General features: G+C 58.6%; 52 protein-coding genes and 6 pseudogenes (2 of these 58 only partly in view). 34 read left to right on the top strand and 24 right to left on the bottom strand.

All coding sequences use genetic code 11. The features are described 5' to 3' along the window. The 15 genes and pseudogenes from DIE21_RS15515 to DIE21_RS15445 all read left to right on the top strand — a co-directional run. On the top strand, positions 1-635 hold the 3' portion of the coding sequence (locus DIE21_RS15515; RefSeq protein ID WP_124498527.1) for an acyl-CoA dehydrogenase family protein. It extends 559 nt beyond the left edge of the window; 635 of the gene's 1,194 nt are visible here — the last part of the coding sequence; the start codon falls outside the window, past its left edge; it ends in the stop codon at positions 633-635. Positions 636-782: 147 nt separating this feature from the next. Continuing rightward, positions 783-1,823 carry an NAD(P)-dependent oxidoreductase gene (locus tag DIE21_RS15510; RefSeq protein ID WP_124498526.1) on the top strand — a complete coding sequence of 347 codons (1,041 nt, stop codon included), beginning with the start codon at positions 783-785 and terminating at the stop codon, positions 1,821-1,823. After that, complete coding sequence (locus DIE21_RS15505; protein ID WP_124498525.1) at positions 1,820-2,947, top strand: M24 family metallopeptidase; 1,128 nt, start codon at positions 1,820-1,822, stop codon at positions 2,945-2,947. Before DIE21_RS15510 ends, DIE21_RS15505 begins: the two co-directional genes overlap by 4 nt. A 98-nt stretch (positions 2,948-3,045) precedes the next feature. Further along, positions 3,046-3,720, top strand: coding sequence for a flavin reductase family protein (locus DIE21_RS15500; protein ID WP_124498562.1), 675 nt, complete (start codon positions 3,046-3,048; stop codon positions 3,718-3,720). Between the two features lie 26 nt (positions 3,721-3,746). Continuing rightward, complete coding sequence (locus DIE21_RS15495; protein ID WP_124498524.1) at positions 3,747-4,214, top strand: cupin domain-containing protein; 468 nt, start codon at positions 3,747-3,749, stop codon at positions 4,212-4,214. Positions 4,215-4,378: 164 nt separating this feature from the next. After that, positions 4,379-4,696 carry a 2Fe-2S iron-sulfur cluster-binding protein gene (locus DIE21_RS15490; protein WP_124498523.1) on the top strand — a complete coding sequence of 106 codons (318 nt, stop codon included), beginning with the start codon at positions 4,379-4,381 and terminating at the stop codon, positions 4,694-4,696. A gap of 44 nt (positions 4,697-4,740) precedes the next feature. Beyond that, entirely contained in the window at positions 4,741-5,973 is a 1,233-nt protein-coding gene (locus tag DIE21_RS15485; protein WP_124498522.1) for an NAD(P)/FAD-dependent oxidoreductase, read from the top strand. Between the two features lie 254 nt (positions 5,974-6,227). After that, complete coding sequence (locus tag DIE21_RS15480; protein WP_185642784.1) at positions 6,228-6,893, top strand: VOC family protein; 666 nt, start codon at positions 6,228-6,230, stop codon at positions 6,891-6,893. A gap of 42 nt (positions 6,894-6,935) precedes the next feature. After that, entirely contained in the window at positions 6,936-7,820 is an 885-nt protein-coding gene (locus DIE21_RS15475; protein ID WP_124498520.1) for a polysaccharide deacetylase family protein, read from the top strand. Between the two features lie 103 nt (positions 7,821-7,923). After that, the gene (locus DIE21_RS15470; RefSeq protein ID WP_124498519.1) at positions 7,924-8,886 is read left to right on the top strand and encodes a fumarylacetoacetate hydrolase family protein; all 963 of its coding nucleotides are present in this window, start codon (positions 7,924-7,926) and stop codon (positions 8,884-8,886) included. Positions 8,887-8,899: 13 nt separating this feature from the next. After that, the gene (locus DIE21_RS15465) at positions 8,900-9,982 is read left to right on the top strand and encodes an aromatic ring-hydroxylating dioxygenase subunit alpha (RefSeq protein ID WP_185642783.1); all 1,083 of its coding nucleotides are present in this window, start codon (positions 8,900-8,902) and stop codon (positions 9,980-9,982) included. A gap of 353 nt (positions 9,983-10,335) precedes the next feature. After that, positions 10,336-10,605 (top strand): hypothetical protein, encoded by a 270-nt coding sequence (locus tag DIE21_RS15460; RefSeq protein WP_185642782.1) that lies wholly within the window; start codon positions 10,336-10,338, stop codon positions 10,603-10,605. Positions 10,606-10,633: 28 nt separating this feature from the next. Then, positions 10,634-11,476: a protocatechuate 3,4-dioxygenase gene (locus DIE21_RS15455; protein ID WP_124498516.1), complete on the top strand. Its 843-nt coding sequence runs from the start codon at positions 10,634-10,636 to the stop codon at positions 11,474-11,476. A 111-nt stretch (positions 11,477-11,587) separates the two neighbouring features. Continuing rightward, positions 11,588-11,999: pseudogene (locus DIE21_RS37795) on the top strand (transposase); the annotation flags it as partial. Between the two features lie 213 nt (positions 12,000-12,212). After that, positions 12,213-12,911 carry a hypothetical protein gene (locus DIE21_RS15445; protein WP_124498515.1) on the top strand — a complete coding sequence of 233 codons (699 nt, stop codon included), beginning with the start codon at positions 12,213-12,215 and terminating at the stop codon, positions 12,909-12,911. A 298-nt stretch (positions 12,912-13,209) separates the two neighbouring features. Here DIE21_RS15445 and DIE21_RS15440 read toward each other — a convergent pair whose 3' ends face one another. Then, complete coding sequence (locus DIE21_RS15440; RefSeq protein ID WP_260432502.1) at positions 13,210-14,706, bottom strand: methyl-accepting chemotaxis protein; 1,497 nt, start codon at positions 14,704-14,706, stop codon at positions 13,210-13,212. 289 nt (positions 14,707-14,995) lie between these two features. Between DIE21_RS15440 and DIE21_RS15435 the strand changes: the two genes are divergently transcribed. Continuing rightward, positions 14,996-15,361: a helix-turn-helix domain-containing protein gene (locus tag DIE21_RS15435; RefSeq protein ID WP_124498513.1), complete on the top strand. Its 366-nt coding sequence runs from the start codon at positions 14,996-14,998 to the stop codon at positions 15,359-15,361. A gap of 81 nt (positions 15,362-15,442) precedes the next feature. On the opposite strand, the gene DIE21_RS15430 is transcribed toward DIE21_RS15435, so the two are convergent. The 4 genes from DIE21_RS15430 to DIE21_RS15415 are packed head-to-tail and all read right to left on the bottom strand — an operon-like array spanning position 15,443 to position 21,951. Beyond that, positions 15,443-18,514: an efflux RND transporter permease subunit gene (locus DIE21_RS15430; RefSeq protein ID WP_124498512.1), complete on the bottom strand. Its 3,072-nt coding sequence runs from the start codon at positions 18,512-18,514 to the stop codon at positions 15,443-15,445. Continuing rightward, complete coding sequence (locus DIE21_RS15425) at positions 18,511-19,617, bottom strand: efflux RND transporter periplasmic adaptor subunit (RefSeq protein WP_185642781.1); 1,107 nt, start codon at positions 19,615-19,617, stop codon at positions 18,511-18,513. The genes DIE21_RS15430 and DIE21_RS15425 overlap by 4 nt, the downstream gene beginning before the upstream one ends. 31 nt (positions 19,618-19,648) lie before the next feature. Further along, positions 19,649-20,464, bottom strand: coding sequence for a MipA/OmpV family protein (locus tag DIE21_RS15420; RefSeq protein WP_124498510.1), 816 nt, complete (start codon positions 20,462-20,464; stop codon positions 19,649-19,651). 26 nt (positions 20,465-20,490) lie between these two features. Continuing rightward, positions 20,491-21,951 carry an efflux transporter outer membrane subunit gene (locus DIE21_RS15415; RefSeq protein ID WP_124498509.1) on the bottom strand — a complete coding sequence of 487 codons (1,461 nt, stop codon included), beginning with the start codon at positions 21,949-21,951 and terminating at the stop codon, positions 20,491-20,493. A gap of 108 nt (positions 21,952-22,059) precedes the next feature. Here DIE21_RS15415 and DIE21_RS15410 point away from each other — a divergent pair, with 108 nt between their 5' ends. After that, positions 22,060-22,749: a response regulator transcription factor gene (locus tag DIE21_RS15410; protein ID WP_124498508.1), complete on the top strand. Its 690-nt coding sequence runs from the start codon at positions 22,060-22,062 to the stop codon at positions 22,747-22,749. A 65-nt stretch (positions 22,750-22,814) separates the two neighbouring features. Next, on the top strand, positions 22,815-23,954 hold the full coding sequence (locus DIE21_RS15405; RefSeq protein WP_221622384.1) for a cell wall metabolism sensor histidine kinase WalK: 1,140 nt from the start codon (positions 22,815-22,817) through the stop codon (positions 23,952-23,954). Between the two features lie 62 nt (positions 23,955-24,016). Here DIE21_RS15405 and DIE21_RS15400 read toward each other — a convergent pair whose 3' ends face one another. Beyond that, complete coding sequence (locus tag DIE21_RS15400; RefSeq protein WP_124498506.1) at positions 24,017-24,904, bottom strand: amidohydrolase family protein; 888 nt, start codon at positions 24,902-24,904, stop codon at positions 24,017-24,019. Positions 24,905-24,943: 39 nt separating this feature from the next. Continuing rightward, entirely contained in the window at positions 24,944-25,357 is a 414-nt protein-coding gene (locus DIE21_RS15395) for a MarR family winged helix-turn-helix transcriptional regulator (protein ID WP_124498505.1), read from the bottom strand. A gap of 177 nt (positions 25,358-25,534) precedes the next feature. Between DIE21_RS15395 and DIE21_RS15390 the strand changes: the two genes are divergently transcribed. Further along, the gene (locus tag DIE21_RS15390; RefSeq protein ID WP_409364634.1) at positions 25,535-25,852 is read left to right on the top strand and encodes an enoyl-CoA hydratase-related protein; all 318 of its coding nucleotides are present in this window, start codon (positions 25,535-25,537) and stop codon (positions 25,850-25,852) included. Between the two features lie 12 nt (positions 25,853-25,864). After that, positions 25,865-27,652: an acyl-CoA dehydrogenase family protein gene (locus tag DIE21_RS15385; RefSeq protein ID WP_124498504.1), complete on the top strand. Its 1,788-nt coding sequence runs from the start codon at positions 25,865-25,867 to the stop codon at positions 27,650-27,652. A gap of 196 nt (positions 27,653-27,848) precedes the next feature. Here DIE21_RS15385 and DIE21_RS15380 read toward each other — a convergent pair whose 3' ends face one another. From DIE21_RS15380 to DIE21_RS15350, 7 genes are all read right to left on the bottom strand, one after another. Next, positions 27,849-28,103 (bottom strand): hypothetical protein, encoded by a 255-nt coding sequence (locus tag DIE21_RS15380; protein ID WP_124498503.1) that lies wholly within the window; start codon positions 28,101-28,103, stop codon positions 27,849-27,851. Positions 28,104-28,182: 79 nt separating this feature from the next. Further along, the gene (locus DIE21_RS15375) at positions 28,183-29,880 is read right to left on the bottom strand and encodes an ABC transporter ATP-binding protein (RefSeq protein ID WP_124498502.1); all 1,698 of its coding nucleotides are present in this window, start codon (positions 29,878-29,880) and stop codon (positions 28,183-28,185) included. Next, complete coding sequence (locus DIE21_RS15370; RefSeq protein ID WP_124498501.1) at positions 29,877-30,746, bottom strand: ABC transporter permease; 870 nt, start codon at positions 30,744-30,746, stop codon at positions 29,877-29,879. Before DIE21_RS15370 ends, DIE21_RS15375 begins: the two co-directional genes overlap by 4 nt. A 13-nt stretch (positions 30,747-30,759) precedes the next feature. After that, complete coding sequence (locus DIE21_RS15365; protein WP_124498500.1) at positions 30,760-31,824, bottom strand: ABC transporter permease; 1,065 nt, start codon at positions 31,822-31,824, stop codon at positions 30,760-30,762. Between the two features lie 51 nt (positions 31,825-31,875). Next, complete coding sequence (locus tag DIE21_RS15360; protein WP_260432501.1) at positions 31,876-33,444, bottom strand: ABC transporter substrate-binding protein; 1,569 nt, start codon at positions 33,442-33,444, stop codon at positions 31,876-31,878. Between the two features lie 146 nt (positions 33,445-33,590). Continuing rightward, positions 33,591-34,163, bottom strand: a complete 573-nt coding sequence (locus DIE21_RS15355; protein ID WP_124498498.1) for a GNAT family N-acetyltransferase — start codon at positions 34,161-34,163, stop codon at positions 33,591-33,593. 85 nt (positions 34,164-34,248) lie between these two features. Then, positions 34,249-35,325 (bottom strand): MsnO8 family LLM class oxidoreductase, encoded by a 1,077-nt coding sequence (locus DIE21_RS15350; RefSeq protein ID WP_124498497.1) that lies wholly within the window; start codon positions 35,323-35,325, stop codon positions 34,249-34,251. Between the two features lie 304 nt (positions 35,326-35,629). Here DIE21_RS15350 and DIE21_RS15345 point away from each other — a divergent pair, with 304 nt between their 5' ends. From DIE21_RS15345 to DIE21_RS15330, 4 genes are all read left to right on the top strand, one after another. Then, positions 35,630-36,961, top strand: a complete 1,332-nt coding sequence (locus DIE21_RS15345; protein WP_124498496.1) for an NtaA/DmoA family FMN-dependent monooxygenase — start codon at positions 35,630-35,632, stop codon at positions 36,959-36,961. A 774-nt stretch (positions 36,962-37,735) separates the two neighbouring features. Beyond that, on the top strand, positions 37,736-38,545 hold the full coding sequence (locus DIE21_RS15340) for a class III extradiol ring-cleavage dioxygenase (protein WP_124498495.1): 810 nt from the start codon (positions 37,736-37,738) through the stop codon (positions 38,543-38,545). Beyond that, entirely contained in the window at positions 38,542-39,180 is a 639-nt protein-coding gene (gene ypfH / locus DIE21_RS15335) for an esterase (protein ID WP_124498494.1), read from the top strand. Before DIE21_RS15340 ends, ypfH begins: the two co-directional genes overlap by 4 nt. Then, positions 39,180-41,468, top strand: coding sequence for a LamG-like jellyroll fold domain-containing protein (locus DIE21_RS15330; protein ID WP_124498493.1), 2,289 nt, complete (start codon positions 39,180-39,182; stop codon positions 41,466-41,468). The genes ypfH and DIE21_RS15330 overlap by 1 nt, the downstream gene beginning before the upstream one ends. Positions 41,469-42,322: 854 nt before the next feature. On the opposite strand, the pseudogene DIE21_RS15320 reads toward DIE21_RS15330, so the two are convergent. After that, a pseudogene (locus DIE21_RS15320) lies at positions 42,323-42,514 on the bottom strand (integrase core domain-containing protein); the annotation flags it as partial. An 877-nt stretch (positions 42,515-43,391) separates the two neighbouring features. On the opposite strand from DIE21_RS15320, the gene tnpA (DIE21_RS15315) reads away from it, so the two are divergent. From tnpA (DIE21_RS15315) to tnpC (DIE21_RS15285), 7 genes and pseudogenes are all read left to right on the top strand, one after another. Continuing rightward, positions 43,392-43,787, top strand: a complete 396-nt coding sequence (gene tnpA, locus DIE21_RS15315) for an IS66-like element accessory protein TnpA (RefSeq protein ID WP_124498491.1) — start codon at positions 43,392-43,394, stop codon at positions 43,785-43,787. Beyond that, entirely contained in the window at positions 43,784-44,131 is a 348-nt protein-coding gene (gene tnpB, locus DIE21_RS15310; protein ID WP_006477753.1) for an IS66 family insertion sequence element accessory protein TnpB, read from the top strand. Before tnpA (DIE21_RS15315) ends, tnpB (DIE21_RS15310) begins: the two co-directional genes overlap by 4 nt. Before the next feature lie 29 nt (positions 44,132-44,160). Next, positions 44,161-44,988 (top strand): annotated as a pseudogene (gene tnpC, locus DIE21_RS15305) (IS66 family transposase); the annotation flags it as partial. A 62-nt stretch (positions 44,989-45,050) separates the two neighbouring features. Then, positions 45,051-46,496 (top strand): IS1182 family transposase, encoded by a 1,446-nt coding sequence (locus DIE21_RS15300; protein WP_124498490.1) that lies wholly within the window; start codon positions 45,051-45,053, stop codon positions 46,494-46,496. A 246-nt stretch (positions 46,497-46,742) separates the two neighbouring features. Next, positions 46,743-47,156: an IS66-like element accessory protein TnpA gene (gene tnpA / locus DIE21_RS38270; RefSeq protein WP_124498561.1), complete on the top strand. Its 414-nt coding sequence runs from the start codon at positions 46,743-46,745 to the stop codon at positions 47,154-47,156. Continuing rightward, on the top strand, positions 47,153-47,497 hold the full coding sequence (tnpB, locus tag DIE21_RS15290; protein ID WP_124498489.1) for an IS66 family insertion sequence element accessory protein TnpB: 345 nt from the start codon (positions 47,153-47,155) through the stop codon (positions 47,495-47,497). Before tnpA (DIE21_RS38270) ends, tnpB (DIE21_RS15290) begins: the two co-directional genes overlap by 4 nt. 30 nt (positions 47,498-47,527) lie before the next feature. Next, positions 47,528-48,553 (top strand): annotated as a pseudogene (gene tnpC, locus DIE21_RS15285) (IS66 family transposase); the annotation flags it as partial. Positions 48,554-48,644: 91 nt separating this feature from the next. On the opposite strand, the gene DIE21_RS15280 reads toward tnpC (DIE21_RS15285), so the two are convergent. Then, positions 48,645-48,824, bottom strand: coding sequence for a hypothetical protein (locus DIE21_RS15280; RefSeq protein ID WP_260432503.1), 180 nt, complete (start codon positions 48,822-48,824; stop codon positions 48,645-48,647). Between the two features lie 70 nt (positions 48,825-48,894). Between DIE21_RS15280 and DIE21_RS15275 the strand changes: the two are divergent. Together DIE21_RS15275 and DIE21_RS15270 are read left to right on the top strand one after the other, a co-directional pair. Beyond that, a pseudogene (locus DIE21_RS15275) lies at positions 48,895-49,110 on the top strand (tyrosine-type recombinase/integrase); the annotation flags it as partial. 88 nt (positions 49,111-49,198) lie between these two features. Then, positions 49,199-49,438: pseudogene (locus DIE21_RS15270) on the top strand (transposase domain-containing protein); the annotation flags it as partial. Positions 49,439-49,473: 35 nt separating this feature from the next. Here DIE21_RS15270 and DIE21_RS15265 read toward each other — a convergent pair. The 6 genes from DIE21_RS15265 to DIE21_RS15240 all read right to left on the bottom strand — a co-directional run bounded on the left by DIE21_RS15265 (position 49,474) and on the right by DIE21_RS15240 (position 55,622). Continuing rightward, entirely contained in the window at positions 49,474-49,662 is a 189-nt protein-coding gene (locus DIE21_RS15265) for a hypothetical protein (protein ID WP_260432500.1), read from the bottom strand. A 286-nt stretch (positions 49,663-49,948) separates the two neighbouring features. Further along, a complete protein-coding gene (locus DIE21_RS15260; RefSeq protein ID WP_260432499.1) occupies positions 49,949-51,664 on the bottom strand; it encodes a glycoside hydrolase family 28 protein in 1,716 nt (571 codons plus the stop codon). A gap of 1,115 nt (positions 51,665-52,779) precedes the next feature. Continuing rightward, positions 52,780-53,367 carry a hypothetical protein gene (locus DIE21_RS37225; protein WP_185642780.1) on the bottom strand — a complete coding sequence of 196 codons (588 nt, stop codon included), beginning with the start codon at positions 53,365-53,367 and terminating at the stop codon, positions 52,780-52,782. 59 nt (positions 53,368-53,426) lie between these two features. Next, positions 53,427-54,176, bottom strand: a complete 750-nt coding sequence (locus DIE21_RS15250) for an HNH endonuclease (protein WP_124498486.1) — start codon at positions 54,174-54,176, stop codon at positions 53,427-53,429. Between the two features lie 98 nt (positions 54,177-54,274). After that, on the bottom strand, positions 54,275-54,850 hold the full coding sequence (locus DIE21_RS15245; RefSeq protein ID WP_124498485.1) for a hypothetical protein: 576 nt from the start codon (positions 54,848-54,850) through the stop codon (positions 54,275-54,277). 304 nt (positions 54,851-55,154) lie between these two features. Beyond that, complete coding sequence (locus DIE21_RS15240; RefSeq protein ID WP_124498484.1) at positions 55,155-55,622, bottom strand: hypothetical protein; 468 nt, start codon at positions 55,620-55,622, stop codon at positions 55,155-55,157. 575 nt (positions 55,623-56,197) lie between these two features. Here DIE21_RS15240 and DIE21_RS15235 point away from each other — a divergent pair. Further along, a complete protein-coding gene (locus DIE21_RS15235; protein WP_124498483.1) occupies positions 56,198-56,767 on the top strand; it encodes a hypothetical protein in 570 nt (189 codons plus the stop codon). 47 nt (positions 56,768-56,814) lie between these two features. On the opposite strand, the gene DIE21_RS15230 is transcribed toward DIE21_RS15235, so the two are convergent. Beyond that, positions 56,815-57,075, bottom strand: coding sequence for a hypothetical protein (locus DIE21_RS15230; RefSeq protein WP_124498482.1), 261 nt, complete (start codon positions 57,073-57,075; stop codon positions 56,815-56,817). A gap of 2 nt (positions 57,076-57,077) precedes the next feature. After that, positions 57,078-57,671: the 3' portion of a caspase family protein gene (locus DIE21_RS15225; protein ID WP_124498481.1), read on the bottom strand. Its footprint extends 378 nt past the window's final position; the window shows 594 of its 972 coding nt (coding positions 379-972); its start codon lies off the right edge, out of view; its stop codon occupies positions 57,078-57,080.

Raw genomic sequence — 57,671 nt, 5'->3', positions numbered from 1 at the left:
GGGACGCAAAAATCATCGAGACTTGGAATGCGGTTGGATTGCGAGGAACTCGAAGCGACGATCTTGAAGTGGAGGGAGTATTTGTCCCGGAAGACTGGCAGGCGTCCCTTTTCGGCAAGTCGACTGTAAATGTGCCCATCCTAGGCATCAGCATGCCTGCGGCAACGGCGCCGCACCATTCCGCCGTAGTCAAGGGTCTGCTGCGTGGCGCGATGAAAGACCTAGCGCACGCAGCGCTTACCCGCAAGCCGGCATTCAATCCCACGGTGGTGATGAAAGACGACCCCGTATTCCAATCTCGGTTCGGGGAAATCGCCTCGCGAATTGATGCGATCTGTGCCTTGTCTGATCTGTGTACAAAAACGCTCGATAGCTGCAACCGTGAAGGCAGGGATGTTACCCGCGAGGAAGCCGCCCGTATCAGTTCCGCTGAGTCGCTGTTGCATCATGAAGGCACGGCGCTTATGGATCAGATCATGATGTTGTCCGGCAGTGCGGGCATTTACACCAGCAACCTCCAGCAGCGCCGCTGGCGTGATCTGCGATGTGCAGCACAGCACCAGGCGGCGAACATAGGCAACTATGCCGGATATGCTCGCTCGCTTGTTGACCAGGCAGCCGCTAACAGCAGATAACCTGCTCAGGCGACTCTACAGTCTACCTAGCCATACGCACGCCGCTCATGCGACTGATTCAGCCGGTCCTTCGAAGTACTGGCGTGTTACGTTTCCCCATTTTGCTCGACACCAGTAAGCCGTGGTGTCGGCGGAGATCACATTCTGATGGCACGGATTTTCATATGCGGTGACACCGGGCAGGCAACGTTGCTCGATTCGGTATCGTCCGCTTTGCGAGACAAAGGTCATGATGTAGTCCGTGGGCCACTCAATGAAGTGGGTGTCGTTCGGACATATAGTGAGGTGGAACGCCACGCGCTGATCGATACGTCCGACATCGCCGTATTTACAACTCGTCACGCCTGCAGTCGTGTTTTGCTCGAGGGCGCGCGTAGGCTGAGGGGGGTATGTTACCCGGTCATCGGCGTGGAGACGATCGACCTAGATGCGGCCAACGAACTCGGAATCATTGTCGGGCACGGGGCGGTCAGAGGAAACGTGATCGGGATGGCGGAATCCACGATTATGCTCATCCTTATGCTGCTCTACGACGTAGAAACTAATATCGGGCGGTTGAGGAATGGACAATGGCGTCGTCCAAGGCACAGTAGTCGTCAGCTTGAGGGTAAAACGATTGGCCTCCTGGGGTATGGGCGCATCGCGAAGGAAATTTCAGTACGCCTTCATTCATTCGGAGTGCGGATTATCGTAACGTCGCCGCGTACGCGTGCAGAGAACCTTCCGCCAGGCGTTGAGCAAGTTGAATTGTCGAGGCTGTTTGCCGAGAGTGACGTGTTATGTGTACTGACTGGTCTCACGCCACAAACGAGACATCTCATTGGATTCAGTGAGCTTGGTCTGATGAAGCCGGACGCCTATCTTGTGAATACCGCGCGTGGCGAGATTATCGAGGAAGAAGCTCTTTACGCATGTCTTGATGAGGGTCGCATTGCCGGCGCAGCGCTTGATACCTTCGCGATCGAGCCACTACCATCGGATAGTCCACTTCGAACGTTGAGCAATGTGATTCTTACTCCTCATTGTGTGGGCCATACCATTGAGGGTGAAGCGGAATTTGCGCCTACGATGCTTGAAAACATTCAAAGAATTCTAGCGGGTGAGTTACCGCTTTACTGCAAGAATCCAGAGGCCGAGCCGGCCTGGAGAAGACGCTTGGCCCACCTTGATGTGGAGAACGCAACATGATTTCCAATTTAGAAATGGAGCGACGGTGGACGGCCGTCCGCGCGGTAATGGCCGCGAAGGAAACTGACTGGCTGATCGCGGCGCCAGGGCACCCGTGGGGATATTGTCGCTATCTTACGAACCGCACGGGTCTTGGCGGTCCCATCGTTGGCATGCCCATCGAGGGGGAGCTGATTTTCGCAAGCCATGGTGACGAGGTGCATCATCAACCGCAGGACAGTTATGGTGTCCGCCATGTCGCGAGTTGCGCACAGCTGAACATGAAAGTCAATAGCCATGCTCCGTTGATTGTGAAGGAGATGAAAGCTCGCCCTGTGCGTCGGATCGGCCTTGTCGGAACGGGTTTCATACCGGTTTCCACCTATCTGTTACTGAAAGAGGCGTTTCCTCACGCCGACTTCATTGACTTCACCGATGACATTGCGCGTATCAAGGCGATCAAGAGCGACGAGGAGATGGGTTTCATTCGTAAGGCTGCAGCGCTTCACGACGAAGCGATTGAACTTGCGCGCCGTACCGTACGCCCCGGAGTATCCGGGCGCGACGTTGTGGAGGAGGTGCGTGCGTTGTTCACCCGCAATGGCAGTGGTATGCAAACGCTCATGGCGGGCTCAGCCCCGCCCGGGGAACTGTGCCGGTATTCGGGGCCAGCCGATCGAATCATCCAGGCGGGCGATATTTTCTCGATGCTGATTGAGTGTTCAACTGCGAGCGGCTATTACAGCGAGGCGATGCCGACCATGGTGCTTGGCGACGTGCCCGCGGAACTACGCTCAGCTTTCGAAGACGCAGTCGAAATCCAGGAGATTCTGGCCGAGGCGGTGCGGCCGGGCATGTTGCCGTCAGAGCTGCTGGCAATCAACGATGCTTTTATGCTCGAACGAGGGTACCCGGGAGAACACCGACTTCTCGGGCATGCTCAAGGGCTGGATCTGGTCGAACGGCCGGCCTTCAGCCCGTTGGGGGAAAACCTGCGTATCGAATACGGCATGGTGCTATCCATCCACCCAACTGTTCATACCCCTACCGCATGGGGATTCCCAAATAATCTGAGTTTCCACTTTACTGAGAATGGTATGGAACGGATTCTTCATGCTCCTCAGGAAATTATGCTTGTTGGATGATTTCTTGAAAATTGGCGTCGCAAATTACGGAAACACGTAGACGAAATCGACCCGTCTTGTGCCATCTATCAATCATACCGAGGATGTTGAGGTTCCTGATGTTTTATGAGCCTGACAAGAATAACCACGGATTGCCATTCAATCCTTTCAAAGCAACGGTCGTTCCACGTGCGATCGGATGGATCACGACACTTGACAGAACGGGGCGGGTCAATCTCGCGCCGTTCAGCCAGTTTGTCAATATTGGATATGACCCACCCTACGTCATGTTTTCTGCCGGAGGGGACGTACGGGGACATGGAAGAAAAGACAGTGCCGTCAATGCGGTGGAGCAGCGTGAATTCGTCTGCAATATGGCCACGTGGGAGCTTCGCGACGCAGTGAACGTCACCTCTCAAGCGGTCGAGCCGGGCGTCGACGAGGCTGCACTCGCCGGACTGGAAATGGAGCCTTCTAGGCTTGTGCGGCCGCCGCGCGTAGCGCGCTCTCCCATTCAGTTGGAATGTGTGCTTCATGCTTGCCTGACGTTGCCCGGAAATACGTCGCGCAACACAATGGATGCGGTTATCGGTCGTGTTGTGGGGGTGCACATCGCAGATAGCGTATTGACTGCTGACGGGAAAGTTGACTTGAAGTCAATTAGACCGATCTGCAGACTGGGGTACATGGACTACGCAGTCATCGAAAATACCTTCGAAATGCGGATAGATGGTCCTCACATGGAACGTAACAACGATGGGTTGCTTGGCAACGCCGGTGGAAAAATCAGTTAGCCGCCGTCGCCGAAAAGGAGACATGCGTGAAAAGCGAAAACTGTTTTGACAGCGCCGAGATGAAGGTGGCGTATTCATCGATTGAGAAGATGAAATTTAACCCGGGGCGCCGCTCGTGGATCAGTTATCGGGATCTGGGGGTTGAGACCGCCAGCCACGGTGCGATGCGTGCGGAGGTAATGCACATAGATGATGCGAAGACCTCTCGGCCAACGGGCTGGCATTACCACGAATGCAACATGCAGTTCTTAATGGTAATCGAAGGCTGGGTGGAAATGGAATTTCCGGATTTGGGTGTTCTCAGGATCAAGGCAGGGGAGTCGATGTTTATCCCAGGGGGGATCGTCCACCAGGAGCTGCGATCGTCGGAGCCGTTCCGGCTTCTCGAAATATCCCTGCCAGCAAAAATGGGCACTGTTTCTGTCGAGGCGCCCGACGGTGCGCGAGTCCTTGCTTCGGATTACGGCGAGGTTGAACCCGCTCGCGATGTGTGATCTTGCGAGAATTGCCCTGAACCTCGCATGCAGTCGGGGGAAACCAGGTTCCATCGACACGGTGAAGCGCCGTGCTGGAACCGGGCTAAGGTCGGCTGTTCGTTTCCGCGTGCAGGACCTGCCTGGGAGCGCTGTCGGAATTAGGTAATCTAACAGGATGTCCAATGCCGTCACTATTTGTCACTACGCCGCAAGGAGATGAGCACCTTATCGAGGTCGATCCGGGGCCGACTGTGATGGAGATTCTGCGTAACAATGGCTTTGATGACCTGCTTGCGCTGTGTGGCGGGTGTTGCTCATGCGCCACCTGCCATGTCTACGTGGCCCCCAAGTTCAAAGAGCGCCTTCCTCCCGCTAGCCGTGACGAGCTCGATCTCCTCGAAGGATCGGAACATCTCGCTACGGGCTCCCGGCTATCCTGCCAGATCCGCTTCACAGCGGAGCTCGACGGTTTGCAAGTACGCATCGCGCCACAGGATTAAGACCTTTCGCCAACTTTGATCGTCGACCAGCGCGGAACCATATGATGGGCTCTTACTCCGAAGTTCTGATTGTTGGAAGCGGGCATGCGGGCGCCCAAGCCGCCATCTGCCTTCGTCAGGGCAAGTTCGCCGGATCGATCACAATTGTTGGGGAGGAGCCGGATCTGCCCTATGAACGCCCTCCCTTATCCAAGGAGTATCTGACCGGGACGAAGGATGCCGACCAGGTCCTCATTCGCCCCGCTTCGTTCTGGCAGAGTCGTGGGATAGTGATTATGGCCGGCCGGCGCGTCGAAGCAGTATATCCGGATCGTCATCGTGCCTGTCTTGATGACGGATTGGAGCTGGAATACGCACATTTGGTCTGGGCGGCGGGAAGTCGTCCGAGGCGACTTCATTGCCCCGGCGCGGACTTGCACGGGGTGCACTATATACGTACGCGCGCTCACGCAGACGCCATATTGCGCGAGCTGGAGTCTGTCAAAAATATCGTCATAGTGGGTGGTGGGTATATCGGACTTGAAGCAGCTGCGACTTTTGTTAAGTTGGGAAAGCGGGTCGCTGTTATTGAGAGTCAGGATCGAGTCCTTGCCCGGGTGACCGTTGAGTCGATGTCTCGGTTCTTCGAATCAGAACACCGCGCGCGAGGGGTAGGTATTCACCTAGGTACGAATGTAGAGGCGTTCAAAGAGCGCGGTGGTCGCGTAAGTGATGTTGCACTGAGTAACGGTGTGGTGCTTCCTGCAGAAATGGTTGTCATAGGCGTGGGCGTTGTTCCGGTAGTTGAGCCGCTGCTCGTTGCTGGTGCGACTGGAGCTGGTGGCGTCGCGATCGACCGTCAGTGTCGTACCAGCCTTGCGGATATTTTTGCGGCCGGAGACTGCACTCTGCATGAGAACGCATATGCACCGTGGCTGGGGCCAGTTCGCCTGGAGTCCGTTCAAAACGCATTCGACCAGGCCGCGGTGGCGGCAGGAGCGATTTTGGGCGGTCAGGCCGAGTACTCGTCCGTGCCATGGTTCTGGTCGAACCAGTTCGATCTCAGGTTGCAAAGCGCAGGATTGTCGGTTGGACATGATTCGGTCGTAATCCGAGGCGACCCACTGCGTCGAGCGTTCTCGCAGGCATATTTCCGCGAGGGCCGACTAATTGCCATGGATTGCGTAAATTCGGCTGGAGATTTTGCTCAGGCAAAAAACCTGATTATGCGGCGTGCTGTTCTGGACATGACTCACGTGGGGGATCCGACCAAATCACTCAAAGATTTAGTTTGCTGACTTGCTCCGTGTGAGGTGGTCTGTAGTCGCGGGTGAGGGGCACGTCTTATGTTGACGTGCAGGTCGCCGGAGGTCCTGCGCGGCATTCGGCACGGGGAGCGACCAGCGACAGTTATACGACACATGTCGTCCAATTTCGACAGGATGTTGTGTGGGCCGCGTTTTGAGTGGGATCGAAGATCAGGGTTTATGTGAGTTGTCCACTTTTGTTACGCATTCTATATTATACGCATCACCCCTGTCTGGAGATTGTCGTGAGTCTTGAACATGATCGCTTGTCTGGAATCGAGCACATCGTGGCGCCGGCGGGTGCAGCTGAGGTGGCGAAAGCACGGCGCGAGCAGGCGAAGATCAGACGCCTGCATCACCATGCAATTTTTACGAAAGACGCCGAGGCTACTCGGCACTTCTACGAGGACATCCTCGAGATGAAGTTGGTGATGTCGCTTCGGGACGAGGGGGACATCTCCCCGACTTCGCCGACGCCTTTCCTTCATATTTTTTTCGAGATGGGTGACGGCAGCATGTTGGCGTTCTTTGAGGCTGTGCCTCTTCATCACCAGCCCGATTACGAATATCCGGCTCTTTCCATCTTTGATCACCACCTTTCCGTGATGGTTGACGATCGTGAGGCTCAGACTCATTTCAAGAATAAGCTCGAGAGAGAAGGCTATAAGGTTTTCGAAATGGATCACGGATTCTGTTACTCAATCTACGTTGATGATCCGAACGGAGTCCATATGGAAATATCGTGCAACTCAGCGGAGTACGAGGATCATCTAGTAAGAGCTGAACAGGTCAGTCGCAGACAGCTTGACGCGTGGACGGTGAGCAGACGGGAAAACGAGGGGCGCGAATTGACGAAAGATGTCGGTGTCGAGATGCCCGAAAGCTGGCAGGTTGGAGCCCGTGAGATGTGAAAAGTCTAGGTCATCTCGGGCCAAACGATTCACGAAATTCTCATGTGTTGGTCGATTGAGTGCTTTTTAATTTTTCTGACTAGCGTTGATCTTCCTGTGATCCATTTGACCATGAATCATTTCAAAATTGAGAGCGGCTGGGGACCAGATAGAAAGCCTGCTGCGCTGACTATCAGCTTCGACAATCTGGGAGAGGCTGCTTTACTGGAAATGGGGCTCTGGGACAAACCGATCGGCCAGCACTATACAGCCGCGTTTGTTCCGAGCCTGATCGAGGTGCTCGGGGACGTCCCGGCTACCTACTTCATTGAGGCCAGTAACACACTTCTTTACCCTGAAGCTATTCAGAACTGGCATCGCGCAGGCCACGAGGTCGGACTGCACGGCTGGCGACATGAGGCGTGGGATCGAACCGATGCGCAGGACCGGCGCAGGATCCTGCGTCAGTCCTTGGACGCAATGCGCGCGCTCGGTATTGCTCCGGTCGGGTTTCGGCCACCAGGGGGCACTTTGCCCCGCGAAGCCTACGCCGAGTTCGCTGAGGCAGGTCTGCTTTATTGTTCGGATCTGCGGGAGCCGGTAACGGCGGTGATCGATGGCATCGTCTCTGTGCCGTTCGAATGGCGAAATGTGGACGTGTTCGTCCTGGAGGAGGTTGCGAAACCGTTGCGCGTTGCTTTCGGCGATCAGGAGCAGCCATTCAGCGTAGATTACTGGGCGGCCATTCTGGATAACACTGTCAATGCGGCATTGATTGAAGGCGGGCAGCGCACGGTTGTTTTTCATCCGGAGTTTCTCGCGGTGTCAGACGAAAAATTGTGTGCTCTGAAACATCTTCTTCAGTTGGCCAAAAAGGCGGACATGTGGCTCGCACGAGGCGTAGACGTCGCAAAGTTCGTTCGGGGAGAAATGGTAGCGAAGAGTTAATTTGTCGAGTTTCCGGGTGAGTAGAGAGCAGACCGGTTATCGCATGTTGATTCGACTACCAATTGAAACTGAGAACACGCCGCACGGCGGTTAGGAAACCCTTATGAAACTATTGACGATCCGTTCAGGCGATGCATCTCACGCAGGCGTGCTTGTGGGGGAAAATGTTATCGACCTTGTCGTTGTAAGGCGGCATGTGCCGTTCGCGACCTGTCTTGCACAGACCGTTGCAGGGTTGCTTGAGCACGGGGAAGAGGGGCTGCGGATCATCCGTCGTGTGATTGAATTTGCCGAAGATCCCACGTCACGTCAAACACTCAAAGATGCGAGCGCTTATGTTCCGCTGAAGGATGTGACGCTCGCGCCGGTGATCCCTGATCCGCAGATTGTGCTTTGCGGTTCGATGAATTCGCGCGGGCATACTCGGGAAATGGGCGATGAGTTGCCTGAGTACCCGTGCGCGTTTCATAAGGTGCGAAGTGCCCTTACTGCATCGGGCGCTCCCATCGTTCCTCCCCCTTCCCACGGCAACATGATCGATTGGGAAGGGGAGTTGTGCGTCGTAATAGGAAAACGTTGCCACAACGTGTCGATCGACGAAGCACAGGACTGCATAGCAGGTTACACGTTGATGAATGACATTTCGGCCCGCGAATTCGTCGGCCCGTTTGTTACTGCCGTCGGGGCAGCGCCGACAGCACAGGCCTGGGAGCGCAACGTACTGGGCAAGAACTTCCCGACGTTCGCCCCCATTGGCCCGGTGATCGTAACCCGCGATGAAGTATCGAACCCGTTGACTTATCACATTGAGACACTCGTCAACGGAGAGGTCATGCAATCCTCGACCCATGAGGATCTTGTGTTTGGCCCCGCAGAGATGATCTCGTATTTCTCTAAGTTCTATATTTTTGAGCCCGGTGACATCATAAGTATGGGATCACCACCCGGCGTTGGAATGGCGCGCAAGCCACCGCGGTTCCTGAAACCGGGTGATGAAGTGGTGGTGCGGGTCAAGGAAATTGGCGAATTGATCAACCGTGTCGTGGTGCCAGCAAACATCCGCTGAACTGGAGGGAGATGTGGCGACAGACGAAATCTTTATCCGAAACATCTGGTACGTTGCGGCACATTCCGAGGAGGTGACCGAACAGCCGCTCGGGCGAACGTATCTCAACGAACCCGTGGTGCTTTATCGGACAGAGGGCGGCGACGTCGTCGCGCTGGATGACCGTTGTCCACATCGATTTGCGCCACTACACCGGGGCAAAGTGGTGGGGGACTTTATCCGGTGCCCCTATCATGGGCTTCAATTTGACCGCAGTGGCGCATGCGTCCAAATGCCGCTTGGCGGAGTGGCCCCGCCACGAGCTTGCGTCAGGCGATATCCGATTACGGAGCGATATGGCTTCATCTGGATCTGGATGGGGGAAGAGAGCCGGGCGGATCCGGATCTAATTCCGGATTTTTCAGATCGCTGCGACCCGCAGATTGGATGGTTTAACGGCACGCTCTACTGCAGGGCAAATTATCAATTGTTGATCGATAATCTTCTGGACCTGACTCACGCTGAATTTCTACACCCGTTCCTGTCCTCCGACGGGTGGGCAGGGCGCAACAAACAGACTGTCACACAAAACAACGGTGAAATTACGATCGTGAATGTTGCTGAAGAAGATAACATTCTTCCGATCATGAGGCGTTTCAAGCCACAAATGGGTGCCATCGGCACTACTATCCAAACGGAACGTTGGAATGCGCCAGGTTTGATCCGCCTGTCAGTAGATTTCTGGTGTGGAGGGGACAGCATAATCATCCCGAGTGCACATATGGTGACTCCAGAGACAGCAACGACAACGCACTATTTTGTACGAGGCGGCCAGACACTTGACCCGGAAAACGCGGAATTGACCGAGGCCAATCGGATCGGGGTTCTAGCGGTGTTCCAGAATGAAGATATACCGATGCTTGAGGCTCAGCAACGCTATCTGGGTGAGCGCGATCTCATGGACAGTCACCCCGCCGTGCTACCGAGTGACCACGGGGCCGTGCGGGCACGCCGGGCAATTGCCGGCCTGATCCGGAAAGAAAGGGAAGGAAAGATGCACGCACAGTCTCACGGCGCTTTTGGTGATGGGGCTAATCCCCATAATAGAGCGATTTAGATGTTCACATGATTCGTTAGACTCTAACTGTTTTGTCTTGATCTTATTTTCATGGATGGCACCGCCTGGTTTGATGGTGAGATGATGAAGCCCTGTTTTGATCTGATTTTTTAAGAACAATTGAATCTCATGTTTACTTACAAGTTGATGATGCGATTTTCTGCACGCGATCGTGAGAGGAGAGGTCGTCATTGTTATAGGCTAAGTCGAATAAAGTGCACGACTACTATTCGAGTTTGACTAGGTTCGCGTTCTTCGATTGTGCTTTTCTGCACTTCGCGCGGAGTTCCGCATGAGGGCCATTCCTTCGGATTAATTGTTCGTACATTCTTCATATCGGAGTTCATGACATCGTGAGCGTCAATACAATTGAATCATTCTTGTATAAACTGAGTAACGATCCCGAAATCAAGAAAGCTTTTGAAGTGGATCCGGATCTAGTACTCAGAGAATTCCCGTTTTCTGACGCAGAACGTTGCCAGATCCTCTTATGGGATCTTCATGCCTTGATCGATGCCGGCGTTAGCCCCATGTTATTGATGTTCGGCTACGTGTCGGCCAATGGCGGCCTTAAGGCGCGAGAGCAGTATATCGCGATACTGAAGGATAAGCCGGATCGATAGTCAAATCTGAAGCTAAAGGAGGCGAAAAGTGGCTGAAATTGTTGGAGGGTTCATTGTTCCCCATGCCCCTATGTATCTCACGATGCATGACACAGTAGTTTCCGGGCAGAAAGAGAATTGTGATCGGGCGTTTGCCGCGACCGTAGAGCGGCTTCGGATGCTGGAAGCCGATACGGTAATCTTGATCGGAGACGATCATTACACTTTATTTGGCCCAGACTGCATCCCCTCGATCCTTATTGGGGCAGGCGATGTCGATGGCCCCGTTGAGCCGTGGCTTGGCGCGCAGCGTGAGCAAATTATGACTAACGAGCCATTGGCGAATCATATCCTCCAGTATGGGTTGGATCATGGCATCGACTGGGCAGTCGCCAAGGCGCTTACAGTGGACCATTCGATCTTTGTCCCATGGTACTACGTCGTGAAACGCGCGCCCGGAGTCAGAACTATTCCTGTTTATCTGAATTCTGGTGTTGCCCCTCTCATTCGCAATCAGAGATGCTTACAGATTGGCGAATCGATTGCAGCTGCGGTTGCGGAATGGAAGGGACAGGAACGCGTGGTTGTGTTTGCTTCCGGTGGCGGAGCGCACTGGCCCGGTCTGGGTCGATGGAATGACCTAAATGCCGAATGGGATCGAGAGATTCTACAAATGGTGGAGCAGGGCGACGTGGCGGGTCTTGTCGCGCTGACCGATGACGAGATCTTCAAGGTCGGCGGCAATGGCGGATGGGAGTTGAAAAACTGGATCTGCATGATGGGAGCGCTTGGACACTGCCGTGGTATCACCTACACCTATGAGGCTGTCCCAGAACTGCTCGGCGCATTCGCTTATGTGCACATGCAGAAATCACTCGTTGGTCTGCCCTGAGCAAACCCTAAAGTCTTGAGCCGCGAGGCTTGCCGGTATCGATTGTGCTGTTGGAATTGCAGAGACGTGCCAATTTGCTTCCTGAAGCCTGTAATTTCCGACGAGGGTCAGATGGGGCCAAACGCCTCTGTGACGGAGAAGGATCTATCCCAGCATCCCTGCGCAATCAGTTCAACTCGAAGCACGCGCTGATACAACTGGCCGTGCGGACCAACTGGAGCGGCTCTGCGCGTAGATCGGCGCATGCTTTGCAGGGAAAAGGCAGGCCTGCGACATCTCCGAGACTGATCGTCGGTCGGCTGTTTCTGCAGTACACCTTTGAGCTTTCCGACGAGGATGTCGTGCGGCAATAGGTAGTCAATCCGTACTGGCAGGTTCTTACAGGTGAGACGTACTTGCAGACCGAACCACCGAATGATCCATCGAGTCTGACGCGGTGGCCCAACCGCTTGGCGAAACTGGTGTCCAGGAACTGCTGGCAGAAACGACCGACGCAGCGAAGCGTGCGGGAATGATTAAGGCGTTGAACACCGCATGACCGGCTGTACGTGAAAACGAGACTGGGTCACCTGATCTTGCCTAGCGCGCTCGAGCATCATGTGCATCAAGTGCACGTGACAGCAGCATCAAATTGCTACTCCGCTCATTTCTAGGAAGGTAGTCTGATTGCAGCTTACGGATAAGCCGCCTCGATGCACGTCTATAGGAATTCTTTTGGAGTGACTGGAGAGTGATTATGATTAAGCTAGATAATAAATTTTGCGGGTACACAATGGCACTTGCTGTAATCGCTTTAGTCGCTGCTGGGACCTTTGGCCACTTTGCCCCGGCGCCAACGCCGAACACGCCGTTACCCGAAGTGGTTACATTTTACAAACGGTGGGGACCCGACATAAAAATCTTTGCGTTCTTCAATACAGTCTGCGTATTTCTTTCGTTTGCCTCTTATTGTGGGCTCTCCGCAGCGATGCGCAGGATGGAGCCTCGCAGCCATATGCTCGCTAACCTTCAGCTCATTGGCGGCACCGTGGCCTCTGCCGCACCTTTCCTCGGCGGTATCATTTTGGCTACGGCGGCGGTCCGATATGATGCGGAGCCGTCAGTATTGGCGGCGCTTAACGACATGGGCGTGCTCTTCATCGAGTTATCAACAATGCCCGCATTGTTTCAGGGAGCGGCGCTGGCAGCTGCCATCGGTGCCGACCGTTCACCGGATCCGATCCTGCCTAGATGGTACGGATACCTAAGTCTGACGTGGTCGATTCTCGCTCAGGGTGGTGTCTTCGCGATGTTCTTCGAAACCGGTCCGCTATCACAAAACGGTATCATAGGCATCGCCGTACCCATCATCGCTTTGTTTGTTTGGTTCGTCGCGACGGCTTTCGTTCTTATCCGCATCAGGCCGGAACAGTGGCACGCTGCGGATCGAACTTGAACGGGCCGGGGTAAGGCCTAAAGGGAAGACAAAGAGGTCGATGGCGGCGTTCGTCCGTGAATGCTTCACTTTGACGAACCGGTGCCAAGCGCTAGGGGCAACGTGTCGGAGTTGCCCTTTGTCGGCTCGAGCTGAGGCAACATTATCCGCTCGCCGGCACACCGTGTGGATATCAAGGTTGAGTTTGGCTACTTTGGTGCCGACCAAACGATGAAATCCGAGATGACAGCTACATTCTTGATTGGCGCCTCCATATCCAAATCCTGTGGACGCGCTGCCAGCGACGTCTAGCCATGCATCAACTAGTTCGAAAGACTGATACAGCCTCGGTCATAAGTCTCGTTTGATTGCTTAAGGAGACGGCCGTCGCGGCTGCCTGCTCAACCAGAGCCGCGTTCTGCTGCGTCATTCGATCCATATGCGTGACCGCAGTGTTTACCTGCTCAATTCCAGCACGTTGCTCAGTGGAGGAGGTGCTGATCTCAGAGATCATTATGCCCACCCGTGATATTGCGGAGGCCACGTCGTTCATGGCTTCCCCGGCCCGTTCGGCAAGTGTGGAGCCATCCTTGATTTCACCGACAGAACTGTTGACTAATAGCTTTATTTCCTTTGCTGATTGCGCACTTCGCTGAGCGAGGCTTCGTACCTCGTTGGCCACCACGGCAAATCCGCGGCCCTGAGTTGCTGCCCGAGCAGCCTCGACGGACGCGTTTAGTGCCAAGATGTTCGTCTGGAAAGCTATACTATCGATGACGGAAACAATCGCCGTGATTTTTCCGGTGCTTGCCTCGATGGAGTGCATCTTTTCCACGACTGAGCGCACTGCATCGGTACTGCGAGCGGAAGCACTAAGTGCTTCGTCTGCCACGCGTTTCGCCTCCACTGCATTTTGTGCGTTGTGCCTTACCGTTACAGTAAGCTCCTCCATGCTTGACGCAGTCTGCTCGAGGGATGCGGCTTGCATTTCCGTACGCGATGAAAGGTCTGCATTCCCCGCAGCGATCTCGCGGGCGCCTAGGTTAATGGAATTGGACGCCTCACGCACGGAAATGACGATTCTAGCCAGCCCCTGCTGCATTGTCTGGAGTCCGGAAAAAAGCCGACCGATTTCATTCTTGCCGTGCTCATGAACTTGCTCATCAAGATGACCTTTCGCGATTCGTTCGAAATGTCGCCCGACCTCATTGAGCGGCGCTACAACGCTGCGCTGCAATCCAAAGCGCAGAAGCGCGACCGCAAGGAGAAGTGTCAACGTTAATCCGATGCCACCAATCTCGAATAGCCGAATCCTGGTGTTTATCGAATCACGATAATTTTCGCTCAGCTGCGTGCCGCTCCTGATAAACTTCCGGGCTTCGTCAAGATACGAGTCTTGGAATTGTTGTGTGGGCTGTGCCAAGGCCGCATCCAGATTGTGATTGAGGTGGTCCTGGACCAGTTCATTCAAGGCGGATGAGTAGGAATTGAATTTTTCATTCAGCTTATTGTAATCTTCCGCATTGCTGCTTTCAGATTTCCTCGTATCCAGGAATGAGTTGAATGATCGTTGTGCCAACCCAACTTCATCACTGGCGTGCTGGACAATGGGAACCGCGTCAGCTCCACCGTGCTGTACTCGAGCCATGGCGCGGGCTAGATTAATCCGGGCGTCCATAAGATGCTGAGTTGCGTCATTCACCGCATTCACTTGACGAAGCGCGACCGAAGATAGATTGGCAAGGTCGGACTGCGTTCTAATAAGCGCCCAAAGACCAAGTCCTTCAGTTAAACCCTGAAACAGCAGGAAGACCACCAGGGTTTACACGTAGGCGCGATGAAGCCCTGCGCAGCTCCAACGGCTGCGGATATCCCGGCCGCGGCTGCCTTGACTGTGCTAGGACGGCCCGCTTGACACAGGATCGCTCATCACAGGTCTAGATTTTCGTAGCAGCTGAAATTTCGATTTGTTTATACCGGACTGAACATACAAATTCCATATTGCCGTGGAAAAATCAGGCAGATGTTGATGGAAGGATTAAAAGGTTCTGACCGGTCTATCGGTCGGAAAAAGTCATACCTACTTTTCAGTAATTGGAGGAAGCATGGCAGACGTTACTGAACTAGCCGATGCACCGTTCTTGAGATCTCGGCAAAGCTGCTCGATGGAGCAGTACGTTAAGTTGTTGTCCGGGGCATGGATGCTTCGAATATTCTGGGTTTTGCTTGAGGGGAGAACTTGGCGATTCGCGGAGATCGCTAGAACGATTGGCGACGTCTCGCCGAAAGTCTTGACATCTCAACTACGGATGCTGGAGCAGGAAGGGTTTGTCGAGAGGCAGGTGATTCGCTCGAAGACGCCGCATGTCGAATACAAGCTGACAGAACGGGGATTGGCGGTCGAGCCCGTTTTTCGAGCTATGGAACAAGTGGCGGAAGTTCTTTATCCGACTAAACGCGAGATCGAATAGTTTCCGTGTTGTTCAGGGGCCGCCGTCAGTGTTTCGCCGACGAGGACCCAGAACGGGAAATGGTCGATCGACGGTCAGTTTTTAGCTGTACGACCTATGAGAAGTTCGTTGAAAAAATGAATAGTAGAGAACGGGAACGATACCCAACGTAACAAGGGTGCCCAGCGCGAGTCCTCCAATCATAGTTATCGCCATGCCGGTCCACAGGGGGCCGGCGAAAAGCATTAAAGGTACGAGGCCGACGATACAAGTGAGCTTCGTCATCACGATCGGGCGCAGACGCATGAGCGAGGCGTTGACTACTGCTTCGTACTGGCTCCGCCCCTTGATCAGCTCTGTCTCGATGCAGTCGAGCAAGAGCACGGCATTGTTGACGATGATTCCCGCGAGTGCGAGCAGGCCGAACGTAGGCATGAATCCGAATGGGTACCCGGTGATCGTCAACGCTAGCGCCGCACCTACGAGCACGAAAGGTACGCTGATGATCACGATGGCGACTTTGCGGAACGAGTTGAATTGCCAGACGAAGAGCACCAGGATGGCTATCAGTGCATGCGGCAAATACTGCAGGAGTGCCTGATTTGCTTCGGCGCTGTCTGCGATTTCCCCTCCCACGTCAATTCTGTAACCGGGTGGCAATTGCAGCGTCGCAATTGAACTGGACAGGCGCTGCACGATCTGTTCCGCAGTGAGTGCTGGGTTACGCCCGCTAATGCTGATCGTTCGTACCAGATTACGGCGCACAATAACGGAAGGCTCGCTGTCGGGTCTTACTGCTGCAACAGAGCTCAGCGGCAAGGGGGCAGCACCAGAAGCCGGATAGACCATGGTGTCTGCAGGGGTGTTGGCACTATTCCGTTCCGACGAGTCGCCTCGCAGTATGACTGGAACGGTCGCGCCGTCGTCACGCAATACGGAAACGTTTGATCCGCTGTAGCGGAACTGAAGTGCTTGCGCGATATCGTCGCTGGATACTCCGACGCGACGTGCCTTCAACTGATTCACTTCAACCACGTAACGCGGTATGCGCGCCTCCCAGTCATCGCGCACATCCACCGTACCCGGCAGCGTCTTGAGCATGCTGCTGATGGACGCGGCGGTATTCCGGAGCACAATTTCGTCCGGCCCGGTCACGCGATAGACAGCGAGGCCTGCTTCGGTCGATCCCATCGAGAACCGCTTCGGTTCGGCGCGGATTTCTGGATAAGTCTTCGCTATGTATTCGCGTGCTCGCGAGATGACTACGTCGATGTCGGATTTCGGGCGCACGCTAACAGTAAAGTAGGCGATGTTCTGGCCCGGGAGCGGCGGGTTCAGACCGAGGACGATGCGGGGACCACCGTCAGCAACGTATCCGATACTGTCGATTACCTCAGGATTGACCTTCTGGTCGGCAAACCAACGGCTGATCGACGTGACGGTGCGTAGCGTCTCTCGGGAGTCACTGCCCGGTTGCAGGGTCACAGGCATTTGAAATTGCAGCCGGTCCGATTTTGGCAGGAAATCGTATGGGAGCCCTGCGAGTATAGTTACAGCCGCGGCAAGCAGCAGGGCCATGCCCGCGACGAACAGCAACTTGTGTTCAAGTAGCCATACAATGATTTTCCGGTAACTACGGTAGAGCCGGGATTCGTTGTCAGCGCCTTGCGCGTCCGCTTTCGGTTGCGCATGCGGTTGTACGAAGTAAAGGCAAAGCAATGGCGTAACCGTAACGCACAGCACCCACGAACCGAACAAAGTTGCCGCAAGCACCATCGCGAGTGAGCGGAGGTATTCGTTCGTGCTGGTCTGCCCAAAAAAGAAAGGCGAAAACGACAGCACGATTGCAGCTGACGATGTTAATAGAGGCACTGCCAAGGTACGACCGGCCATCTCACAAGCCTGACGACGGTCCTCCCCTTCGGAGAGTCGGCGTTCGATGTCTTCGGCAATGACAATACCGTTATCGACAAGCAGGCCAAGCGCCAGGATGATAGCGGCCATGGATACCGTCTGCAGTTCCACGCCAAAGGCCCGCATGGCGATCAACGCTCCGAGAATGGTCAGAGGCACGATAGCCCCGACTATCAGACCGGTGCGCCATCCCAGAAATAGCATTACGACTGCCATGACAATGACAACTGTCTCAGCCATCACGTGATGCATTCGACCCATCTGGCGCTCAACCACATCGGGTTGAAACGTCACGACGTGTTGCTGGAAACCAGTGGGCAACAGTCCCGCTGTTTCCACCAGCTTCGCGCGCAAGGCCTTGCCGTATGATTCGACGTTTTGCCCCGAAGCCATGGATACTGCTACGACGATTGCGGGCTGACCCTGGTAGATTGCAGCGCGTTCTGGCGGGTCAGCGGGTATGGCGCGGATATCCGCGAGTTGATTCAGGGGAACTTCCCGTACACGGCCTGCTGTATCTGTTGCCGACACGAGGAACCGTCGCAGGTCGTCGACACTCCTGATCTCTCCAGTAGTCGAAACGGTCAAGGCCAGTCCCGTCGCAGAAACGAGACCACCAGGCGTTATCACGTTTTGCGCGCTCAACTGTGCGATCAGATTGGCAAGACTCAGCCCGGCCTCGGCAAGCCGTGCACGATTGAACGAGACATAGACCTGGTCGTCCTGAAGCCCGTGCAGGCTTATTTTTTCTGTGCCGGGCAGGGTATAAAGTTGTGCACGTAGCCGTCGAAGCGGTTCGCGCATTTCACTCATGGTGTAGCCCGGTGCGGTGACGGCAATTGAGGCCACCGCGACGCGTCCGAAGTCGTCGTCGACGAACGGACCCATTGCCCCTGCTGGAAGTGCGGCACCTGCTTCGGCTGCCTTGGCCCGCACTCGCTGCCATAAAGTCGGAAGGTCCTTAACGCTGTCGTAGGCAGTCAACTGGATGATCGCGCTGCCGGGTCTTACTGTAGTGACGATCGTCTTGATTCCAGCGATTTCTCGCAGGCGTTCCTCTACCGGTTTTGCGACAAGATTCTCGATCTGCTCACTTGGCATACCTGGGTAGGCTATCGAAACTAGCGCATCTCGAATAGTGACCGAAGGTTCTTCCTGCGAAGGAAAACCGAGAAACGTGAATACACCTGCGACGAGAACGAGTGCGACCGCGAATAGGGTAACTCTACTGGCGGACAGGGAGGCGCGAGTTATGTTCACTTCGCGTCTCCGTCAGTGAGATGAGACGATGAGCTAAATGGCAGGACCTTCTCCCCATCCGAAAGAAAAGCGACTCCTGCGGCGACGACCTGTTCACCTAGCGAAATTCCGGTGATTATCTGGATCCGTTCGCCGCTGATCGCGCCAAGGGCAACCAGCCGTCGATGTATGACGCTGCGTACCGGGTCGTACACGAAAACTGCCGCGCCAATGTCCTTGTCGCCTGGTAAGACGGCGGCCAATGGGATAGTCAATACCGCGCGTTGAGAGGAGGGCATTGATAGCAACAGACTCTGTCCGCTCAGCAGAGGCGCGTTCGTGTTGTCAATGTCGAAAATTGCCTCAACTACGGCGCCGCTCGGTGTCTGGCTAGAAAGACTGCGCAGGCGAAGAGACAGCAATGTTTGCGGGTCGTCGGGTTTAGCAGCGCGCAGAACCATGCCGGGCGAAAGGGTCTTGAGAGCACTACCGATGGGGGCCATCGCTACAGCCTGAGGGTGTCCTGTGCCTTCCACCCGCAAAACCAGCTGTCCCGGACCGAGGTCCGTACCGGGTTGCTGCAGCCTGCCGACCACGTTGCCATCATAAGGTGCGCGGATCTCCTGCTGTCGTACCGCGCGCTGGGCTAGCGCTCGGTCGGCCTTCGCGGAGTGCAGCTGTGCCATGCTCGTTTCGAGTTGAACCTTCGTATTGTTCAGCGTGATCGAGGAAATTGCACCGTCATCAAACATGGCCTGCTGCTGGCGCATTTGCGCTTGCTGCTCCTGAAGCCTCGCAGATGCGGCTTGGTAGTTTGCTTCAACCTGTTGCAGCCGCTGGTTGGAAGGTTCTGGGTCGATCCGTGCGAGCACTTGTCCGCGATGAATCCGGTCGCCTACATCCACGTCGATTGAAGCGACTCGACCGCCGTTTTCGAATGCGAGGTCCGCACGTTGTTCCTGACGGATGGTCGCGACAAAAAGCGATTGCTCACCGTCGGTTAGTTCTGCCGTGGCCAGTTTTACCGTACGCGGCGGTTGCACGACGGCTTTGTCATCGTGCCCACAACCCGTGAGCAGGACCAGCAATACCACGACATAATGGCGCATGAGCGCGCTCAGCATCTGCCTCGTCATCTGATCTGATCCAGATTGTTCAGAACGAGTAGTTCAGTGCAGCAACTGCATTGAACGTTACGTCGTCGGTCACGATGGGACTGCCATGTGCCTTGTCGGTGTAGCGCGTTCCGACCAGTTGCAAAGTTGTCGACCAGTGTCGCGAGACCGTGTGGTCCCATTCCAGTCCTGCGGAGTATGCGTAGAGTCCGCCGCCTGGCGAAAAAGCCGCGAACCCGGTACGTGAGGATTGATCCGATGTCACGCCGAAGTAGGCTTGGTTGAAGCCATGGTCGCCCCACCAGGTATCGATGTTTGCGCTGATCTTGTCGGTTGCGGTGGTAAGTACAGTGAATTGGCCGCCAGCGCGCACGTGATTCCGGCTCACTCCGCTTTTCAGAGTCGAGTCGGCCTCGATGCTGGCCGCAAACCACGGCGAGAATTGCTGCGCTATTAATGTGTGCAGCGTTGCAGACCCCGGTACGTCGCCCATTCCTGCAAGCCTGTCTGACCCCGGTCGCCACGTGTCGTTATGATCGACTCGTCCCCAGTCGTAATAGATAGATTCCGAGATGGAAAAGCCCCAACTGGTTTGGTACTGAAGGCCAGCGCCGCGCATGGTGTCTGCAAACAGCACGCCGCGCTGGACCGAAAATACTGGTTCAAATTGCAAGTGGGTCTGATTGGAGCCGGCGTAGCGCGGTTCGACCATCGCAGATGCTCCTATCACCCACTGTGTTGAGTCGCCGAGTAGGCTCAGTGAGGCGGTAGTTCCGTCTGCACGTGCAGTGAGCGGACTCAAGGTAAGCGCTAGTACTGCAGCAGCGACTGGCGCAGAAAGCTGGAGATGTTTCATGACGGGGTTAAGGCAGGAAGTAGGGGTTAAAGCGAAGCAGGTAACTTGACGCCGTAGAAGGCGTGGAACAGAGCCACCTTATTGAGCGCAAGATCACGAGCCGCTTCGAGATAGCTCAGGTTGATCTCATTGACTTGCACGCGCGCACCCAGCAGCGCAGTCCTGTCTTCCAGACCACGAGTAGCGCGAATGTCCATGCGATCGATGCGCTTGCGCTCGCGGGTGATGCGTTCGCGCTCACGAGCTTCCGCCACTATCAGCGGGGTGTGTGCATCCAGTGCGTCAGCGACCTCGCGGAAGGCCTGCTGGATCGCTTTCTCATACTCCGCGACACCTGCCTCCTTTCGAAGCTCGGTCAACCGGAGGTTTGCGCTGTTGCGGCCGTAGTTGAAAATGGGGAGAGAGATTTGGGGTGTAAACAGCCATTCGCCGCTGCTGCTGTCGAACAGACTGCCCAGACCCGGGCTGGCGATGCCAATCGCTGTACTTAAACGGACCGACGGGAAAAATGCCGCGCGCGCGGCCCCAATGTCCGCGTTGCGGGCGCGCAGTTCAGCCTCAGCCTGCTGGATATCAGGCCGTTCTAACAGAACTCGCGAGTCGAGGTTTCGCAGGGCGGCGTCCCATGATGACGCGCTAACAGAAGAGATGTCCGTTATGCTGCCTGGTTCTATGGCTGGCGCTTGGTATCCCACCAAGATCTGCAGTGCCCGAACCGCCGCCCGATGTTCGTCTTCGGCTCGTAATGCGCGGACATGTGCCCGGTCGCTCTCGCTTCGCTGTCGATCGAGTCCGTCCGTGGACAATAGACCTACCTCATGCTGGCGGTTAGCGTATGCCAGAAGCGCTGCACTATCCGCATCTATCGCCTGGAAGCAAATCTGCGCTGCTGCTGACGCTCGCTCCACGGAGTATGCACGCAGTACCTCAGCGATCAATGCACCGCGTGCCGCCTGCTTTCCATGAACCGACGCGAGGAAGCGCTCACGGGCGGCGTCGGAAAGCGACCTGAGCCGGCCAAAGAGATCGAGCTCAAAGTCCTCGATGCCAAGGTTCACAACAGAGAGATTTTGCCCGTATCGTTCGTTCAGTTCCGCGTTGTCGAACTGCTGACGTCGTAGCTGTCCGGCAACTGCTACCGCCGGCACTAGTGCGGACCGTTCAACCTTGTATTGAGCCCGGGCCATGGCCACTTGCAGCACGGCTAGTCGGAGATCGGTATTGTGTGCCAGCGCTTGGTCAACTAACCGGGCGAGGTTCGCGTCCGGCGAAAATCTACTCAAATAGTGAAGCTCATCTTCCGTAAGCAGCGCGTCGGATACACTGACTCCGGAAACTGACGGAATGCTATCGGCTCCCAGAGTAGCTGGCACCACTGGATCAGGTCGCCGATAGTCGGGGGCAAGGGAACAACCGCCTAACAATAGGGCCGCCACTGTAAGAAAGGAGAAGCGGAACAGCGCTGCATCGGCGAACGGCAGGGACATAATGTCGGCGTACAATCGAAGTAGGATGAACTCTGACGCCCGACTGTCAACGGCACATTCAGGAATTGTTAAGATTTCGCAAAGACCATCGCGGAGCCTCCAGCGAGCATGCGGCAGCAAAGAATTCTAGTTGTGGAAGACGATTCTGATAGTGCGAGTATCCTCGAAGCATACCTTCGCAGGGACGGTTTTTTAGTCGCGTTGTCCCCTGACGGGAGGCGTGCCGTGCAGTTATATGCACAGTGGAAACCGGATCTCGTCCTGCTTGATGTGATGTTGCCGGGGATAAGCGGCACAGAAGTCCTTTCGGCAATCCGGCGAGCTGGCGACACGCCCGTCATCATGGTGACCGCCATTGGCGACGAGTCAGACAAGGTGGGGGCGCTGCGCTATGGTGCAGACGATTACGTCGTCAAGCCGTATAGCCCAAAGGAGGTCGTCGCACGCGTCCATGCCGTACTTCGACGCACGCGCCTTCTGAGACCGAGCGAAGACCTTCTGCGTCATGGGCGGCTCACGGTCAATACAATGGCCGTTCGGGCCAGCGTGGAAAGTGATTCCGGTGCACCTCTTGAGTTGACTCTCACACCAGCCGAATTCAACCTGCTCGCGACGCTTCTGGCTACTCCGTTTAAGGCGTTTACCCGCAGTGAGCTGCTTGAGGCCTGCATGCCAGGTAGTGACGCGCTAGAACGCGTGGTTGACGTGCATATTTCCAATCTGCGCCGCAAACTGGAGCAACATGGCATCTTGGGGGTGCTGGTAACGGTGCGCGCGGTCGGGTACCGCTTTCAATGATGACCTCGTTCCGCATGCATTCGCGCCGTCGTACGACACCACTATGGATTTGGGTTGGGATGCGTATGAGTGCGCTGGCAATAGCGGCAGTTATTACAATTGCCTTTTCCATGTGGCTGTATTTCGGCATCCGGGATACTCTCTCTCTGCGGTACGCGCCGGCTCACGTGAGACAGGAAATCGAACTACTGCGTCAGCATCCGAGGCAGAACGAAGCGCGGCTGCGACAGCTATTACCACAGATATACGATATCGATCGTCTCATGCCAGGCTTGGCCAATCCCGACTGGTGGATGCTGATTGCAATGGTTTCAATCGCAGTGCCGGTTATTGCATTGTGTGGACTTGCGGCATCGCGACCATTGTCTCGTCAGTTTTCGCAGGTCGCCGCAGCTGCGCATCGTGTCAGCGAAGGGGATTTCTCTGCGCGTGTCGACGTAATTGCAAATGCGCCGGGCGAGTTCGCCGGTTTGGCGGGCGACTTCAATAACATGGCTGCGAGGCTCCAGCAGTACGAACGCGAAGTGCGTGACTCCAGCGCTGTTTTGGCGCATGAATTGAGGACACCGCTCAACGCTGCAATGGGCCGCGTCGAAGGCTTGTTGGACGAGGTATTCCCATTGGACGCGGAACAGTTGGAGCTAATCAAGCGACAGCTGGAGCAGATCAATCGATTGGTCGGCGATTTGCATCTGGTATCGCTGGCTCGCGCAGGTCAGTTGACGCTCGACATGCGAGAATTCTCGCTACGCGACCTGATTGCCGAGCGACTCGAGTGGGCTGCACCGCAGTTAGCAGCGGCTGGCATCGCACCTGTCCTGCGGTGCACCGGGGAAAAACTCATTGTTGCTGACCGCGGACGCGTTGGTCAGGTATTGACGATACTGATTGACAATGTGCTTCGCTACGCAGCTAGCGGTAAGGCTCTTGAGGTCGATGCGTGTGGTACGCCAACTACCCTCGTGCTGGCCGTGAGTGACCGCGGACCAGGAGTGCACCCTGACGAGGTGCACAACATGCTCGATCGGTTCTGGAGGGCTGAGCGATCTCGTGCGCGGCATTGGGGCGGCAGCGGCCTTGGACTTGCGATCGCCGCCGCAATTTGCCAACGCCACGGAGGTGAGCTCGAATGCTCTCTCAGGAGCGGCGGTGGGCTCGTGGTTACGGTGCGGCTCCCGCTCTTGTCAACAAATCAAGACGTCTGAGATAGCCGGGCCCGCATTGGCTATAAGCGGGCGAGCACTTATATCGTTCGGGTCAGGAGTCTTCAGCAGCGTGCGATCTCGAGATCCAGAAGCGAAATGGCGTTCTGCTTCAGGATCAGGGGTTGCACGTCCTGGCGAAATCCCGCCACAGAGAAATCTTCGAGCCAGCGGTCGGGGCGGAGGAGAGGAAAGTCAGTGGCGAAGAGCACCTTATGCTTCAGTAGGGTGTTCGCATACTTAACAAGCTCGGCCGAAAAGTATTTCGGCGACCAGCCCGACAGATCGATATACACGTTGGGCTTGTGCAGCGCGATGGAAAGCGCCTGCTCCTGCCACGGCCACGACGGATGCGCGATCACGATCTTCATGTCGGGAAAATCGGCGGCCACGTCGTCGAGATAGATTGGCTCCGAATACTTCAGACGCAAGCCGCCGCCCGCGCGCATGCCCGAACCCATGCCCGAGTGGCCGCTGTGAAACACCGCGGGCAGACGGTATTCCGCAATCACTTCATATAGTGGATAAGCCAGCCGGTCGTTGGCAAAAAAGCCCTGCATGGTGGGGTGAAACTTGAAGCCACGAACGCCATGCGTCTCGATCAGCCGGCGCGCCTCGCGCGCACCGAACTTACCCTTGTGAGGGTCGATACTGGCGAACGCGATCATGATGTCGGCGTTCTGCTGTGCAAAGTCGGCGATCTCTTCGTTGTCGATGCGGCGCCGCCCGATATTCGCCTCGCAGTCCACCGTGAACATCACGAAGCCGATCTTGCGCTCGCGGTAGTGCTCGATCGTTTCTGGAATCGTTGGGCGGCGGCCCTGCTTGAGCACGGTGCCGAAATACTTGTCGGCGGCCTCGTCGAATTCCTTCGCGAAGAGATCGGGCGGCTGGCAGCACGATACTTCGGCGTGGACGTGCGTGTCGATGGCAATGAGCTGGTCGATGTTCAAGGGCTATCTGCTCCTTTCTGTCACGCGCCGCCTTAGCGCTTACGCGGCGCGCAGATTGCGCGCGCAGGCATGCAGCAGCGCGTGGAGTTGTTCGGCTGTCTCGGTGTCCATATCGTCGAGCATTGCGCCTTCGACGTAATTGGAGGCAGCGTCGCATTCGGCGAGCAGCGCGTTGCCGGCTGCTGTGAGCGAAAGCAGCATCGCGCGGCGGTTCATCGGGTCGGCTTCGCGCATGACCCAGCCGTTCACCTCCATCGTCTTTAAGACTTCGTTGGCGGCCTGCGGCGTGATGAACGAGCGCTCGGCGAGTTGCGCGTTGGACGAGCGGCCGCGCGCGCGCAGCACGGAAAGCGCGGTGTACTGCGGTAGCGTGAGCCTGTGGCGCGCGAGCGCTTCGGTCAGGCGGCGCGACACGACGCGGTCGAGCTGGCCGATCAGGTAGCTCAGGCGCATGCGCGGCACGGCGTGCGGGCTGCCCTCGGGGGGGCGGCTGCGCGACTCGAGCGCGCGGCGCGGTGGGCGAAGTTTTGTGGGTCATCGCGTTTTACGGGTTTCTACCGACGTGGCCATATTCTACTTTACATATCAGGTAGCCTGATAGTAGCTTGTTTTAAAGTCGCGAGTGTTGCAGTGTCAACGGTGAAAGAGAGTGAGTTACGAAGGTCGCTGGAAAACGGTCAAGCGTTCGAACTCGACGCCGAGGCGCAAGTGCTCGTCCTGACCAGCGAAGACTCGGCGTGGACGGCCGGTATGGGCCTGAAGGAATGCTTTCGCGAAGTCGATGGCAGCCCCGATGTGCTGCAGGAACGGATTCGCCGCGACGCGAGCCGCCGGCAATGGCAACTGCTGCGCATGTATTCGAGGCCGACCATCGCGATGGTGAACGGTTGGTGCTATGTTGGCACAGAGACTCTCGCGATTTTCGCCCGTCATCTGCAGCACGTTTAAGGAGCATTCACGGTGAGTCTCGACTATCAGGTTCCGCTGCGCGACATGCGTTTCGTGATCGACGAATGGATCGAAGCACCCGGATGGTGGCGCAGCGTTCCCGCATGGGAGGACCTCGACAGCGCGACCGCACAACAGGTGCTCGAAGAAGCGGCGCGTTTCGTGATGGAACGCATCTCGCCGTTGAATTCGGCCGGCGACGTCGAGGGCTGCCGCTTCGAGGACGGCGAGGTCTCGATGCCAGCGGGCTTTCGCGAGGCGTACGCGGATTTCGTCGCGGCAGGCTGGCCTACGCTCGCGCTCGACGCCGACGTGGGCGGCCAGGGCCTGCCGCAACTGCTCGAAGTCGCGCTCCAGGAAATGCTCGCGGCAGCTAACCACGCGTGGCTGATGTCGCCCGGTCTCACGCACGGTGCGACGGCGTGCCTGATAGTGCACGGCTGTGATGCGCTGAAGCGCGATTGGCTGCCGAAGCTCGCGAGCGGTGAGTGGCTTGCCACGATGTGCCTGACCGAGCCGCAGGCGGGCAGCGATCTTGCGCTGCTGCGCGCGCGAGCGATACCTGACGAGGGGCACGGCGCCTGGCGCATCGACGGCAGCAAGATCTTCATCACGGGCGGCGATCACGATCTGACCGAAAACATCGTGCATCTCGTGCTCGCGCGTCTGCCCGATGCACCGGCGGGCACGAAGGGCCTCTCGCTCTTCGTCGTGCCGAAATGGATCTTTGGTGAGAACGGCGTACGCGTGCGCAATGGCGTGCATTGCGAGGGCGTCGAGAAGAAGATGGGCCTCAAGGCCAGCCCGACGTGCGCGATGCGCTTCGAGCAGGCGCTGGGCTGGTTGGTGGGCGAGCCGCATCGCGGCCTCGCTTCGATGTTCGTCATGATGAACGCTGCGCGCCTGCAGGTCGCCATGCAAGGTCTGGGCCATGCGCAGTTTGCCTGGCAGCGTGCGCACGCCTACGCGCACGAACGCGCGCAAATGCGCGCCGTGAGCACACCCACGCATTACGAGGGCGAGCCGGCGCAGGCCGCGCCCATCGCGTTTCATCCGGCCATGCGGCGTGTTCTGCTCGATTTGCGCGCGACGGTCGAGGGCGAGCGGGCCATCGGCTACTGGATCGGTTACTGGCTCGATGTGGCTGCACGCCATCCCGATGCGCATGAGCGCCGGGCAGCGGAGCAGCTCGCCTCGCTACTCACTCCTGTCGCCAAGGCCTTCTTCACCTCTAATGGCTTTGCGGCGGCATCGAGTGCGCTGCAGGTATTCGGCGGCTATGGCTATATTCACGAATACGGCGTGGAACAGACTGTGCGAGACAGCCGCGTCTCCATGCTTTACGAAGGCACGAACGAAATCCAGGCCATCGATCTGCTCGTACGCAAGGTGCTCGGCGATGGCGGCGAGGCGTTGCGTGCGTTGCTTGCGCGGGCGACAGCGGAGGCCGCACGCTGTGTCGCCTTCCACGATCACGCACTTCGCGGCGCGGGAGCACGGCTTCACGCGTTGGTTGCGGACGCGCAGCGCATTACGGATGAAATCGCGCTGGGAAGCGCGGACGATCGCGAGTTGCCCTACCGCGTGGCCGATGACTATCTCGCGCTCATCGGTTGGCTGCTGCTTGCGTTCGCCTGGGCGCGAACACTGCGCATCGCGATGGATGCCTCCGCCGACGATCCGTTCTATGCCGAAAAGCGCGTCACAGCGCATTACTTCTTCGCTTACCCGCTCACGGCGTTCGATCATCGGCTGCGGCTCATCGAAGCGGGCTGCCGCGAGCCGGTGCCGTATGCTTGAAATTTCTTCTGCACGTAGATTAGTTAACCAACTAGTACCGGCACAGTGAACGGCCTCGACAATCCGTTACGACGCGGTAGCGATGTCGTCATCGACTACACTGCTGAGCGCGCGCACGGCGGCGGACAACGCATGGATGCTGGGTTTGTGTCTGATTCTCGCTTGCCTCCTCGAATCCGCCGCCTATGAAGTAACCTCAACCCGCACGAAGTCCATCTAGGGCGGGCTGCCCAAGCAGATGGCGAGCCGGGACCTCACGCGCAGTCACGCCGGTGTCGCGCAGATTTTCTTCAACATGGGCAGCGTGGTCGGCATCGGCATGCTGATGGATCGCGTCAAATCCGCGCATGTCGTTGCGGCTGGGTGCGTGCACGAAGTGCGCGTTGATGCTGGCTTCGGGGACGCCATCATGATGCCGCGACGCGGACATGTTGCCGGAGGGGGGCTGCATGATTGAACTCAGATGAATCTGGCGCCGCGAATCGGGAGTCGGTCGGCTCATGGCAGAAGGGAACGAGCTTGGGTAGATATCATGCGAACACGGTGCGCGTAGGCGACGGACGCGCGTCGGGCAGCGTGGGCAATGCATCGAATAGCGACGCGGTGTACGGGTGCGACGGCGAGCCAAACACGCGATCGACTGGGCCGCTTTCGACGACGCGACCACGACGCATTACGAGAATCTGGTCAGCAACGTGATGAACGACGCCGAGATCGTGCGAAATGAACAACATCGCGGTGCCGTGCTCGGCCTGCAGGTCGGCTAACAGGTCGAGTACCTGTGCCTGGATCGACACGTCGAGCGCGCTAACAGGCTCGTCTGCGACGAGCAGCGCCGGATTCGGTGCAAACGCGCGCGCGATCGCGACTCGCTGCCGTTGACCGCCAGACAGTTCGCGCGGGGAGCGGTCGAGGCAGCCGGCGCTGAGCCGCACTTCGTCGAGCAACTGCAGCACGCGGCGGCGGCGCGCGTCGCCGCGCACGCCGACCGCATCGAGGCTCTCACCGATGATCTGCCCAACCGAATAGCGCGGATCGAACGAACTGTACGGATCCTGCGCGATAAGTTGCAACCGCGCGCGGCGGGCACGCCGCACGGCTTCGGGCACGCCGCTCCACGGCGCGCCATCGAGCGCGACCGTGCCGCTGTCTGGTTCGATCAGGCCGAGCACGATTCGCGCGACTGTCGTTTTCCCGGAACCGGATTCGCCGACGATGCCCAGCGTCTCGCCGCGCGCCAGAGCGAACGACACATCATCGACCGTGGCGGGCGCGTCGCGGCCACCGTAGCGCTTCGTCACGGCATCGACGGCAAGCACTCGTGCGCCGGCCTCGATCCGTTTGGGTGGCAGTGGCATGCGCGCGGCGGGAGCGGCAGCGACCTTAGCGTTGACTTGCTGGTCCGCCGCGAGCCGGAAGCCACGCGACGCAGGCGTCGGAATCGCCGCGAGCAACTGACGCGTGTACGGATGCGCGGGCGCGGTCAGTACGTCGCACGTCGGCCCTTGCTCGACAACCTGGCCGGCCTGCATCACGAGCACGCGATCGGCGAGTTCGGCGACAACCGCGAGATCGTGGCTAATGAGCAGCAGCGCGTCGCCGGCACCGCGGCGCGCGCGCAAGAGCGACAGGATCTGCCGCTGCACGGTCATGTCGAGCGCCGTGGTCGGCTCATCGGCGATCAGCAGCGACGCGCCGCCAGCAAGCGCGGTACCGATTAGCACGCGCTGCCGCAAGCCGCCCGACAACTGGTGCGGATACTGCGGCAGGCGCCGCTCGGGTTCGTCGATGCCGACCGAGCGCAGCAGGTCGGTGCTGCGCGCATGAAGGTCGCGCCGCCGCGTGTCGTGCAGAGCCTCGGCAACGAGATCGCGTACGCGCCACAGCGGATCGAGCGACACGAGCGCGTCCTGCAGCACGTAGCCGATCCGGCGGCCGCGGATGGCGCGCCAGTCGCGTTCGCGATGGCGGCGCGCATCGGAGCCGGCGATGTCGAAGCGTTCGGCATCCACCACGGCGTGCGGGCCGTTCAGCCCGACGAGGCTGCGCGCGGTAACGGACTTGCCGGAGCCCGACTCGCCGACGAGCGCGACGCATTCGCCGGCATGGACGGCGAGGTCGAGCGGCCCGACGACGGGCCGTGTGCCGCGCGGGCCGCGGAACCCGATCGTCAGGCGTTCGACGCGGACGATGGGTGTAGCGTGCGAAGCCGGTGCGATGGCCGTCATGTCGTCTCCCGTCGTTCGAAGCGGGCCTGCCAGTAGCCGCCGAGCGCATTCACGGCGACGACGGCCGCGGTGATCGCGAGGCCGGGCCAGACCGCGATCCACCACGCGTTGTACAGGTAGTTGCGGCCCTCGGCGAGCATCAGCCCCCACTCGGCGGCGGGCGGCTGCGGCCCCATGCCGAGGAAGCTCAGGCCCGACGCGCCGATGATCGCGGTGCCGAGCCCGACGGTCGCGAGCACCGGCACCTGCGCGATCGCGTGCGGCAGCACGTGGCGCCACACCAGCACCGCCGGCGCGAGGCCGAGCGTGCGCGCCTGCTCGACATAGCCGGAACCGGCGACGACGAAGGTCTGCGCGCGCACCACGCGCGCGAAACGCGGCACCGATGCGACGCCGAGCGCGAACACGAGGTTCGTGGCGCCCGGGCCGGTAAACGAGATCAGCATCAGCGCGAGCAGCAGGTCGGGGAATGCTGACACCACATCGAGAAAGCGCGTGATCAGTTCGTCGAGCCAGCCGCGCGCGAGGCCCGCGAACAGCCCGAGCGCGGTGCCGAACAGCGTCGCGACCGCGATCGACGCCGCGCTGATCGACAGCGAGTAGCGGGCGCCGTAGACGACCCGCGAGAAGATGTCGCGGCCGAGCTGGTCGGTGCCGAGCCAGTGTTCGGCGCTGCTGCCGAGCTGCGCGGCCAGCGGATCGGCGGCCAGCGGGTCGTAGCGAGTGAGCCAGCCGGGGGCGATCACGGCGACCGCGTTCAGCAGCAGGTAGAGGGCGGCAATTGCGAGGCCCGGATGGCGGCGCAGCCAGCCGGCCGCGCCGAGCGGCGCACGCGGGCGCCACGACAGGTCGAGGGGCGTGGACATCGGATTCTCCGGTTCAATGCCGCGCGCGGCGGTCGCGCAGGCGGGGATCGATGAGGAGGTAGAGCAGGTCGACGGCGGTGCTGAGCGCGACATAGATCGCCGCCGACAGGATCGCGATCGCGAGGATCACCGGCATGTCCTTCGACAGCACCGCGTCGACGGTGATCTTGCCGAGCCCGGGCCGGCCGAATACCTGCTCGGTGATCACCGCGCCGCTCAGCAGCCCGCCGACGAGCCAGCCGGCGAGCGTGACGGCCGGCAGCGCCGCGTGGCGCAGTGCATGACGCACGCGCAGCGCGAGCCCGCCGATGCCCCACGAGCGCACCGTCAGCGCATACGGCTCGTCGAGCGCGCGCTCGATGCCCTGACGCAGCACGCGGCCGATCACCGCGCCCTGTGCGAGCCCGAGCGACAGCGCCGGCAGCACGAGCGACGCGAAGCCGCGATCGCCGGCGACCGGGAACAGCTTCAGCGTGAAGCTGAACACGAACAGCAGCATGATCCCGAGCCAGAACGACGGCGTCGACGCGAGCAGCAACTCGACGCCGGACGCCGCGCGCCCGGCCCAGCGGCGGCCGGCCGTCAGCACTGCGAGGCCGACCGCGAACACGAGCGTCACGACGAGCGCCGCGCCCGTCAGCTTCAGCGTCGGCCACAGCTGGCCGATCACGAGCGGCGCGACGTCGGTGTTCAGGATGTAAGAGCGGCCGAAGTCGCCGTGCAGCACCCGCCACAGGTAGTGCAGGTACTGCAGCGGCAGCGGCTCGTCGAGCCCCCATTCCTGGCGGATCGCGGCTTCGATCTGCGGTGTGCTCAGCTGCTCGCCGATCAGGATGCTGACGATGTCGCCGGGTGCGAGATGCACGGCCGCGAACGACAGCGTGACCGCGGCCCACAGCACGAGTACGCCGGTGGCGAGCCGCGTCGCCACAGGTGAGCGCAGCCAGCGGCGCCACGCGGCCGGTGACGATGCGGGCGGCGCGGCGGGCTCGGCGGGCGTGGGCGCCGCGGCGGGCTCGGCGGGCGTGGGCGCCGCGGCGTCATGAACGGAAACGGGTACGGAGCTTGGATGGTTCATGCTCGGCTTCTCCCCGGTGCCGCGCGTAGCGGACCGGTGTGGCTTGCTCGCTTACTTTTTCACCCACACGTCGTACGGGTTCTCGGGCATCTGCGCGAACGAGCGGAAGCGCAGCCCCTGGACGGCCTTCGCGGCGGCGATCTGGTCCTCCGGTTCGTACAGCGGCACCGCGTACGCCTGCTCGTTGATCGCGAAGTGCTGCAGCTCGCCGTACAGCTTCTTGCGCTCTGCGACGTTCTGCGTGCGCGCGGCCGCCTGCAGCCAGCGCGTCAGTTCCGGCGCCGCCGCGCGGCTGTAGTTCAGCGCGCCGCCGCGATCGACGGGCAGGTAGTGGCCCTCGATGTCGATGCCGTCCGGCGGCGTGTTCGAGTTCGCGATCGAGCCGAACTTGCCGGTCTTGCGCGCCTCGACGTACGTGCCGTCGTCGACGTACTGGATCTTCAGGTCGACGCCCAGGCGTTGCCGCGCCTGCGCCTGCAGTGCCTGCAGCAGCACGTCGCGCTGGTCGCGCACCGTCGCCTGCGCCTGGATCACCGCGATCGTCAGCCGTTCGCCGTTCTTCGTGCGGTAACCGCCGCTGTCGCGGACGTTCCAGCCGGCTTCATCCAGCAGCTGGTTCGCGAGCTTCGGATTGTTGCCGTAGGTCCTCTCGATCGATGCGTCGTAGAACGGATCGATCGGTGATGTGATGCCCCATGTACGCGTGCGCTCGCCGCGATAGATCGACTGCACGATGCCGGTCGCGTCGAGCCCTTCGAGCAGCGCGCGACGCACTTTCACGTCCTGCGTGGGGCCATACGCGACGTTCAGGAACAGCGAATATGGCGTGCCGGTGTTCAGCGCGCGGCGGTAGGTGAAATCGGCGTTCTTGCCGATCAGCGCCGCGTCGTTGCCCGACACGCCTTCGATCACGTCGACCTGGCCCGACAGCAGTGCGCCGGTGCGCACCGACGATTCGGGCAGGAACCGGTAGACGACCCGGTCGAGATACGCGGGGCCCTGGTGACCCGCCGTCGGCGGCGCCCAGCGATAGTCGGGGTTCTTCGCGAATTCGATTTCCTGCCCCTTCACGTAGCGGCGCAGGATGAACGGGCCGGTGCCGGCGATGTCGGTGCCGCCCGACTTCAGGCTCGGCCGGCCGAACGCGTTCGGCGACAGCAGCGGGAGCCGCCCGGCGAACGTCAGGAATGGTGCATACGGCGCATCGAGCGTGATTACCACGGTGCGCGCGTCCGGCGTCTTTACGTCGGCGATATGTGACACCAGCCGCGCAAGCTGGGTGCCGGCCGAGTACGACAGTTCACGCGCATTCAGGAAGTTGCGCGCGACGGCCTTCGCGTCGAACGGCGCGCCGTCGCTGTACTTCACGTCGTCGCGCAGAGTGAACGTGTAGGTCTTGCCGTCCTCGGACACACGGTAGCCGGTCGCGAGCCACGGCACGTAGCTGCCGTCGGTCTTGCGCGCGAGCAGGCTCTCGTACGCGTTGCGCAGCAGCAGCTCGACCTTGTCTTGGCCGTTCAATTGGGGATTCAGCGTGCGCGGCTCGGTTTCGACGCCCCAAGTCAGCGAGCCGCCGGACACGGGCGTGCCCTGCGCGAATGCGACGGATGACAAAGCCACGGATGACAAAGCGAGTGCGAGCAGAAATGCGGCCGACACCGTGCCGCGCGACGGGCGAAAATCGGAATCAGGAAATGCGAATGTCATGCAAGGGAAGTCCTTCACCAAAGGCGTAGCGGGTGGAACAGGGCGCGCATCGACAGGAGTCATGCAAGCGCGTGGATACGCCCGCCGGGTTCGTTGTCAGGCACAGCACCATCCCGGTAGAGATCCGGAATCAGGATTTTTCTGAGCCACACGAGCGGCGTGCCGAGCGCATTCGTAGAGTGATCAAACGCCACGTAGCCATCGCGCTCGTAGTACGGCCGCAGCCATGGGTGGTTGGCCGCAGTCGCGAGATAGGTCATGGGCGCCTTGACCTGTGCTGTCAGGAACTGAGACTCGACATGTGCGATCAATGTGCGGCCGAGTCCCTGTCGCTTGAACGCGGGCGCGACCGCGAACCAGTGCAGGAACGGATAAGGCGTGCGATGGCGTTCGCCCGATACCCACGGAAACCGCACGGTAAGCGTTGCCGCGAGCGCCAGGCGGCCGTCGTCGTCCGGATGTTCGAGTACGAACGTCGTTTCTCGCGCGACGGTCTGTGCGACGCGCTCGATTGGCGAGCGCGTGATCGTGAAGTGCACACCCTGCGGCACGAGCGGCGCATATGCGTCCTGCAGCAACGCGTAGAGGGTCGGCACATCGTCGGCGCCGGCGACTCGGATCGTATCGGTCATCGTGCGACGCTCTCGAGGTCGGGTTCGCTCGTGGCGACGGTGATGTTCGATTTTTTTGCATCCGCGGCCGGCAACACCGGATCCGCTACGCATTGCAAACCTGCATGGCTTCCGGGGGCGGCCGGCACGCGGCCAGAAGTTGCAGCGACGCAACGCGCGGTATGGGATCAGCGAGTGGTGTGTCCACGACGAATTCGGCGATCCCGTAGCGGTGATGCAGTGCGTGGAGCTCATCCAGCACGTCGTCGCGCGTGCCGTGCACGATGCGCGTCTCGCGCGGGTCGATCCGGTACGGGCCGCCGCCGGCCTGGCGGATATACGCGTGCGCCTGTTCGATGCTGCCGACGTTGACAGCCGGCGTGTCGCCGACCCGCACGCGAAAGCCACGATGCCCGTCGGCGAGTTCCGCGGCTGCATCGCGCGTGCCAGCGACGATTACGGACAGCGCGAGCAGCGGCGTTCGACCGCCGGATGCGTCGCGATACGCGTCGAACGTTCGCTCCAGATCCGCGGTGGATGCGTTTATATGCGATGCGTAGACGAACGCCCAGCCAAGCTGAGCGGCGAGCGCGGCGCTTTCGGCGCTAGCGCCGAGCAGGAACGGCTGCACGGGTGCGCCCGGCTGCGGCGTCGCGCGCAGCGTCGAGTCGTCGTGCGCGGTTTCGTCTGCTGGTGCGTCAAATTCTCTAAGATAACGATTCAGCTCGGTCGCGAGTTCGGTGAACGATGCGCGACGGGCCGGATCGTATCCGGCCTGCAGTGCGCGTGTTGACAGCGGCAGGCCGCCAGGCGCCTTGCCGATGCCGAGGTCGATGCGATCCGGCGCGAGCGACGCGAGCAGGTTGAAATTCTCCGCGATCTTGTACGGGCTGTAGTGCTGCAACATCACGCCGCCGGAGCCGACGCGGATGCGCTGTGTCTGCGCCAGCACGTGCGCGATCAGGATCTCCGGCGACGGGCACGCGAGCGCGGCCGTGTTGTGATGCTCGGCGAGCCAGTAGCGATGATAGCCGACGCTGTCGGCGAAGCGCGCGAGCGACACGCTGCGCGTCAGTGCATCCGACGCGGTTTCGCCCGGCGCGACGGGGCTCTTGTCGAGCACGCTCAGCCGGAACGGGAGCGAGGGAAGGGCGAAAGCAGAACGAAGGGAGTCGGATGTCATGGCATTGCGATCGGCGCGTGCTAACCAGGCCCGACCAGGTTGTTGTTGGACACGCGGAATTATTTTTCGGGGCGAAGCTCTGGGTCAAACAATCAAGACGAATATGAAAACCCGAATATGTTTGTTCCGGTGAACTGGGGGGCTTGCGTTATGGTCACGGACGTCGCGGACTATTTGACGCTTACATGGATTCGCGGATGGCGGGCTTTCTGGCCAGGAGAACCGATGTATCCGTTTCATACCCGTATTTCCCAGTGGAACAAAAAGGGATGCTAATGAAAGGATCGGACGAAAGAGGAGCGGCATGAGTAGCCAGCGTAGGAGACTTAAAACCCTGGTCGGCGCGGCGAACGTGATATGCGTGCAGGGCGACCCAAGCGTAGCGCACGGCATGCATCGCGCGGCCTCGCTCGCGCGCAAGGCGGAAGCTGAAAAGATCACAGGCCTTTTCACTGCAGACCTGTTGCAGGCTGATCCGGCCGGGCTCGCCGGCAACACCGGCAGCCAGGAGCCAATCGTCGCGCTGGCCGCGCTGAGCCAGGCGACCTCGTCAATCGGGCTCGTCGCTACAGTGTCGACCACGTACCACCATCCGTACAATCTCGCGCGGCTGATTGGTACGCTCGACCATGTGAGCGGCGGCCGTGCGGCATGGAACGCGGTCACGTCATCGGTCGGCGAGGAGAATTTTGGGGATGCCGCGCTGCCCGACCCGGAGCAGCGCTATGCACGTGCGACCGAATTCGTCGAAGTCGTCAACGCACTGTTCGACGCAAACGACCCCGCAGCGGCGCGACGCGCGGCGAGCGGTAGCGTGTCGGTCGATCCGCGCAAGCTTGGGGCGATTGGCTACCTCGGTGAGCACTTCCAGGTGCAGGGACCGCTGAACGTGCCGCCGTCACCGCAACGGCGCCCCGTGCAGTTCCAGGCGGGGCAGTCGGCAAGCGGCGTGACGCTTGGCGCACGATATGCCGAAGTCGTCTACACGTCGCAACCAACGCTCGACGACGCGCGCAAATTCGTCACCGAACTGCGTCGGCAGGCCGCCACGTTTGGCCGGGGAGACAGGCTGCCGTTCGTGATGAACTCATTCCATTCGGTAATAGGGGAGTCCGACGCTGATGTTGCGCGGCGACTGCGCGAAAAGCACGAACGCATCGATTATGAGCAGGGAAGACTGAAACTGGCCGACATGCTTGGTGGTAGCATCGACCTGCGAGATTTGCCGCTCGATCAACCTTTGCCGGAGTCACTGCTGCCAGAGATCGATCGCGTGCATCGCAGGCGCGGTCGCGTCGCGATCTTCATCGGCTATGCGCGGCAGCGACTGACGCTGCGAGAGCTAATCATCCGCGCGCAGGAGACCGGACACTGGTTCGTTGCTGGCACGCCAGAACAGCTCGCTGATGCCATCGAGGCCCGTTATCGGGCCGGGTTGGTCGACGTGCTGTCACTCCACGGACTCGGCCAACCGGACCAGGAAGACCTACTGATCAACGGGCTGCTGCGCGAACTCCGAAAGCGTGCCATTGTTGACACGGACTACCATGGTGATGATTTCCGATCGAACCTAGAATTGCCACCGTTGCAGTCGAAAACCGAGCAGCGCTCAATAACCCATCACGAATGGAGTTGAGACTCCCCGGCCGGGTCAAACTCACATGCCCAGTAGCCACCAGCTCGCCGCTCGTTCCACAAGTTGACAGTGTGAATAAGGTCACGAGTTGCGGCGCGTTCTTCCGCAACCCTCGATAGCGGCCCTTGGAGTTGCCGAGCTGCCGTTTCATCACCCGGAACGGGGTTTGACCTTGTCCGGGATGCCGCCCTTGATCCGCTCTCTCTGTTGCGTTCAGCGGATTGTCTTTGTGCAAGCCTCGGCGGTAGCCGGCTTCTTCGCGACGAGCCAATTCATGCTGGCCCGAGCCTTCGGGTGCTCGTGTGGCCCTGCTGGTGGCCCCAACGCCAAACGCGTCAGCTTCTTAGCGATGCAGCAGGATGTTGGTTCCGAGCACGTCGCTAACGTTGCCCGCGGTGCCAGCACCGTGCGTGCCGGTTCGGATTCGGCATCCACGCCGACGTGTGCCCGAATTTCCACTTCCAAATTGGACATTTTTTGTGGGCTAGAGTCCATGCGAGCGCCTTTGATGGAATGCATTAGCCATGGTGCTCTCAAAGGTTGAAATGAAGGAACCGCCACCAACGAGCCGACGATCCAGGGTTACCAAATGGAAAGTACCTGTCGCGGCTTCGATCACTTTGTTAGTCTTCTTACCGCTCTTAGGCAACGCAAGAAAAAATGATGGAGCATAAATCACTGGAGGTTTTCGGCCCGGAGGAAGTGTTCGTTGCGCTCGTAGAGAAAATGGATAGATTTTCACCGGTGAAACCATTGCCATACTAGCAGATCGATATGAATCGTTTGCCGAGCCTATTTGTTTCGCACGGGGCACCAACTTTCGCGATGAGGCCGGCCCAGGCCGGCCGAGTTTTGACGACACTGGGTCAATGCATATCCAAGCCACGAGCGATTCTTGTGGTATCACCACATTGGATGACGTCAAAGCCGGTCGTTGGCATGACGGAAAGACCGACGACAATTCACGACTTCGCCGGTTTTGACCCCCTCTTATACGAGATCGAATATCCAGTTCTCGGTCATCCTGAATTGGCGCAGCTCACTTTCAACGTGCTCAAGCAAGCGGGATGGTCACCGAGCCGCAATATTGTGCGCGGATTGGATCATGGTGCTTGGATTCCATTGATGCACATGTTCCCGAATGGTGAAGTGCCGACATTTCAGGTTTCCTTACCCGAAGATTTGAACGCTGACGATGCATGGGCTTTGGGGGAGGCACTTGCGCCGCTTTCTGAGGAGGGCGTTCTCATTGTCGGTAGCGGTAGTACGACCCACAATCTTCATGAACTTCACTTCAATTGCGATTCTGAGGCTATGCCCTACGTCGTTGAGTTTTCTCGATGGCTGCGTCGTGTAATAGCGAGTGGAGATGTAGATCGGTTGCGCCGGACCTTGGAGCTCGCACCGCACGCTCAGCGGGCTCATCCCACATCGGAGCATTTCTGGCCATTGCTCGTAGCAGCCGGTGCAACTGGCCTGGCGCTAAACGCTGCAATATTCGAGGGAGGCGTTACGCACGGAGTGTTGTCTATGGATACCTACCTGTTTGGTCACTCATCTAGGGGCAAGGACTCGATCGCATGAATGATTTCGCAACTGGTTCAAACTTGGATCTTGTTGTTCACCGACCCGAGCGCGTGACGAGTCTTATTCTGCTGTTTCATGGCGTGGGTTCGCAGCCAGAGAGTCTCACCCCGGTCGGTCGAATATTGGCGGGTCGCTTTCCTGATTCGCTGATCGTGAGCATATGTTCTCCCGAGCCACTTGGACGTGGCTGGCAATGGTTTTCCACGCACGACGTGACCGAAGCCAATCGGCCCGGTCGAGTGGCTACTGCAATGCCGAATTTTCTCACCGCGGTTCGCAGATGGCAAACCTGTGCCCAGGTTGATGCGGGGAATACGACGCTTATCGGCTTCTCCCAGGGCGCCATCATGGTGCTAGAGGCAAGCCAACTGGCGGGCGACGCCATAGCTGTGCGGACCGTCGCGATAGCGGGTCGCTTTGCTGTTCCCCCACGCACTGCACATCAAATGACACCAAAGATTCACCTGATCCACGGCGACGCTGATCACGTTATGCCCGTACAGCTTGCTGTCGAAGCTGAGCGCAACTTGCGCACGCTTGGCGTTACCGTAACCCTCGATCTCGTACCACGCATGGGGCATGAAATCGATGCGCGTGCAATCGATAACGTAATCCGACGTTTGGAGAATTGATGGTGAAAAAACGTAAGTTCGAGCGTGTGAGGACAAAAATCCTTAGCGGGGAACAATCAGAACGCGGAATCAACCGAGGCGAAAGAGCCGTCGGCGTGCTCGATCCGTTGTGGTCAATCGGGAGCAACATTTCACGACGGACATTCTTGCAAGGTCTTGGTGCGCTGGCATTGACTGGATGCGGCAGCGGCTTCGACAACGATACTACGAGCCGCAGCGCGGCGTCCAGTCGCCAGATTGCAGTTAGCGCGCAGTCTGAGATCAACTCGTTTGTACATCCCGGGTTACTCCATACGCAAAGCGATTTCAACCGGATGGCGCAGAAAGTGGCAGCGAGCGCATCGCCTTGGATCGATAGCTGGAATAAGCTGCTGGGAAGTTCTTTTGCAAGCTCGAGCTGGACACCAAATCCCCATGCAGTGGTCTACCGAAACTACCCCGGTCAACCCGACAATTTCCTGGATCTATGCCACGACGCGGCGGCGGCGTACGCCAATGCGTTGATCTGGAAGATTCGGGGGGACACAGCAGCAGCTAACACCGCGGTCGCGATTCTGAATGCTTGGGGGGCCACGCTCACGCAAATCGCAACAACGAACGGCTACTACGATGGCTATCTCGTGGCGGGCTTGCAGGGCTATCAGATTGCAAACGCCGCAGAGATCATGAGAACCTACTCCGGCTGGGTTGCGCAAGATTTCGCTGCCTTTCAGCGCATGATGCTGAGTGTGTTTTACCCAATGAACCAGGGGACGTCTGGTCTGACAGGTAATGCGCCAGCGGTATACTCGAGCTGGGATCTGAGTGCCATGGCAATGGTTCTTTCGGTCGGGGTGCTTTGCGACAACCAAACCATTTTTGAAGAGGCGATTACATACTTCCAGAAGGGTATCGGAAACGGTGCTATCGCCCAGATGGTCTACTACATGCACCCGGGTTATCTGGGGCAAACGCAAGAGGCGGGACGTGATCAAGGCCACGATACGCTCAGCATCTCGATTGTTAGCAACTTCTGTGAAATGGCCTGGAATCAGGGTATCGATCTATACGGTTACGCAAACAATCGCGTTCTCGCTGCATGCGAATATGTCGCGAAAGGCAATCTGATCCAAACCGGTTCAACCTATTATCCAGTTCCTTTTTCCACGTATGTCGTACCAGGTGGCGGGACGGATACGGTGTTTTCTACGCTAGCCCAAGGCACCGCTCGCCCGGAGTGGGCCTTAATCTACAATCACTATGTCAATCGGCGCGGAATTGCCTCGCCTTTCAGTGGAAAATTCGCATCGCTTGTCTCTCCTGAAGGTGGCGCTGGATACTATGGGACTACCAGCGGCGGGTTTGACCAACTCGGATATGGGACATTAACTCACACACTTGATCCGGTAGGGGCGGGCGCGTCACCCAGCGGACTCTCGGCGGTGACTCAAGCGGGACAGGTCGTGCTGTCGTGGTGGGGCACAGCGTACGCGACAAGTTACACCGTCAAGCGCAGTACCACGTCGGGGGGAGCGTATGCCGTGGTAGCAAGTGGTATCTCCGACCTGCTTACATATACCGACACGGGTCTTTCGCCGGGCAAGTACTACTACGTCGTAACGGCGACCGTGCCATCTGGCGAAACGGCGGCATCCAACATAGCTCCGGCCGTGATCGGCGTGTTGCTGGATACGGACCTGCCGTTCAACGACGCGACTGGCATGACCGCCGTAGACGGAACAGGAAACGCACATAACGGAACACTACTCGGCGGTGCGACATGGGTGACCGATAGCGTCCGTACGGCTGTTTCGCTGAACGGAAATGGCGCGTACGTGAGCCTACCTGACGACATTGTATTGGCGGCTGGCGATTTCACGATCGCGACGTGGGTATACTGGAATGGCAGTCAGACGTGGGCACGCATCTTCGATTTCGGTGCAAGCATCAATCGCTATATGTTCCTCACGCCATATGACAGCAACGGTAGACTCAGCTTCAGTATGTCGTTGTCCCAAGGTTACCTGACGTCGAAGGTCGAAGGTCCGGGCCCACTTATTTCGGGTAGTTGGACGCATGTTGCTGTGACTCTTGGGGGAAACACAGCTACGCTCTATGTCAACGGTAATGCAGTGGCGTCGAGCGATGCCATGATGTACTACCCGTGCGACATCGGCCATAGCACCAAAAATTGGGTCGGTCGATCTCAGTTTGAGAACGATCCGACTTTCAATGGAAAAATCGCTGGCCTCCGCATCTATCGGGGCACCCTATCGGCGAGCCAGGTTGCAGCGCTTGCATCAAGTTGAAAGCATGTTGATTCTTGTGACGTCACCGTAGCAGCCTGCTCGCTGCGCTTGACGAAAATGGGGGCGCCCTAGCCGAAACCGTGGCTGGAATCCGGCAATCGTCGGATGCGATGCGCCTCGCCACCGGAGAAATCGCATCCGGCTATTCTGACGCGCTTCGCCTTGCGCTCAGTTTCTTTTTGGTAACCACCTTACGTCCACGCAGAGCGTGTGCTAGCTTTGTGCATGGTGCTTAGGTTCTCTTGGAGACGTGGCGAACTGTTCCCATGCTTGCGATGCGGCAATAGCGTCTCCATCGGGAACAGGAAGAGTTGGCGCGCGATTGGTTAAGGGGTGTTTGCCTCTGGCCGAACACGTGATGACGAGCGAGCTGACTGTCTACTTGGATCGAAGGGTGCCTTCGCTTGATTTCCGTGTTCGCGACTTTACCCATTAACTACTGCTAGGAAGAGAAAGCCATCGACCACCTCCGTGCAACCCTTACAATGCCGTTCCTGGCGATCGATTCGACCGTCTGTTTCTCGGCTTATGGCTTGGGATGGGGCTATTTCTCTTTTGCACTCTGTCCGCGGACGGTTTGCGAGAAACTGGGCGCCTCCGACGAAGATCCGACGCAACTACTGCTTTCCTTCGAGCTCGGAAAGCAGCGGATCCTGGATGCGATTGTTCAGAGAGAATGGCCCCACGACGGGGGGCGTATATTACTGGCGAGTATCGATCTTTAGGGGCGGCGGTTAAATTCGCGGACTGGTTTATGTCGCAGTCGCCAGCGGCGGGCTCGCTCGCACGAAGCTGCGACGTGCAAATAGATCCCCATGTTGCTACTCTTGATTTCACGCGATGGCGGGTTACTCTTACGTTACCTGCCCTGAGCACACCATTCGCAATTTAGCGGACTCGTCGGTTTTCGGTTGATGCGGCTGCCGGAATTGGCCCGGCGCCAAGTGCCCCAAGGCACTATGCGGGCGCACCGAGTTGTAGTCCGTGGGCCACGTTTCGATTCGCTTGCGTGCATCGTTGAGACTAACGAACGCATGCTGGTTTAAACATTCTTCGCTTAGTCAACCGTTGATGCTTTCGATGTGCGGGAACTCCCGATTCTACACATCGATGATGGTAAACAACGAATGCGTCGGCCATGCACCACCGCGTCAGCAACAAAAGCCACCGCCCGGGTTTGGTCCGCGCTGTTGGACTCCGCATGACCGCGAGTAGATGACTCGGGCGCTTCTTTCGGCATTTCAAGCGAAGCGACAGGCCTCCTGCGCAGTACAGCCGCTCAGTGCGCTTATGGTTCTGGGCCAGGCCCTCCCGGCGTAGCAGCATGTGCGGGCGAGTGGGGTGAAACCGTGGCCACTTCCAGCCGGCACGCGTAGCCGTTGCCGCAGTTCGTGGTCGGCGTCAGGCGACGCCGACCGTCGGAATGTCCGGTGATTCAGGCAGAAAGTGCGAATGCACGTGGGAGATCTTGCGCCTGCTCACCGGGAAGTTGAATCATATGCGAATCTTACAATGCAAGGTACGTAAGCGGCCGGGCAACCCATCTTGAAGTTCGGTAAAGCTCTTGGGGGTATCGTGTCCACCTAACGAATAAGCGGACACGTGAACACTATCGTCGAAAAAGGAATGCCCTCCGAACGCCGCCGGCGGCGACGCTACAACGAGGAATTCAAGGCCAGACGTAGCTGCCTGCCACGGTACCGGAGTATCGGTCGCAGCAGTCGCGCTGGAGCACAGGCTCAACGCGAACCTGCTGCGACGCTGGATCGATCAAGCAGAAGGCAGGCTTCCGAAGGGCGTGCCCGGCCGTCCGGCAGATTTGCAACCGACAACCGCACCGTAAGCGAGTCTCCAGCACCGTCTCGACGGCCTGACCAGAAATTGCCAGAGTAGTCCCCACCACTTCAAGTAGCGGGGACTACTTTGACAACAGAAGCACCAAAGAGGATTGGCCGCAAAGGCATCCCGAATCACCCGCTCGAATTCCGGCGCGAGATGGCCAGGCTGGCATGCGAGCCCGGCGTGTCAGTCGCGCGCCTGGCAATGGAGCACGGCCTGAATGCGAATCTGGTGTTCAAATGGCGCCGTTCGTTACGGGCCGGCGAATACGATTCGGCTGGACTGCTACCGGTGAAAGTGGAGACGCCGCTTGCCGAGACTACGCCGCTGGTGCCGGTGTCGGCGCCGACCACGATACTGACGGGCGCGATTGAGATCAACGTAGGCAACGCCCATGTCCGCATCGAAGGCGCTCCGGACGAGAGTACGTTGACGCTGGTGCTGCACATGTTGCGCGGCATGCAGGGGATGGCAGCGTGATCGGTTTGCCGAGTCGAACTCGCGTCTGGTTGGCTGCAGGCGTGACCGACATGCGCTGCGGGTTCAACACCCTGGCGGCTAAGGTCCAGACCGTGCTGGAGCGAGATCCGTTCAGCGGGCACGTGTTCGTGTTTCGTGGCCGGCGGGGCGATCTGGTCAAAGTGCTGTGGTGGAGCGGCGACGGCATGTGTCTGCTGATGAAACGCCTGGAGCGTGGGCGCTTCATCTGGCCGCGCGCCGATGGCGGCGTGGTCTGCCTGAGCCAGGCCCAGTTATCGATGCTGCTCGAAGGCATCGACTGGCGGCAGCCGGTGCGTACGACCGAGCCGAGTTCGGCGTTGTAAACCTCCCGGCGCCCGCGTAAACTGCGGGCATGACCGCGGTCAACGCCTATCCGGATGACATCGAAGCGCTCAAAGCCTTGTTGCTTGAGCGCGATGCGCGCATCGGTCATCTGGAAGATCTGGTCGAATCACACGAAGCCGTGGTGGCCACGGGCAAGGCCGAGATCGAGCACCTGAAGCTGTTGATCGCGAAGCTGCGCCGTATGGCATTCGGGCGCAGCTCCGAGAAACTGGATCGTCAGATCGAGCAGCTCGAACTGAAACTGGAAGATCTCGAAGCCGACGAAGGCGCCGCGCCCATCGAGATTCCCAAGGCACCGCGCACGGTACCGGAACAGATACAACGCAAGCCGCTGCCGGAGTATCTGCCGCGCGACATACGAACGTACCTGCCGGAGTCCGACGAAACCTGCACGGCGTGCGGTGGCGCGATGAAGCCGCTCGGCGAAGACGTGTCCGAGCAACTGGAATACGTGGCGGCCAGCTTCCGCGTGATTCGCCATGTTCGACCGAAACTGGCCTGCACCTGTTGCGATCAGATCGCACAGGCGGCAGCGCCAAGCCGCCCCATCGAACGGGGTCAGGCCGGCCCGGGACTACTTGCACATGTGCTCGTGGCGAAGTTCAACGATCATCTGCCGTTGTACCGTCAGTCGGCGATCTACGCCCGAGAAGGCGTGGAACTGGATCGCTCGTTGCTGGCGAAATGGGTGGGGCACAGTGCCAAGCTACTGCAACCGCTGGTCGATGCGCTGCGCCTGCATGTGATGGCAGCCACGAAGCTGCACGCCGACGATACGCCAGTTCCGGTGCTCGCGCCGGGCAATGGCAAGACGAAAACCGGGCGGCTGTGGGTCGAGGCTGTGTGAAAACGCGTTGATCACCTAGACTGAATCAACGCGTTCAGGATGGGTGGCCCATGAAGCGATTCGTTGAAGGCGATGACCGCAAGCAGGTAGCGCTATTGCCCGAATGCCTGGACGATTTCGTTGCCGAGGATAACCCGGTCAGGATCGTCGAGGCCTTTGTCGAAGAGCTTGATCTGAACACACTTGGCTTCACCAGTGTCACGCCTTCGACGACAGGCCGCCCCTCCTACCATCCGGCAGTGCTACTGAAAATATACATCTACGGCTACCTAAACCGGATTCAATCAAGCCGACGCCTGGAACGCGAATGTCAGCGCAATATCGAGCTGATGTGGCTGACTGGCCGCCTAGTGCCAGACTTCAAAACGATAGCTGACTTTCGACGCAACAACGGCACAGGTATTCGCAACGTCTGTAGTCGGTTTGTCGTGTTGTGCCGCGATCTCAAGCTGTTCTCCCAGGCCATGGTCGCCATCGATGGAAGTAAGTTCAAGGCCTCCAATACACGCGACCGAAACTTTACGACGGGCAAGATCGATAAGCGGCAGCAGCAGATCGAGGAAAGCATCCATCGTTACCTGGGCGCATTAGAAACGGCCGATCGAACGCAGCCGCCCGAGGTGGAAGCCAAAACGACTCGACTCAAAGAGAAGATTGCGCAATTGCAGGGGCAAATGCGTCACCTTGAGCAGATCAAAGAGGAGTTGAAGACGCTGCCTGACGGACAGATCTCGCTGACGGATCCCGATGCACGTTCCATGGCGACCAGTGGCCGTGGTTCTGGGATGGTCGGCTACAACGTGCAGATCGCCGTAGATGCCAAGCACCATCTTATCGTTGCGCATGAAGTTACGAACGCGGGTAGTGACCGCGCGCAGCTAAGTCCAATGGCGCAAGCTGCTCGTGATGCCATGGGTAGAACCAAATTGAAGGCTATCGCTGATCGCGGGTATTACAGTGGCCCACAGATAAAGGCTTGCGAGGACGCGGGCATTGCCGCCATTCTGCCCAAGGTCACGACATCCAGCGCGAAGGCTGATGGCCGCTTCGATCGGGCCGACTTTATTTACATTGCCCGGGATGACGAATATCTATGCCCGGCCGGGCAACGTGCGATCTACCGGTTTACTGGTCTGGAACATGGCATGTATCTACGTCGTTACTGGAGTAGCGCCTGTATCGGCTGCGCCATGAAACCACAATGCACGCCAAGCAATTACCGGCGGATCACGCGCTGGGAGCACGAATCAGTGCTGGAAGCTGCGCAGCGAAGACTGGACCGAATGCCGAATGCGATGACGGTGCGAAGACGGACAGTTGAGCATGTGTTCGGGACGTTCAAGCACTGGATGGGCTACACGCACTTCCTGACTCGCCGGTTTGCCAACGTGAGCACCGAAATGAGTTTGCATGTACTGGCATACAACCTCAAACGCGTCATAGCGATACTCGGGTTCTCGAAAACCATGAAGGCAATGCGGCTGGTGGGTGCGTGAAGCACTCCAGGGTGCTCTTACATGCCGAGGGACGACAGCAACTCGGCACTGAAGCCATGGCGACACTCCTCGTTCACCTGAAGGCTGCGAAAATGCGGCACGGGATCTGCGCCCGCCGACGCTGAGTTACGTGTTTCCACACAGCCTCGGTCGTAAGCGGCTCGGGCAGGCCGTTCGGCCACGGGGCCTGATCGAATGTATCGTAGTTCCCACTAAATTTTTTTAGTGGGAGCTAAAGTGGACGAGATGTCGGCCAGCAAGAGCGTGAAGTCGAGCAAACGACCGAACTTCGCGGACGAATTCAAGCGAGCGCTGGTCGAGCAAACGTTCGAGCCAGGTGCGTCGGTATCGCTGGTTGCGCGGCGTAACGATGTCAACACCAACTTGCTCTTCCGATGGCGTCGCCAATATCTTGAAGGTGCATTTGGTCCACCGCGCCCTGAACATGTAGACCAGAAATCGGCCGATGCAATTCCGACGTTGCTGCCGGTAAGTATTGTTGACGAGACCGCGGTCGCGGCAACTGCGATGACGACCTCGGAAGCCGCGTCATTGGCAGAAGGTGTTTGCGAGATCGAGTTTGAACGGGCACGGGTTCGTCTACGCGGTGATGTATCACCAGCAACGCTGAAGCTGCTTATTCGCGAGCTGTCACGATGATCGGCTTTCCAGCGGGTACGCGCATCTGGCTCGCTGCGGGCGTGACCGACATGCGCTGCGGTTTCCAGGGCTTGTGTGCGAAGGTGCAGACGACGCTCGAAGAGAACCCGCTGGGCGGCAACGTCTTCATTTTTCGCGGTCGCCGGGGCGATCTCGTGAAACTGCTTTGGGCGACCGACGACGGGCTCTGGTTGCTCGCAAAACGATTGGAGCGAGGCCGTTTTATCTGGCCGCAGGCCGACGGCGGAAAGATCCATCTGACGAGCGCTCAACTGTCGATGCTGCTCGAGGGCATCGACTGGCGACAGCCGCGACGTACTGCCGCTCTGTCGATGTTGTAAACCGCATCGAAGGCTCGTAAACTGCGACGCATGTCCAAAGATGCGCCGCTTCCTGCCACCGTCGCTGAGCTCCAGGCCCTGGTGCTCGCGCAGCAGGCGTCGCTGCTTGAACAGCAAGCCTCGATCGCAAACATGGTGCGGGAGATCGCCGCTCGCGATGACGAAATCGAGCGCCTGAAGGTACAGATCGATAAGCTCAGGCGGATGTACTTCGGGAGCAAGTCCGAGAAACTGGCCCGGCAGATCGATAAACTTGAGGCGCAGCTGGAAGACCTGACGGCCAGCCAGGGTGCTGCAGAGACGCGAGGACAGCAGAACAAGACGTCGAAGGCACCACCTGGCCGAGCGTCCACACGAGAGCCACTGCCGCCGCACTTGCCGCGCGACGAAATCGAACTCACGCCGGATCCGGCTTGCCCCAAGTGCGCGACGACGATGCAGCGACTTGGTGAGGATGTATCCGAGCAGCTCGCCCGCGTGGCGGCCGCGTTCAAAGTGATCCGCACGATTCGCCACAAGCTGTGCTGTCCTGATTGCGGTCACATCGAACAGCCCGCGATGCTCAGCCTGCCGATCGAGCACAGCATCGCGCATCCGAGCCTGCTGGCCGATATTGCGGTATCGAAGTTCGCCGACCACCAACCGCTGTATCGTCAATCGGAGATTGCGGCACGCGACGGCGTGACACTGGATCGCGGCAGCATGGGGCGCTGGCTCGGGCAGATCGCCGAGCTTTGCGTGCCGCTTGTTGGAGCGATCCAGCGCTATGCATTGGTTCCTGGCAAAGTGCACGTTGACGACACACCAGTCGCGGTGCTCGCGCCAGGCAACGGCAAAACGACGACCGGACGCTTCTGGGTCTACGTGCGCGACGATCGCCGCGCGGGCTCGACGGACCCGGCTGCGGTATGGTTCGACTTCTCCTCGGATCGCAAAGGGGTCCACCCTCAAGCCCGGCTCGCCGCATTCCACGGCATCCTGCAGGCCGATGCCTACGCCGGATTCGATCAGTTGTACGCGAACGGCAAGATCCAAGAAGCAGCATGCTGGGATCATTATCCCGAGTTGCGTTTTATGCCGAGTCTGATGGCGTCGCCGTTGCGCGATCAGCCGTCACGCGTCGCTGATCACGACATAAATCCGGGAGTCAGAGAGAGTTTAGAAACGCCAGAAGATTCGGTGTGGGCTTCCATGGCCTCGCTTTGGCGGACTGAATCCCTGCATGCTGCCAGAACGTTTCCAGCGCATCACGTTTCATTTGCAGGTTGGTTGCAACGTAGCGTCCGGTCGTTGCGATACTCACGTGGCCAAGATAGTCGCGAATCACGGTTATGTCAGTACCGGACTGCAATAGCGCGACGGCGCAGCTATGCCGATTATCTACCCAACGATATAAGAGGCACACGGCCGCGATGAGCCTGATGCATCACGGTGTCGACCTAACCGTGATCGCGCTCTGGCTCGGCCACGAGTCCTCCGAGACTACTCAGATCTACTTGCACGCCGACATGCAACTCAAGGAACGCGCGCTCGCGCACGCCACGGTGAGTGGCGTCGCGCCGACACGCTACAAACCTCCAGATCCGTTGCTCGCCTTCCTGGAGGCTCTCTGATAATGCCGACAATCCGAGCGACCGGGAACAGAGATCCGCCCAACCGTCGTGTGCGTGGATTCGTGACGCGGCATAATCGGGGAGTCGGCATAACTGGGTTGAAAACCAGATACGTCCATGGGCGATCGGCCGGGGCAACTGGATGTTCGTAGGCTCGCTGCGTGCGGGGCAACGTGCCGCCGCGATCATGAGCTTGATCCGTTCGGCGCAGCTTAACGGGCATGATCCGTACGTCTACCTGAAAGATGTGCTTACGCGATTGCCCACTCATCGCGCCGACGACATCTCGCAACTACTTCCGCATCGTTGGGTGCCCGCCCTTGGTTAAGGGCCGGTGCCGACAACCCACACGCAGGCAAGGAACTAGCGGCGCACCTCAACGACCTTAAGGCCGAGGGAGTCGGCCAGTGCTGTTGCCTCCTCCGGTGTCTCACAGCAATCAACCCAGAAGGCGGTACCGGCAACAGCGATTGCGTAGGGCGGGACATCGCTGCCGCATTCGTTCTGCTTGTAGATCACCACTTCGGCACCAGCCTCGAGGAAGTCGGACATCTCAGCACGACACTCCGGAAAAACCTTGGCAACGTGGTTAGCTTGGGCAACTGTAAGACGCATGGGGAAATCACTCACTGGAAACTGACGACGCGAGAAACGAACTCGGTGATGCCGATACGCTATCACATCGCATCAGCTTGGCAAGCTAAGACCGTGCCACGAAATACTCGTCGTCCAGATGTGTTCCCCGGGCGCTTACCAAGGTACAAGCTGCGACCTCTACCCGCCGGCCAATGTTGCTCGAGTTCTTTGCAATCTTGAGAGCGGGCACATAACACGTACGCTAGATCGGTGACACCGATAGCACAGTGTGCAATGGCACAAAGGCGTTGTCACAATCCACCGGTTCTGAACGGCCGGGCGCGCCAGTTACCGAAACATCATTGTCGGGAGACTGCTCGATAGACGATGCGAAGCTGACGGCACCAGGTCCCAAAATGAAATGTGTGGCCGCTGGTATTATTGATGGACCGCCATTATGACCGGACGCAAAAGTGGGTTGGGGACCGTCAAACACAACGTTGTTCAATGTGATCGACAAAGGATTCATTATGCCCTCGGCATCGAAGCCTGCGAATGTCAATTGCCCACCACCGTACTTCCTGCTTCCTAACGAATGCAGGCCGCTGATCGTAATGTTGGTAAAAATCGGATACTTTGTACCTGATCTTGGATTGCGGTAATACGAGTCGAATACGAGCGGTTGTCGTACACTCCGCATGCAGACGTTTCGATAGATGACGTTGCTGACGGTGCCTCCGCGAGAGGAATCGGATTTGATGCGTAGACCAACCCCTGCCGAACTGTCGAAGCCGTCTATACTCAAATCATCCACCACCATGCTACTCAAGCTGGAGTCAGTTTCACTGCCGATAGACATGCCGTGGCCATAATAGAAGTGATTGTGCATGAAGGCGATATTGTTCGATCGTTTCCTTCCGTGTGATTTGACTGCGACATTGTCGTCACCGTCGCTGATATACGAATAGGCGAGCAGAACGTTGCTGGATTGACCAGGATCGAAGCCATCCGTGTTCTTTGCCGTTTCGGGTGTAAAGCAGGTAGCCGGCGTCTTTTTGTCGGGCGTGGAATTGGGAGAGCAGGCGTAACCTGGTGCAGAATACTCGAGTGTCGGCGAGAGGATTTTGATGCCCCAGATGGTGACTCCGTATACACCGGTTGTTACGATGTGCGTGTTTGGGGCATTCACGATCGCGACTCGATACATTACGAAGCCGGATCCATTGTGCACGTGGATCAATAATGGATTTTGCTGATGTAGGTTCTGAGTCTTGTTCTGGTAAGCAACATCCCACCATGAGCGTATGCCAGCATTGGGGCCGTTGGTGAGCACGCTGCCGCCTCGGCCATCGATAGTACCTTCTCCGATAATACCGCTTCCTTCTGTTTTGTCTGCGAGGATGAATGGACTACACGCGTTCTCCTCAGTGATGGTCGCGGTTCCACACGTACCGCGACCATTGTCGTAATCTGCAGGATTGCGCGACGCAAACAACGTAACACCGTAATCGATCCACAGGGATACGCCTGACTTCAAGACAAGCGGTCCGCTGAGGAATCCGGTTGCACCGGTGTGACCTGCAGTAAGTTTGACTGCGGTGCCGGAAGGGCAATCATTGATCGCTTTCTGGATACGGGCTGTATCAGGTTGCGAGTGAGTAGGATCCCGATCAACTGCATCAATAGAGCCGTTGGCAGGCGAAAGGGAGGCATTCAATGTGACGCACGCCGCAGTGGGCAAATGTGGTTCGCTGATGACGCCCCACTGCGTGACAAGGCCCGTCAGCTGGGGCGCAGCGGTGGTGCCTTGGGGGGCCAGATTCGAGGCGTCGGCGGTACCACCGCAAGCCGCGAGGGCTAGAATGGTCGCGAACATGGCCGCAAACGTGCCACAACCTTGTCCGATCTGCAGAACTGGCGAACGATGGAGATTTGCACGCTGTTTTCGAGGTTTTTTCATTGCTTGGTCGGTTGACATTTCAGTTTTTCATATTTTGGGCCAGGCATTAAATATGAACGAAACTGTCCGCTAGTCGGGCGAAGGTTACGAATCGATTTCGACGTTTATGGGCGTGACCGATCGACAGGGGGCTGTTATCGACGAATCGGAGGCTGTGGGCCAGAAACGAATTGGTTCACGTGCGTATTCTCTTTCGCTACGTCGCCGTCCGAATAGTCGAAGCGTTGGTCACACTCGGAGTCTTTGTGAACGCGATCGAAGTTGAAGATGTCTTAATATTCACTGATAAACACTCCATAACAATCTCAACCTGTCAGCGCATACCAAGAATCGACTTAGAGATCCGATCTTGGGTTCCTATCCTGTTGCGAGGTCCGGAGAAGCGAACAGTTTGTGCATGCACTGTTTTAATGCTCTGCGATGTGGAAGTCTATTGGGGTTACCTTCTGGTAACTTGCTCCGTGATTCAAGTCCGACATGCCGGATGCTAGGCAACATGAGCGAAGGCCTTGGTAACGTCGGCAAATGCGTCGACACCGAAAGTGTCATCCCGGCGCTGGATGATCTGCACCGCCAGCGTCCGAGCGTCGGCGCGCGTCGCGAAGTGCGGATACGTCTGCAGCGCAGAAGATTGACCCGCTTGCTTCTTTGGAGCGTCGACAGGCGCGTCCACCTCCGAAAATTCGAGGCTGTGTGCGCCGGACTCACGATCATCATCCGCTGGTCGACGACCATTTTCGGACGGTGCAGCGCCGGTCGACGGTGTCGCTTCATCTTCTCGGAAAGAGGTTGCGCGCGAGGCGCCTTACGTCATCGGCAATCACAACGCCGCCGCGCATCGTCAGCGGTGCCGTCCACGTCTGCCAGACGCGCCAGCGATTGATGAAGTACAACTGATGCCGAACAGAGTCGTCGTGTGACGAGCGGTTGACGAGCTCGCGAAGCTCGTTCTGTCGAATCCAGCGCGCCAGCCATGATTGCGGATCATCCGGCCGAACGCAGTGCCGACGTGGTCCATGGCGCATCCTGAAATGGCGCTAGATCAACGGGCATGCTCGGTGCATGCTTCAAGATAGCGTATTTGCGGTCGCCGTGACGCTCTGAAATGACCGACCGACTTGACGCTCGAGCTCTCAGTGGGCGACGCTTTCGCCATGCTCAGCCATGACCGCGTCGCGATATACGCGAGCTACGAGCAACCCCGTCCTTTCAACGGTTCTCCCGATTGCCGCTTCCTCAAGGCAGTGCAACACATCGAGCGCTCCGTCGCCGCAGACATCGCCATCGCGCCGTGCGAACTCGAATTCTGTTGGCATTCCTTTCTTGGCCAACTGGGCGGAAATCCAGTCGAACGCGGTGGCTCCGTCCGTCGGTCGCATGTGGACCGGAAGCGATCGCAGCATTTCCGCGTTCGCCTCGTCGAATGCGTTTACACGCACATAATCCTCGATGTCCGCGAGCAGCTTCTTCGCGCCTCCCGAGGCATGACCGGCGGTGTTGGCTGCAGCCCGCCAATCTGGAATGCGAAGAGTGAGCGCCCGAATGAGGAACGCTATGTTGAGGTCCCGCCAGAATCGCGGGTGGGGCTGGTAGACGTATTCAAGCGCGAGGGAAAGCGTTGCGGCGGTCAAACTGGATGCGTCGAATCGGCAGTCACGCATGTACGCGACCAGTGCGTCAACAGTTCCAGTGTGGGCTTCTCGAGCTGCTTTGAATGGCATGGGATACGTGGATGAGTGGGCTTGGCGAGTATAGGACCGCGGCCGAGGCATGACCGTGTTCAAATTGCGGAGCTTCCGGTCGCTCGTTGCTCCGCATATTGCGCGACCCATTCCGGGTCAGCACTTGTGGCGACGAACACGCTGTGCGCCGTCTGGCCACGCCATTGCCGAGCACGGTGTTCCACCCCGCCGAAGAAGGTCATCTGCCACCAAGTCGTGGCCGGATTCGCGCGGTCACGCACGCCGCGGTAGACGAACACGCCATTGCCAAAGCTACCCGCGACTCGCGCGCGGGAATCCTGGCTTGCGACGGCTTGTTCAAACAGATGTAGACCACCGGATGAAAATAGTGACGCCCTGACCGGCGCATTCCGCACGAGCTGGGCCTGCCAGTGATGCCAGGCGAGTCCGAGCGCGATATAACACGCGAGCTCGCTCAGCTTGGTCGTGTCGAATGGCAGCATTATGCTTTCGTGCCAGTGCCCCTCAGGGGTTCGGACCCAGCGCACCTGCTGGCCAACCGCGAGCTGGCGCCGTAACGCTTCATTCTTGGCCAGTCGCGGACCGACTTGGTCGACGATGGCCTCAGCTGACCCAGCGAGCAGGCTCCCCATCGGTAACACCGCCAATACGTAGTGCTCGAGCTTCGATTTGGCGTTGTTGCAAGCAACGCACGACGGTACCTTGGGCAGGTTATTGCGCGCGGCATGGGGACAGAATTCGCGTGCGACGACGTGATCGCCCGTGCTCGAAGCCCGTTCCCGGCCACAATAAACACAGGTCTTGTCGCGATATTTCTTGCTTGCCATCGATCACTCCCAGATTCGTGTTGGCAGCTTCGCAGCAGTAACAATGATCGTAGTCGGTCGATAGTATCCCGTTGGAATGAGGACGAGTCTCTACGAATCTACCGGACCGGATCTGAACCGCTTCGGCCCTTTCGAGCGATCCGCGGCGAACGTGACGTTGACGCGGGTTTCCGGGGTTTTCCCAACTTAGTGACGAATGTCTCTACCGCGGACGCTACAGTTGAGAGCAGCGTACTAGATGCCCCTCCGATGATGCCGGCTGCGGTAAGTAGTGCATCAGTCGAATTGGGAAGGTATGCGGCAGCCAAGGCTGAGAGTACAAAGCCGGATGGGATTCCCGACAGCAGGCGGTTGCGCGGATAACTGACGTGCTCCTTTGATGTGTGCTCTTTGCCAAGTACGGTCAGGCGTAACCGTTCATCGTCCCGAAGCTTGGATGCGATGAATGCAAAAACACCTATTGCGCCTCCAAGCGCGCCGTTGACAGCGGTGCCGCGCCATGACGGCGGCAAGACGTGTTCGTACAGGTCATATCCCGGCAGCACAACGAGGAGTGCGAACACCATGGCAAAACTAAAAGCCGAGGCTCGGAGTTCCCAGTTATCGAGCGCATCGGAAGTTTTCTCGCTCGACGTAGCGAGACCCGAATCTTGGTCGATAGTGTTTTTCTGCAACTGCGTTCTCCCGATCATGAGTCGACAGATTTTTGGTTCCCATGGTCCATGCGGGTGGCTCGCCGTGGCGCCGCTCCCAAACTACTAGGATGATGATATTTACCGAGTAACGTCCCGTGCTACTCATCGCTGGAGTCCAGCGAAGGACGGATTTGATGCGTCGACGAAAAGGAGTATCAATCTGGCGGGGAGGACTTGCGGACATATTGCTCGGCAACCTCGCGCTGTCGGCCATCGAGAGACGCAAGGCAACTACGGACCCAAGGAGAGCGCGCTCGGCGGCGCCCATGCTCGACATGGTGCACTAGACGGTTGGCACGGCTCGATGGAGATGCGCCAAAATCGTCAGAAGGAAGCGATTCATCTGATCAGCGAGGTTCGTGGTTCCGTTCGCATAGGACCAAGCGAAGTCTTCGTCAACCGACCACGTGGCGGCGCAGTACCTGTTGATGAGCATGGACCATACATCCAACGCCTCACGGTTGCCTGCGCCAATAGGTCGAAGCAGAAAAAAGGTGTAACGCCCGACAAGGGCTCCGTTCTTCATTGCCATGTCAAACACGACTTCGACGTGACCGTAGGGAGTTTGCAGGCTAAACGCCTCATCTCCAGACGTGGTTCGTAGGCTGATTCCCAGTTCTTTTCCCGTGCAAGGTCTCGCAAGGTGTGCGTCAACAGCTGCGCTAAAAACGCTTGCGGCATCAAGGATTTCAAGTGCGGATTGAGCGTGCTGACGTGCACGCCAGACTTCCTGATTGTCGACCTTCGACATGCTATTCCCAGTGGAGAGCGATAGAAAAACGCGCGAAGGTCATAAGCGAGGCTTCTGAGCCTGCGGCTTGCTGCACAGCGAATTGTAACCGCTGTCCCTTCCTTAGTGATATCGCAGCCAATCGGATTCCGGCGATTCACGCTGAGACGCCCAGGTGAGTGAACACTGGGCGCCGACGTTTACTTTGCTCGGTCGCTTGTCCACCGTATCGCGATCATACCGTTTGCGTCGCTGCATTTTCGACTGGAGCGCGAATCCATTTCCCGTTAAAATACGCGGTGCTTCGAAGGCCGTGGGCGCTCAACATCGTGTTCCCGCGCAATGTACGACGCAACGGCGGATCGCGCGCCGAAAATAGCGCGGAATGGATATAACGATGGCAGACAAGCAGAACAAAAGCGGGGACAAGCGTGGAGTGCCGGTCGGCGACTCGGCTGACCGCGCTGTCAGACGCGAAAAGAGCGGGCCTTCTGGTCGCACCGGACGGCTCAACGAAAGCAACCAAGGCTACGTTGTGAGTCAGCAGCAACCGGTAACCATCCCAAAGCGGCCGCCATCAAAGTAACGAATTTTCAATGAGCGACCCGAGCCAGGAAAAGAGTCAGCAAGACGACTCACAAGCCGATTACCTCTGGGCGCGCCGATTCGATATCCTCAATCGGGCCGAACTTTCGACCGCTTACCATCGGAAGCGTGAGCGCTTCTTTGGTCTTCTTGACCGTTGGGATAAGATCCTCACACTTCTTCTTGGCAGCGCTGCGTTTGTCAAGCTTGTGAACATGGATACTCATCCGTTTTACGCGCTGCCATTCGCGATACTTGCTTTCTCGTCGCTGATTTTCGATTTTTCGGAGCGAGCTCGTCGGCATAGTGAGCTGGCGACAAGCTTCAAGATGCTGGAAGCTGCGATTGAAGCCGTCGGAGAGCGTGCCTTCACAGAGGACCAGCTAAGTGCTTGGAGTGCCCGAATTCGAGAAATTGAATCCGGAGAACCGCCGGTGTATAACCTGCTCGTCCGGATTTGCCAAAACGAGCTAGCCAGGGCCCGAGGCCAAACGCAGGATGTGACACACATTAGCTGGTGGCGCGCCTTGCTCGCCCACTTCCTACCGTTTGCAAACTACGAGATCCGCTCCAGCAAGTGAGTGCGAACTCGGACTGCCAAGTGGCAACTCGTGCCGGCTCGCCATCGCTATGGCTTTTCTACTTTTGTGAGCAGCGGTAAGTAACGCTGTACCTGTTCGCGATCGCTCTGCCGCTCGTCCTCGGTAAGCTCGGCATATGGCGTTTTCATCAGTCTTTCCCATCTGCTGACAAGCTCGGCCGGGATCGTCAAGCTTCCGTCGCTGTTGCGAAGGGCTTTGCTGTGCATGTAGCGTTGCCAGTGAGCCCAACGTTCATGCTCGGCTGCGGCGAGTTGCTCCAGAATCTCGCTGGAAACGAATGGTGGCATAGTCAGATCAGGTCTTTGGACGCCAAGCGTCGGTAGTGTTCGCCGAGCGCTGTAAGGCGAACAGAATCGGACTCGATCGCCGCATAGTACATGTGGGGAGCCTGCGTCGGTACGAGGAGTCCGACTCTATTCATCTTTTGCAGCAAAGCGAAGACAGCCGTCTTTTGCGGGTCGGCCTGCGGATTCGGGCCGGGGCTCGGCTGCTCTGGCTCGAACGCCGGGTCGAGCTGATACGTGGCTTCCGCTGCCGGGAAAAATTCAGGCAACCGGCGAAGAATGGCGCGGTCGATCGGCGGGTCTACCCGCCGCAGCGACACAAAGCTTTTCACGTTCGTCTTAAAGACGGGACGTTGGCTCCACGTTCCAAGCGATTGATCGATATGTGCATATACGCTCCCAGGGGTGATGCGCCCCAGCAAATCGGCAGCAGCTCCTGACAGTGCATCAATGAGCAGGTTCGTGAATACGCCCCCGCCGTTCTCCTCACTTGCATACCGATCCTTGCTTGATGCAGTCAGGATGGTAATGCCTTCCGCGATTTCAGCAACGGCCGGATTGAGGGTGTCATCTCCGATGGAGCCGCTATGGCAGCTATC

This window comes from Burkholderia sp. Bp9140 (assembly GCF_003853425.1).
In the GTDB taxonomy this organism is placed as follows: domain Bacteria; phylum Pseudomonadota; class Gammaproteobacteria; order Burkholderiales; family Burkholderiaceae; genus Burkholderia.
Note: the sequence above shows the minus strand (reverse complement) of the source record. Positions and strands in the feature narration are given on the sequence as shown.

What these genes read in the sequence shown, in the direction of transcription:
- DIE21_RS15435 (WP_124498513.1), top strand. Translation starts at nt 14,996, where the DNA reads ATGGCAGACGTTACTGAACTAGCCGATGCACCGTTCTTGAGATCTCGG.
- DIE21_RS15345 (WP_124498496.1), top strand. Translation starts at nt 35,630, where the DNA reads ATGAGTAGCCAGCGTAGGAGACTTAAAACCCTGGTCGGCGCGGCGAAC.
- DIE21_RS15340 (WP_124498495.1), top strand. Translation starts at nt 37,736, where the DNA reads ATGAATCGTTTGCCGAGCCTATTTGTTTCGCACGGGGCACCAACTTTC.
- tnpA (WP_124498561.1), top strand. Translation starts at nt 46,743, where the DNA reads ATGTCGGCCAGCAAGAGCGTGAAGTCGAGCAAACGACCGAACTTCGCG.
- DIE21_RS15330 (WP_124498493.1), top strand. Translation starts at nt 39,180, where the DNA reads ATGGTGAAAAAACGTAAGTTCGAGCGTGTGAGGACAAAAATCCTTAGC.
- DIE21_RS15350 (WP_124498497.1), bottom strand. Translation starts at nt 35,325, where the DNA reads ATGACATCCGACTCCCTTCGTTCTGCTTTCGCCCTTCCCTCGCTCCCG.
- DIE21_RS15265 (WP_260432500.1), bottom strand. Translation starts at nt 49,662, where the DNA reads ATGTCCGACTTCCTCGAGGCTGGTGCCGAAGTGGTGATCTACAAGCAG.
- DIE21_RS15365 (WP_124498500.1), bottom strand. Translation starts at nt 31,824, where the DNA reads ATGAACCATCCAAGCTCCGTACCCGTTTCCGTTCATGACGCCGCGGCG.
- DIE21_RS15425 (WP_185642781.1), bottom strand. Translation starts at nt 19,617, where the DNA reads ATGCTGAGCGCGCTCATGCGCCATTATGTCGTGGTATTGCTGGTCCTG.
- DIE21_RS15355 (WP_124498498.1), bottom strand. Translation starts at nt 34,163, where the DNA reads ATGACCGATACGATCCGAGTCGCCGGCGCCGACGATGTGCCGACCCTC.
- DIE21_RS15410 (WP_124498508.1), top strand. Translation starts at nt 22,060, where the DNA reads ATGCGGCAGCAAAGAATTCTAGTTGTGGAAGACGATTCTGATAGTGCG.
- DIE21_RS15375 (WP_124498502.1), bottom strand. Translation starts at nt 29,880, where the DNA reads ATGACGGCCATCGCACCGGCTTCGCACGCTACACCCATCGTCCGCGTC.
- tnpB (WP_124498489.1), top strand. Translation starts at nt 47,153, where the DNA reads ATGATCGGCTTTCCAGCGGGTACGCGCATCTGGCTCGCTGCGGGCGTG.
- DIE21_RS15230 (WP_124498482.1), bottom strand. Translation starts at nt 57,075, where the DNA reads ATGCCACCATTCGTTTCCAGCGAGATTCTGGAGCAACTCGCCGCAGCC.
- DIE21_RS15500 (WP_124498562.1), top strand. Translation starts at nt 3,046, where the DNA reads ATGTTTTATGAGCCTGACAAGAATAACCACGGATTGCCATTCAATCCT.
- DIE21_RS15405 (WP_221622384.1), top strand. Translation starts at nt 22,815, where the DNA reads ATGAGTGCGCTGGCAATAGCGGCAGTTATTACAATTGCCTTTTCCATG.
- DIE21_RS15240 (WP_124498484.1), bottom strand. Translation starts at nt 55,622, where the DNA reads ATGTCGAAGGTCGACAATCAGGAAGTCTGGCGTGCACGTCAGCACGCT.
- DIE21_RS15490 (WP_124498523.1), top strand. Translation starts at nt 4,379, where the DNA reads ATGCCGTCACTATTTGTCACTACGCCGCAAGGAGATGAGCACCTTATC.
- DIE21_RS15420 (WP_124498510.1), bottom strand. Translation starts at nt 20,464, where the DNA reads ATGAAACATCTCCAGCTTTCTGCGCCAGTCGCTGCTGCAGTACTAGCG.
- DIE21_RS15445 (WP_124498515.1), top strand. Translation starts at nt 12,213, where the DNA reads ATGATTAAGCTAGATAATAAATTTTGCGGGTACACAATGGCACTTGCT.
- DIE21_RS15505 (WP_124498525.1), top strand. Translation starts at nt 1,820, where the DNA reads ATGATTTCCAATTTAGAAATGGAGCGACGGTGGACGGCCGTCCGCGCG.
- DIE21_RS15300 (WP_124498490.1), top strand. Translation starts at nt 45,051, where the DNA reads ATGAAGCGATTCGTTGAAGGCGATGACCGCAAGCAGGTAGCGCTATTG.
- DIE21_RS15260 (WP_260432499.1), bottom strand. Translation starts at nt 51,664, where the DNA reads ATGTCAACCGACCAAGCAATGAAAAAACCTCGAAAACAGCGTGCAAAT.
- DIE21_RS15470 (WP_124498519.1), top strand. Translation starts at nt 7,924, where the DNA reads ATGAAACTATTGACGATCCGTTCAGGCGATGCATCTCACGCAGGCGTG.
- DIE21_RS15475 (WP_124498520.1), top strand. Translation starts at nt 6,936, where the DNA reads ATGTGTTGGTCGATTGAGTGCTTTTTAATTTTTCTGACTAGCGTTGAT.
- DIE21_RS15415 (WP_124498509.1), bottom strand. Translation starts at nt 21,951, where the DNA reads ATGTCCCTGCCGTTCGCCGATGCAGCGCTGTTCCGCTTCTCCTTTCTT.
- DIE21_RS15250 (WP_124498486.1), bottom strand. Translation starts at nt 54,176, where the DNA reads ATGGCAAGCAAGAAATATCGCGACAAGACCTGTGTTTATTGTGGCCGG.
- DIE21_RS37225 (WP_185642780.1), bottom strand. Translation starts at nt 53,367, where the DNA reads ATGCCATTCAAAGCAGCTCGAGAAGCCCACACTGGAACTGTTGACGCA.
- ypfH (WP_124498494.1), top strand. Translation starts at nt 38,542, where the DNA reads ATGAATGATTTCGCAACTGGTTCAAACTTGGATCTTGTTGTTCACCGA.
- DIE21_RS15395 (WP_124498505.1), bottom strand. Translation starts at nt 25,357, where the DNA reads ATGCGCCTGAGCTACCTGATCGGCCAGCTCGACCGCGTCGTGTCGCGC.
- DIE21_RS15485 (WP_124498522.1), top strand. Translation starts at nt 4,741, where the DNA reads ATGGGCTCTTACTCCGAAGTTCTGATTGTTGGAAGCGGGCATGCGGGC.
- DIE21_RS15370 (WP_124498501.1), bottom strand. Translation starts at nt 30,746, where the DNA reads ATGTCCACGCCCCTCGACCTGTCGTGGCGCCCGCGTGCGCCGCTCGGC.
- DIE21_RS15380 (WP_124498503.1), bottom strand. Translation starts at nt 28,103, where the DNA reads ATGCAGCCCCCCTCCGGCAACATGTCCGCGTCGCGGCATCATGATGGC.
- DIE21_RS15235 (WP_124498483.1), top strand. Translation starts at nt 56,198, where the DNA reads ATGAGCGACCCGAGCCAGGAAAAGAGTCAGCAAGACGACTCACAAGCC.
- DIE21_RS15510 (WP_124498526.1), top strand. Translation starts at nt 783, where the DNA reads ATGGCACGGATTTTCATATGCGGTGACACCGGGCAGGCAACGTTGCTC.